49 protein-coding genes and 2 pseudogenes (1 of these 51 running past the window's edge) are annotated in these 57,671 nt (G+C 71.2%); 33 read left to right on the top strand and 18 right to left on the bottom strand.

Features of this window, described 5'->3' with window-relative positions:
* Positions 1–253: the 5' portion of an alpha-1,2-mannosidase gene (locus TU30_RS29125; protein ID WP_176726352.1), read on the bottom strand. 1,292 nt of this gene lie to the left of the window's left edge; only the first 253 of its 1,545 coding nucleotides appear in the window; the start codon lies at positions 251–253; its stop codon lies beyond the left edge, outside the window.
* Between the two features lie 304 nt (positions 254–557).
* Between TU30_RS29125 and TU30_RS29120 the strand changes: the two genes are divergently transcribed.
* The 12 genes from TU30_RS29120 (at position 558) to TU30_RS29070 (ending at position 13,365) form a co-directional block, all read left to right on the top strand.
* Positions 558–1,235: a hypothetical protein gene (locus tag TU30_RS29120; protein ID WP_042175678.1), complete on the top strand. Its 678-nt coding sequence runs from the start codon at positions 558–560 to the stop codon at positions 1,233–1,235.
* On the top strand, positions 1,223–2,257 hold the full coding sequence (locus TU30_RS29115) for a hypothetical protein (protein WP_042175675.1): 1,035 nt from the start codon (positions 1,223–1,225) through the stop codon (positions 2,255–2,257). Before TU30_RS29120 ends, TU30_RS29115 begins: the two co-directional genes overlap by 13 nt.
* 111 nt (positions 2,258–2,368) lie before the next feature.
* Positions 2,369–2,686: a hypothetical protein gene (locus TU30_RS29110; RefSeq protein WP_042175671.1), complete on the top strand. Its 318-nt coding sequence runs from the start codon at positions 2,369–2,371 to the stop codon at positions 2,684–2,686.
* Entirely contained in the window at positions 2,683–4,041 is a 1,359-nt protein-coding gene (locus TU30_RS29105) for a hypothetical protein (RefSeq protein WP_052479956.1), read from the top strand. Before TU30_RS29110 ends, TU30_RS29105 begins: the two co-directional genes overlap by 4 nt.
* 23 nt (positions 4,042–4,064) lie before the next feature.
* Entirely contained in the window at positions 4,065–4,778 is a 714-nt protein-coding gene (locus tag TU30_RS36255; RefSeq protein WP_158719388.1) for a hypothetical protein, read from the top strand.
* Positions 4,779–4,786: 8 nt separating this feature from the next.
* Entirely contained in the window at positions 4,787–5,440 is a 654-nt protein-coding gene (locus TU30_RS29100) for a hypothetical protein (protein ID WP_234308016.1), read from the top strand.
* A gap of 10 nt (positions 5,441–5,450) precedes the next feature.
* Positions 5,451–6,338 (top strand): LLM class flavin-dependent oxidoreductase, encoded by an 888-nt coding sequence (locus TU30_RS29095; RefSeq protein WP_042175667.1) that lies wholly within the window; start codon positions 5,451–5,453, stop codon positions 6,336–6,338.
* A 74-nt stretch (positions 6,339–6,412) separates the two neighbouring features.
* Entirely contained in the window at positions 6,413–7,288 is an 876-nt protein-coding gene (locus TU30_RS29090) for a methyltransferase domain-containing protein (RefSeq protein ID WP_078878599.1), read from the top strand.
* Positions 7,289–8,121: 833 nt separating this feature from the next.
* Positions 8,122–8,895, top strand: coding sequence for an isoprenyl transferase (locus TU30_RS29085; protein WP_042175646.1), 774 nt, complete (start codon positions 8,122–8,124; stop codon positions 8,893–8,895).
* 344 nt (positions 8,896–9,239) lie between these two features.
* Positions 9,240–10,565, top strand: a complete 1,326-nt coding sequence (locus TU30_RS29080; RefSeq protein WP_042175644.1) for a PhoH family protein — start codon at positions 9,240–9,242, stop codon at positions 10,563–10,565.
* Positions 10,566–11,002: 437 nt separating this feature from the next.
* Positions 11,003–11,746, top strand: a complete 744-nt coding sequence (locus tag TU30_RS29075; RefSeq protein WP_078878596.1) for a transglycosylase SLT domain-containing protein — start codon at positions 11,003–11,005, stop codon at positions 11,744–11,746.
* Between the two features lie 143 nt (positions 11,747–11,889).
* Positions 11,890–13,365, top strand: coding sequence for an AI-2E family transporter (locus TU30_RS29070; RefSeq protein ID WP_042175641.1), 1,476 nt, complete (start codon positions 11,890–11,892; stop codon positions 13,363–13,365).
* Between the two features lie 136 nt (positions 13,366–13,501).
* Here the strand turns inward: TU30_RS29070 and TU30_RS29065 are convergent.
* The 6 genes and pseudogenes from TU30_RS29065 to TU30_RS29040 form a co-directional block, all read right to left on the bottom strand.
* A pseudogene (locus tag TU30_RS29065) lies at positions 13,502–14,041 on the bottom strand (carboxymuconolactone decarboxylase family protein); the annotation flags it as partial.
* A gap of 107 nt (positions 14,042–14,148) precedes the next feature.
* On the bottom strand, positions 14,149–16,467 hold the full coding sequence (locus tag TU30_RS29060; protein WP_042175785.1) for an ABC transporter permease: 2,319 nt from the start codon (positions 16,465–16,467) through the stop codon (positions 14,149–14,151).
* A gap of 104 nt (positions 16,468–16,571) precedes the next feature.
* Positions 16,572–17,261, bottom strand: a complete 690-nt coding sequence (locus TU30_RS29055; protein WP_042175639.1) for an ABC transporter ATP-binding protein — start codon at positions 17,259–17,261, stop codon at positions 16,572–16,574.
* The gene (locus TU30_RS29050; protein ID WP_042175635.1) at positions 17,258–17,782 is read right to left on the bottom strand and encodes a PadR family transcriptional regulator; all 525 of its coding nucleotides are present in this window, start codon (positions 17,780–17,782) and stop codon (positions 17,258–17,260) included. Before TU30_RS29050 ends, TU30_RS29055 begins: the two co-directional genes overlap by 4 nt.
* A gap of 474 nt (positions 17,783–18,256) precedes the next feature.
* Entirely contained in the window at positions 18,257–18,592 is a 336-nt protein-coding gene (locus TU30_RS29045) for a hypothetical protein (protein WP_042175633.1), read from the bottom strand.
* Positions 18,589–19,545, bottom strand: a complete 957-nt coding sequence (locus TU30_RS29040; protein ID WP_042175630.1) for an SPFH domain-containing protein — start codon at positions 19,543–19,545, stop codon at positions 18,589–18,591. The genes TU30_RS29045 and TU30_RS29040 overlap by 4 nt, the downstream gene beginning before the upstream one ends.
* A 291-nt stretch (positions 19,546–19,836) precedes the next feature.
* On the opposite strand from TU30_RS29040, the gene TU30_RS29035 reads away from it, so the two are divergent.
* Positions 19,837–22,131, top strand: coding sequence for a transglycosylase domain-containing protein (locus tag TU30_RS29035; RefSeq protein ID WP_042175627.1), 2,295 nt, complete (start codon positions 19,837–19,839; stop codon positions 22,129–22,131).
* Positions 22,132–22,229: 98 nt separating this feature from the next.
* Here the strand turns inward: TU30_RS29035 and TU30_RS29030 are convergent, their stop codons facing one another.
* From TU30_RS29030 to TU30_RS29010, 5 genes are all read right to left on the bottom strand, one after another.
* Positions 22,230–24,377 (bottom strand): SpoIIE family protein phosphatase, encoded by a 2,148-nt coding sequence (locus tag TU30_RS29030; RefSeq protein ID WP_107068607.1) that lies wholly within the window; start codon positions 24,375–24,377, stop codon positions 22,230–22,232.
* A 345-nt stretch (positions 24,378–24,722) separates the two neighbouring features.
* Positions 24,723–25,400 carry a DUF402 domain-containing protein gene (locus TU30_RS29025; protein ID WP_042175623.1) on the bottom strand — a complete coding sequence of 226 codons (678 nt, stop codon included), beginning with the start codon at positions 25,398–25,400 and terminating at the stop codon, positions 24,723–24,725.
* 150 nt (positions 25,401–25,550) lie between these two features.
* Complete coding sequence (locus TU30_RS29020) at positions 25,551–26,954, bottom strand: aspartate ammonia-lyase (protein WP_042175618.1); 1,404 nt, start codon at positions 26,952–26,954, stop codon at positions 25,551–25,553.
* A gap of 383 nt (positions 26,955–27,337) precedes the next feature.
* Positions 27,338–28,306, bottom strand: coding sequence for a M28 family metallopeptidase (locus TU30_RS29015; protein WP_234308015.1), 969 nt, complete (start codon positions 28,304–28,306; stop codon positions 27,338–27,340).
* A gap of 403 nt (positions 28,307–28,709) precedes the next feature.
* On the bottom strand, positions 28,710–30,386 hold the full coding sequence (locus TU30_RS29010; protein ID WP_107068603.1) for a fumarate hydratase: 1,677 nt from the start codon (positions 30,384–30,386) through the stop codon (positions 28,710–28,712).
* 217 nt (positions 30,387–30,603) lie between these two features.
* Here TU30_RS29010 and TU30_RS29005 point away from each other — a divergent pair, with 217 nt between their 5' ends.
* On the top strand, positions 30,604–31,299 hold the full coding sequence (locus TU30_RS29005) for a DUF1707 domain-containing protein (RefSeq protein ID WP_042175610.1): 696 nt from the start codon (positions 30,604–30,606) through the stop codon (positions 31,297–31,299).
* A gap of 198 nt (positions 31,300–31,497) precedes the next feature.
* Positions 31,498–31,875 carry a WhiB family transcriptional regulator gene (locus TU30_RS29000; RefSeq protein ID WP_042175607.1) on the top strand — a complete coding sequence of 126 codons (378 nt, stop codon included), beginning with the start codon at positions 31,498–31,500 and terminating at the stop codon, positions 31,873–31,875.
* Positions 31,876–32,209: 334 nt separating this feature from the next.
* Here the strand turns inward: TU30_RS29000 and glpX are convergent, their stop codons facing one another.
* The gene (gene glpX / locus TU30_RS28995; RefSeq protein ID WP_042175605.1) at positions 32,210–33,244 is read right to left on the bottom strand and encodes a class II fructose-bisphosphatase; all 1,035 of its coding nucleotides are present in this window, start codon (positions 33,242–33,244) and stop codon (positions 32,210–32,212) included.
* Between the two features lie 126 nt (positions 33,245–33,370).
* Between glpX and TU30_RS28990 the strand changes: the two genes are divergently transcribed.
* Complete coding sequence (locus TU30_RS28990) at positions 33,371–33,898, top strand: DUF4245 domain-containing protein (RefSeq protein ID WP_078878590.1); 528 nt, start codon at positions 33,371–33,373, stop codon at positions 33,896–33,898.
* A 107-nt stretch (positions 33,899–34,005) separates the two neighbouring features.
* On the opposite strand, the gene TU30_RS28985 is transcribed toward TU30_RS28990, so the two are convergent.
* Positions 34,006–34,596, bottom strand: coding sequence for a malonic semialdehyde reductase (locus tag TU30_RS28985; protein WP_042175599.1), 591 nt, complete (start codon positions 34,594–34,596; stop codon positions 34,006–34,008).
* Positions 34,597–34,851: 255 nt separating this feature from the next.
* On the opposite strand from TU30_RS28985, the gene TU30_RS28980 reads away from it, so the two are divergent.
* Positions 34,852–35,073, top strand: a complete 222-nt coding sequence (locus tag TU30_RS28980) for a DUF4287 domain-containing protein (protein WP_042175597.1) — start codon at positions 34,852–34,854, stop codon at positions 35,071–35,073.
* Between the two features lie 48 nt (positions 35,074–35,121).
* Here TU30_RS28980 and TU30_RS28975 read toward each other — a convergent pair whose 3' ends face one another.
* Both TU30_RS28975 and xseA read right to left on the bottom strand, forming a co-directional pair.
* Positions 35,122–35,424, bottom strand: coding sequence for an exodeoxyribonuclease VII small subunit (locus tag TU30_RS28975; RefSeq protein ID WP_234308014.1), 303 nt, complete (start codon positions 35,422–35,424; stop codon positions 35,122–35,124).
* Between the two features lie 9 nt (positions 35,425–35,433).
* A complete protein-coding gene (xseA, locus tag TU30_RS28970) occupies positions 35,434–36,642 on the bottom strand; it encodes an exodeoxyribonuclease VII large subunit (RefSeq protein WP_042175781.1) in 1,209 nt (402 codons plus the stop codon).
* A 213-nt stretch (positions 36,643–36,855) separates the two neighbouring features.
* On the opposite strand from xseA, the gene TU30_RS28965 reads away from it, so the two are divergent.
* Together TU30_RS28965 and ppgK are read left to right on the top strand one after the other, a co-directional pair.
* Positions 36,856–37,878: a 4-hydroxy-3-methylbut-2-enyl diphosphate reductase gene (locus tag TU30_RS28965; protein WP_107068606.1), complete on the top strand. Its 1,023-nt coding sequence runs from the start codon at positions 36,856–36,858 to the stop codon at positions 37,876–37,878.
* 146 nt (positions 37,879–38,024) lie between these two features.
* Complete coding sequence (gene ppgK / locus TU30_RS28960; RefSeq protein WP_042175591.1) at positions 38,025–38,771, top strand: polyphosphate--glucose phosphotransferase; 747 nt, start codon at positions 38,025–38,027, stop codon at positions 38,769–38,771.
* 60 nt (positions 38,772–38,831) lie between these two features.
* On the opposite strand, the gene TU30_RS28955 is transcribed toward ppgK, so the two are convergent.
* On the bottom strand, positions 38,832–39,431 hold the full coding sequence (locus TU30_RS28955) for a DUF6542 domain-containing protein (RefSeq protein WP_042175589.1): 600 nt from the start codon (positions 39,429–39,431) through the stop codon (positions 38,832–38,834).
* A 181-nt stretch (positions 39,432–39,612) separates the two neighbouring features.
* Between TU30_RS28955 and ychF the strand changes: the two genes are divergently transcribed.
* The 14 genes from ychF to TU30_RS28885 all read left to right on the top strand — a co-directional run bounded on the left by ychF (position 39,613) and on the right by TU30_RS28885 (position 56,916).
* Positions 39,613–40,701, top strand: a complete 1,089-nt coding sequence (gene ychF / locus TU30_RS28950; RefSeq protein ID WP_042175587.1) for a redox-regulated ATPase YchF — start codon at positions 39,613–39,615, stop codon at positions 40,699–40,701.
* A gap of 260 nt (positions 40,702–40,961) precedes the next feature.
* Complete coding sequence (locus TU30_RS28945) at positions 40,962–42,689, top strand: SpoIIE family protein phosphatase (RefSeq protein WP_052479955.1); 1,728 nt, start codon at positions 40,962–40,964, stop codon at positions 42,687–42,689.
* Between the two features lie 750 nt (positions 42,690–43,439).
* Positions 43,440–44,420 carry a TIGR03557 family F420-dependent LLM class oxidoreductase gene (locus TU30_RS28940; protein WP_042175774.1) on the top strand — a complete coding sequence of 327 codons (981 nt, stop codon included), beginning with the start codon at positions 43,440–43,442 and terminating at the stop codon, positions 44,418–44,420.
* Positions 44,421–44,688: 268 nt separating this feature from the next.
* Positions 44,689–45,120 (top strand): NfeD family protein, encoded by a 432-nt coding sequence (locus TU30_RS28935; protein WP_042175585.1) that lies wholly within the window; start codon positions 44,689–44,691, stop codon positions 45,118–45,120.
* A gap of 4 nt (positions 45,121–45,124) precedes the next feature.
* A complete protein-coding gene (locus TU30_RS28930; protein WP_042175582.1) occupies positions 45,125–46,171 on the top strand; it encodes an SPFH domain-containing protein in 1,047 nt (348 codons plus the stop codon).
* 454 nt (positions 46,172–46,625) lie between these two features.
* Positions 46,626–46,823, top strand: a complete 198-nt coding sequence (locus tag TU30_RS33110; protein ID WP_052479954.1) for a hypothetical protein — start codon at positions 46,626–46,628, stop codon at positions 46,821–46,823.
* 328 nt (positions 46,824–47,151) lie between these two features.
* The gene (locus TU30_RS28920) at positions 47,152–48,732 is read left to right on the top strand and encodes a S8 family peptidase (RefSeq protein WP_042175579.1); all 1,581 of its coding nucleotides are present in this window, start codon (positions 47,152–47,154) and stop codon (positions 48,730–48,732) included.
* A gap of 287 nt (positions 48,733–49,019) precedes the next feature.
* Entirely contained in the window at positions 49,020–50,228 is a 1,209-nt protein-coding gene (locus TU30_RS28915) for a DUF4190 domain-containing protein (RefSeq protein ID WP_042175577.1), read from the top strand.
* A gap of 147 nt (positions 50,229–50,375) precedes the next feature.
* Positions 50,376–51,128 (top strand): GntR family transcriptional regulator, encoded by a 753-nt coding sequence (locus TU30_RS28910; RefSeq protein ID WP_042175574.1) that lies wholly within the window; start codon positions 50,376–50,378, stop codon positions 51,126–51,128.
* Positions 51,129–51,506: 378 nt separating this feature from the next.
* Positions 51,507–51,695 carry an SPOR domain-containing protein gene (locus TU30_RS28905; RefSeq protein ID WP_042175572.1) on the top strand — a complete coding sequence of 63 codons (189 nt, stop codon included), beginning with the start codon at positions 51,507–51,509 and terminating at the stop codon, positions 51,693–51,695.
* Positions 51,696–51,799: 104 nt separating this feature from the next.
* Positions 51,800–52,216 carry a (deoxy)nucleoside triphosphate pyrophosphohydrolase gene (locus TU30_RS28900; RefSeq protein ID WP_042175570.1) on the top strand — a complete coding sequence of 139 codons (417 nt, stop codon included), beginning with the start codon at positions 51,800–51,802 and terminating at the stop codon, positions 52,214–52,216.
* Positions 52,217–52,405: 189 nt separating this feature from the next.
* On the top strand, positions 52,406–52,804 hold the full coding sequence (locus TU30_RS28895) for an ATP-binding protein (protein WP_234308013.1): 399 nt from the start codon (positions 52,406–52,408) through the stop codon (positions 52,802–52,804).
* Between the two features lie 289 nt (positions 52,805–53,093).
* A complete protein-coding gene (locus TU30_RS28890) occupies positions 53,094–55,808 on the top strand; it encodes a SpoIIE family protein phosphatase (RefSeq protein ID WP_042175568.1) in 2,715 nt (904 codons plus the stop codon).
* A gap of 193 nt (positions 55,809–56,001) precedes the next feature.
* The gene (locus tag TU30_RS28885; RefSeq protein ID WP_042175565.1) at positions 56,002–56,916 is read left to right on the top strand and encodes a class I SAM-dependent methyltransferase; all 915 of its coding nucleotides are present in this window, start codon (positions 56,002–56,004) and stop codon (positions 56,914–56,916) included.
* A gap of 221 nt (positions 56,917–57,137) precedes the next feature.
* Here the strand turns inward: TU30_RS28885 and TU30_RS28880 are convergent.
* A pseudogene (locus TU30_RS28880) lies at positions 57,138–57,671 on the bottom strand (transposase); the annotation flags it as partial.

Genomic DNA, 57,671 nt, shown 5'->3' with positions numbered 1-57,671 from the left:
CCTCGCCCTGGAGCAGGACGTCGACGGGCGCGTCCCCGGGCTCGGCGCCCAGCTTGGAGACGAGGGCGGTGACGGTGAGCGTCGCCTGGGGGATGTCCTCCGGGTCCTCCACCTCGAACTCCACGGTCACGGACCCGCCCGCGCCGAGCGCCAGATGCGACCCGGCGAACCGGCCGTCCTCGTACCGGACGTCGGCGTTGGCCAGCCGGGCCGGGCTGACGGAGAAGTCCGCGTAGGTGGCTTCCATACTCATGGCAACATCTCCTGATGGGTCGTCAACAAGGTGTGGTACAAGGAGGAAAGGCGACTTCAACCGCCACGACCGGCCCCACGAGCAGCGAACCTAGCGCCCCCCTGTGACAACGCCTCCGGCCGGCGCCGGGGACCGGGTCATCGGGGTGACTGCTTGCGTAACGGCTCCGTCCCAAGAGAGTGGAGTGGCGAAGAGGTTGGTCGGATACGCCCGGCAAGTCGTCACTGATCTCCCTGGTGTCGTTACGCATCGCTGGATAGCGTTGGGTCGCTCGAGACGCCTCGCCCCACCGGGAGCCGAAACCGTGAACCGCCGCCGCCCCACCCTGCTCGCAGCGCTCGCGCTGACCGCCGCCACGGCGCTGACGCTGTCCGCGTGCGGCAGCGGCGACGAGGAGGAGGGCTCCGCCAAGGACGAGGACAGCGACAAGATCGTGGGCGCGGACACGGGGAGCGACAAGTCGGCTCCACCGAGCGAATCGTCGGGGCCGGCCGCCGCGGAGCGCCCGAAGATCGAGCTGCCCTCTGATGTCACGCTGGTCTTCGAAGGCGAGAAGACGGGCGATCAGGTCAAGGACGCCGTCCTGGCGGACAACGCAGAGCGCATGAGGGCGGTGGACGCAGCCATCGCAGGCACAGACGCCAACGGCGAGGCTCTGGCCTTCTACAACAGGGGCAAGGCTCTGGAATCGGCTTTGTCCTGGGTCAACCAGTTCGAAAAGGCTGGAGCCACGATGACGGGCGAAGTCCGTTACTACGATCGCAAGGTGACTCTCAAGGACGAGGAGTCGGCGATACTCATTTTCTGCGCGGACGAGAGCAAGGGCTTCAGCAAGGACAAGAAAACCAACAAGGTCCATGAGACGCCCGTGACCAAGAACAGCTACGTGCTCTACAACACCAAGCTCGACAAGAGTGCCGAGGGCGTGTGGCAGACGTCCCAGATCATCTCGTCGAGGGGAGCCGCCCAGTGCCAGCCGTAGGACGTCTGTCCTTGGGAGGGCTTGTCCTGGCCGGCCTCGTCATGGCGGCCACCGTCGCGCCAGCCCGAGCGGATGTCGTTCCTGGTGGGGAAGGCGCGGGCTCCGAGTCCCAGGTCGAAGGCGACCGAAACGGTGAGAACATCTCCGCGACCGCGGGGGCGGTGGTCTTCGATCGCTCTCGCAACGGCACGGGCAAGGCGGCCGGCCCGGTGAAGTCTGCCACGAACTGGACACCACCGGCCTGTTACTACGCTCCCAAATACACCCCGGACCAGTTGCAGAAGCACCTGGAACCGATCTGGGAAGCGGAGTCGACGGGCTACGAGTGGGACGCACGGCAGCGCGATCGCTACGTCAAGGGTGAGCCCTACACGGACTTCAACAAGGACAAGGCCGGCGAGGGCCACTGGTGGGACTCGTATGTAACAGCCGGTCGTGAAGGCGATCCGGGTGCTACCGACTGCGACGAGCCCATTTTCTGGGTGGATGAGAACGACGACCCGCCGGCCGACATCCCGCAGGCGGTCACCCCGGAGGTCCTTGCCCAGCTCGCCTATGCCGAGGTCCGTGTTCCCTCGACGGAAGTGGCTCTGGCGCCGGAAGGCACGACCAAGGTGAACCTTCCCACCTGGGCATGGCTGGACGCAGCGCAGTTCAAGCCGGTCTCCGTCACGGCCTCGGTTCCGTTGCTGGGCATCGAGGCGACGACCACTGCCGCACCGGTGTCCGTGCAGATCGAGCCAGGCACGCCGGACGCCGAGATCCATCCGGCGTCCGGCGTCTGCGAGATCCGGAGCGGCCGGATCGGTGAGCCGTACGCCAGGGGCAAGGCAGATGAAACCCCGCCGTGCGGTGTGACGTATCTGCGCTCCTCGGGAGACGACTCGTACGAGCTCACGGCCACGGTCACCTGGAAGATCGAGTGGACCGGCACCGGCGGTGCGGGCGGAGACCTTCCCGACGGCAGCTTCGGCGCCACGCAGGACGTCGTCGTCCAGGAGATCCAGGCCATCAACCGCTGAACCACGCGCTCCTCCTAAAGAGGGCCCTCTGCTCCGGATGCGCCACGAAATACGGAACCTCTCGTTCCTTCCATGGGTGCAGGTGGATCGGAAGAGAAGAGGGGTGCGCGTATGGCCGAGCCGCGGTTGGCTGTCGACGGGGACGAGCTCGGGCGGTTCATGAAGTCGCTGCGCAAGTCGGCGAGCTCGCTCCGGGGCGTACGGCAGGCGCTTGCCGACGGGACTGTCACCGGACTCGGCACGGACGATCTCGACCGTGCCTGCGAGCACTTCCAGGACGACTGGAAGTACGGGGCCGAGGAGATCGGCAAGCAGACCGAGGACCTCGCCGAGATCATCGGCAAGAGCAAGGACAGCTACCTCGAAGTCGACAAGGCGCTGGAAGCCGCGCTGAAAAAGGCTGGCAGTGGCAGAGGCGGCCGTACGTGACCGTCACCCACATCGACGACACCGGTGCGGCGCTCGATCCGAAGTCGAGGGCGGACCTCGGAAAACCCCAAGGGCTCAAGTCGGCACCCCGTATCCCGTACCCCGACTATCCGCACCTGGGCTTCAACCCCGTTCCGGGTGACACGGAGACCATCCGCGGACTGCACAAGAAGCTGAGCGGGTGCGCGAAGGTGCTCGAGGACACCCACGAGCTGGTCACCAAGCTGCTGGACGGCAGTTGCTGGAAAGGTGATGCCGCCGTCGCCTTCCGCGAACAACTCGACGACGGCCCGCTGCCACTGAACCTGAAGAACGCCGCGCGGTCCATTCGCAAGGCCGCCAAGCAGCTGAGCTGCTGGGAAAACGAGCTGGACGACTTCCAGCGGCGCGCGAAGCGGCTGGAGAGCGATGCCGAAGCCGCGCAGGCTGCGGTGGACCGGGCGAAGGGGCGTGCTGCCAGGGCGGAGGGTCATCCCGACCTGGAGGAGGAGAAGGGAAACGGGGACAGCCCGGCGCAGCGGGCACTGACCCGTGCCAATGCCGATGTCGAAGAGGCGCAGGCGGAGCTCGACAAGGTCATCGGCAAGGCGAAGAGACTGGCCGAGGAGCATGAGCGCCAGGCCATGCATCGCGCGACGAAGATCCGCGACGCGACGAAGAAGCTGGCGCCGCATGAGCCGGGCATGTTCGACAAGGCCCTCGACTGGCTGACGGACAACCTGCCGGACATCCTCAGCTTCACAGCGGGGCTGATCGTCGTCGCAGCCCTCCTCCTTTCCGGTCCGCTGGGGTGGAGCCTGGCGACTGTGGCGGTGCTCATGCTTACGTCTTCGGCGGTGAGTCTGACTGCTTTTGCGTTGCGGATTTCCGATCCTGAAGTGAGAGTTTCTCTATGGGATGGGGTCCGAAGTGGTGAGCTGGATGCCGACTTCTGGAGTAATTCGGTGTCAGTTGGTGCCGATCTTTTGGGGTCGCTACCTGGGGTCGGGGCGGTTGGTAAAGGAGGATGTGCAGGTATCCGGGCTGCACTGGCCAGCACCACAGGTGCCACCCTCGGCGATAGGGTGGCGGTGGTGGGAGTGAAAACTATGGATGAAGCAAAGATTGTGGCTGAACTCGGAAATTCGCTGGTTGCTCGGGCTGTACGAGGAGCGAGTAACCCAGAAGTCTCAGGCAAGGCTGTGGAGGGGGCGGCAGGAGTGGTTGGCATTGGTACTGCAGGGTTCGGTCTCCGTGACAAGCTGGTTGATGCGGACGACGACGGTGTGAAGGAGGGTGCAGTGGCCGGTATCGATGGTTCGCGCCTGCTGCTGGATTCTGGAGCGATCTACAGTCTTGCTCGTCATCTCTTCTGACGAGACCTAAAGAAAGGGAGCGGATGGGATCTGCCAGCCAGCCTACTGCTTGGGATTCATGGTCCACTCGTCTGGAATGGTCAAAAGTTCTTGCCGCGAGTTTAGCCGGTTTGGTTGCATGGGGTGGCGGCTGGGTAATCATGCTAGGGATTTCTGCGAATGGTCCGAACTGGCTTGTGTGGGTATTTATTCCCTTTTGGGTCTACGGGTTTTATCGAATGGTGTTGCAACTCCGCGGAATTCCAGTCGTGTTTAGTTTGCTGTGGATTCTCCGTGAATATCCCTGGCAGATCTACTACGAAGCGGCGCGAGGCATTGATGATCACCCGGACGCCGAAGCTCCTGGTATCTGGATCGAGCTCCCCGACCCCGCAGGTCGTTCAGATGCAGGGATCCCTCTGGTGTTCGTGAAGCATCATCGGGCGTTCTGGTGGTTGCGGCGTATCGGGGGGCCGCGTACGAAGCCTGCGCTCAAGGCGCGGTTGGAGCCTCTGTGGTTTGCGGGCGATCCACGGTTCCTCGGTGTTGTGGCCGTGTCCTCCCGGGACGGCAAGGCGCCGAGGCGTCTGCATTTCCTCTACCAACCGTCAGCCTTCGACGGGCGTGCCCCGCGCAGAAGTTGGGAGGGTGTGGAGCCGGCCGACCTTGAGCGCGCCCGTCGGGCCGGAGCGCGGTTCGCTGATGTCCCGTCCACTGCCGTCTCCGGTGCCAAGGGCAGCGAAGGGGCGGAGTCTTGAGCGGGCCCGTGATCGTCCTCGATGCCTCTGTCGCGGATCCCCTCGCCGAGCTGTGGTTCGTCGAGCCGGCGGGATTTCTCCCACTTCCCATGGACGCACTGCTTTCCGGCCCGAACTCCTCGGCAGGGGAAGGCTTGCGGGCCGCGGCTGCACCGCTTCTCGATGCCGCGCCCGACGAGACGGCCCGCCAGCAGTTCATCGCAGTTTTTGCCGCCGGTCAGCAACTCCTCTCCGCTCTCCGTGAAGCAGGTACCGTGCACTGTTCCGTGGGGCTGCATCGGGATGATGTGGGTGGGGTGGAGGGGCATGAGGCCGGGGGGCCGTTGTTTTCGTTGTTCACCGTTTCCTGGCGGGAGTTCGCGCCTGCGCCCCGGGGTGTCACCGCTGCCCGTGCCGTGACGGCCGGTGGCGGGCATCGGTGTGTTGAGTTCGTCGAGTTGGCCGCTGGGCCCGCCACGCTCAGCGAGTCGACCTCCACCCCCGGCAGTGAGAGCGGGCTGCCGCAGCGGTCGCTTCTCCAGGTGCATGCCCACCTTCCCCATCCGGACTGCCGGCGGCTCGCTGTCCTCACGCTCACCACCACGGCTCCGGCGCGGCGCGAGGAGTACCGGGCGATTCTGCGGGCGATCGCCGAGAGCGTCAGCTTCGAGAGGCCCGGGTAGGTACTTCGCCATGACCACACTTGGTGCGGTGTTCCGGCCGCAGCTTGCTCCTGAGCGTCTTCGTGCCGTTGCCCGCAGTGCGGAGGACGCCGGGCTGGACGAGTTGTGGTTGTGGGAGGACTGTTTCCGGGAGGGCGGGATCTCCACGGCCGCCGCCGCGCTGGCCTGGACGGAGCGGGTACGGATCGGGGTCGGGCTGCTCCCCGTGCCGTTGCGGAACGTTGCCGTCACGGCCATGGAGGCCGCCACCCTGCACCGGATGTTCCCGGGCCGGGCCGTCCTCGGTGTCGGGCACGGGGTACAGGACTGGATGGGGCAGGTCGGGGCCCGGGTCGAGTCTCCGGTGACGCTGTTGCGGGAGCATCTCGTCGCGCTGCGCGCCCTGCTGCGCGGGGAACGGCTCACCGTCGACGGGCGGTACGTCGCACTCGACGACGTCGCCCTCGACTGGCCGCCCGAGGGCGAGGTCGAGGTGCTCGCCGGGGCCACCGGGCCGCGTACCCTGCGGCTCACCGGCGAGGTCGCCGACGGCACGGTTCTCACGGCGTCCACCTCTCCCGAGGGTGTCCGGCGTGCCCGGCGTCTCATTGACGAGGGGCGCGCGGCGGCCGGGCGTGAGGCCGCGGCGCACACGGTCGTCGTCTACCTCCTCACCGCCACCGGACCCGGCGCCGAGGAGCGGCTCCGCGCCGAGTTGATCGCCGAAGGCGTCGGCTCCGGGCCCGGTCTCGGAGTGGCCGGGGACGCCGGTGCCGTCGCCGAGGCGGTCCAGCGGCTGGCCGGCGCCGGGGCCGACTCCGTGATCCTCCAGCCGACGGGGGACGAGCCGGACCCGGAGGGGTTCGTGCGGTTCGTCGCGGAGGAAGTGGCCAGGCGAATGAGGGCGACCGTGTCGTGAGCCGTCGGCGGTCCGGCCGGACCGCCCCGGGAAAACCGTGAGCGGATTTCGTGGCGTTCTGTGAGGATCGCGGGATGTCGCATGGGCGTCGCTCGGGCCGGTTCTCCGTCTCCTCGTTCCCCTCCTCGCGATCTTCTTCCTTGTCCTTTGACGAGCTGGTTGCCGAAGGTGCGGCCGTTCCCACCGAGGGGTGGGACTTCTCCTGGTTCGACGGGAGGGCCACCGAGGCGCGGCCCTCCTGGGGGTACGCGCGTGCACTGGCTGCTCGGCTGGGAGCGGAGCCGGGTGCGGCGGCCCGGACCGTGCTCGATGTGCAGACCGGGGGAGGGGAGGTACTGAGCCTCGCCCTCGACGCGGCCCGACGCGTCGCCCCCGACGGCCGTCGGCCCGCGCTCGTCGTCGCCACCGAAGGCTGGGTGCCCAACGCCGTGAAAGCCGCCGGGCTGCTCCGGGCGCGGGGTGGTTGCGTCGTCGCCGTCTCCGAGGACGCGTCCGCCCGTACGGCGTTCCCCTTCGCCGACGGGGCCTTCGATCTCGTCGTCAGCCGGCATCCCGTCGAAGCCCACTGGCGCGAGATCGCGCGCGTGCTGCGGCCCGGTGGGGGCTACTTCGCCCAGCACGTCGGGCCCGGCAGCGCCTACGAACTCGTCGAGCACTTCCTCGGGCCACAGTCGGACGAGCAGCGCAACGCCCGCCATCCCGAACGCGAACGCCGGGAGGCCGAGGCCGCCGGGCTGGAGATCGTCGACCTGCGGGCCGAACGCCTGCGCATGGAGTTCTACGACATCGCCGCCGTCGTGCACTTCCTGCGCAAGGTGATCTGGATGGTTCCGGGGTTCACCGTCGAGGCGTATCTGCCCCAGCTGCGTGCCCTGCACGAACGAATCCTGGCCGAGGGTGCGTTCGTCGCCCACAGCAGCCGTCACCTCTTCGACCTACGCAAGCCCTGAGACCCACGGAAACCCACCGAGGCCCACGGAAACCCGCTGAGGTGAGCCGAGACCTGCTAGGTCGGCCGAGACCCACCGGGCCGGCTCACGTGTGCGGTCTTCCCGCAGGGCGTCCCGTGCGTCCCGTGCGTCCGTCGGTGTCGCGCCCGACCCGCGCGGTGGAGGGAGCGCGCGATGCCCAGGGATGTCGTGCCGTCGCCCCGCCGCCGGCTCGTCGGTGGGTCAAGCGGGCGTTCCTCGCGGGTCACCCGTCGGAGGGGCAGCCGGAAGAGTGGTCGTGGCGGGGTTCCGCTGAGGGTGTGCCGCGTCACGCCGAACGGGATGACCCGCTATCACCGGTTTCCTCCGGGAGGAAAAGAAGTATTTCGGCCATCGGGGTGCCCGGAATGTGCACCTCCATGGCCATCGAGGCGTCGCCAGGTGATTTCGGAGAGTAGTTGTGGCACGCCGATGCGCGCAGCATCACTCACGAAGGGTTATGGTGGAAACCCCCCCTCGGGCCGGTCCGTATCCCCCCCACGGACCGGCCCGTTTTCTTTGCCCGCGTCCGGGGTCCGGCTGCGGGCCACCCCGCCCCGCCCCTGGGCGGTCATCGGGCAGGCGCCGGGCACGGGCACGGGCCCGCCCCACCCCCGACGCCGAGACCCCCATCGCTGACACCCCACCGCTGAGGCCCCCGGCGTTGAGGCTCCCCGCCTCCGCAGGGGTAGGCTTCGCCTCCGGGGGCTGCCATTGGGAGACGGAGTCCGCCCGCGGCCGAGTACCGGGCCGCATGCCGCGGACCGCGGCGGGTGCCGCCCCTGTCCGATCCGTACGGAGGGGCTGACGATCACGTGAACCTGCGTGACAAGCTGCGCGGCCTGCTGGTCAGGCTGTACGCACGCCGGGTGGAAGGCCACCTGGACCACGATCAGGTGCCGAAGCACATCGGCGTCATCATGGATGGCAACCGCCGTTGGGCGAAGGCCTCGGGTTCCAGCACCGTCCACGGCCACCGGGCCGGCGCGGACAAGATCGGTGAGTTCCTCGGCTGGTGCACCGAGACGGACGTCGAGGTCGTCACCCTCTGGCTGCTGTCGACGGACAACTTCGACCGGCCGGAGGAGGAGCTCGTCCCGCTGCTCGGCATCATCGAGGACGTCGTCCGCAGCCTCGCGGCCGACGGCCGCTGGCGGGTGCACCACGTCGGCAACCCCGACCTGCTGCCGGCCGGGATGCAGGCCAGCCTCAAGGAGGCCGAGTCGGCCACCGCGCAGGTCGACGGAATAGTGGTCAACGTCGCCATCGGCTACGGCGGTCGCCAGGAGATCGCCGACGCGGTGCGCTCCATGATTCTCGACGCCCATGAGAAGGGCACCTCGATGGAGGCGCTCGCCGAGGACGTCGACGTCGACATGATCGGACGTCACCTCTACACCCGGGCCCAGCCCGACCCGGACCTCGTCATCCGTACGAGCGGCGAGCAGCGGTTGTCCGGATTCATGCTGTGGCAGACCGCCCATTCGGAGTACTACTTCTGCGAGGTCTTCTGGCCGGCCTTCCGCAAGGTCGACTTCCTGCGCGCGATGCGCGACTACGCGGCCCGCCACCGGCGTTTCGGCGGCTGAGGCACCCGCCCCGCCGCCCCGTCACCACCCCGCTCCCGGACGGGGAACGCTGTGGAGGATCGGACGTAACGGGGAGTTCATCGGGGCGCCGCCCGGAGATCGGGCATGGCGGCGATGGTTCGAGGGCATAACTCAGACAGGTCGACACCCGAACCACGGGTGTCGGATCTCAGCGGGCGGCCCGGGGCCGCCCGCCCGGGAGGCCCTTTGCACCAGCCCGACCGTGCGGTCACGGCACGGACGAAGCAGCGGGGGGCCGGTTCTCGGCCCGTGCATCGGCGCCGTCAACCGGTCCAGCTCCGCTCCGTCGCTCCCCGACCTCTTCCGAGGGGGTACGTCCTTCCGTGGTGACCAGCACAAAGCGCCACAAGCCCGACCGGCGCACCTATGTCATCGACACCAGCGTCCTGCTGGCCGATCCCAATGCCCTGAGCCGCTTCGACGAGCACGAGGTCGTGCTCCCCGTCGTCGTGGTGACGGAACTGGAGGCCAAGCGGCACCATCCCGAACTCGGCTACTTCGCCCGGCAGGCCCTGCGCCTGCTCGACGACTTCCGGGTGCGGTACGGCCGCCTCGATGCTCCCCTCCCCATCGGGGATCTCGGCGGAACCCTGCGTGTCGAGCTCAACCACTCGGACCCCGGTCTGCTGCCCAGCGGCTACCGACTGGGGGACAACGACACCCGCATCCTCGCGGTCGCCCGCAATCTGCAGGCCGAGGGGTTCGACGTCACCGTCGTGTCGAAGGACCTCCCGCTCAGGATCAAGGCGTCCTCCGTGGGCCTCCTCGCCGAGGAGTACCGCGCCGAGCTCGCCGTCACGGACGCCTCCGGCTGGACCGGAATGTCCGAACTGACCCTGCCCGGCGAGCAGGTGGACGTCCTCTTCGAGGAGGGCCATGTCTACGTGCCCGAGGCGGCCGACCTGCCCGTGCACACGGGGCTGACCATCCAGTCGGAGCGCGGCAAGGCCCTCGGCCGGGTCACCCCCGAGGGCAACGTCCGGCTGGTGCGCGGTGACCGGGAGGCGTTCGGCATCAAGGGCCGCAGCGCCGAGCAGCGGATCGCGCTCGACCTGCTGCTCGACCCCGACGTGGGAATCCTGTCCCTCGGCGGCCGGGCCGGCACCGGAAAGTCGGCGCTGGCGCTGTGCGCGGGTCTGGAGGCGGTGCTCGAGCGCCGTCAGCACCAGAAGGTGATGGTCTTCCGCCCGCTGTACGCGGTGGGCGGGCAGGAGCTCGGCTATCTTCCCGGCAGCGAGGCCGAGAAGATGAGCCCCTGGGCGCAGGCCGTCTTCGACACGCTGTCGGCGGTCACCAGCCGTGAGGTCATCGAGGAGGTCACCGCGCGCGGCATGCTGGAGGTCCTGCCGCTCACGCACATCCGGGGCCGCTCGCTGCACGACGCGTTCGTGATCGTGGACGAGGCCCAGTCGCTGGAACGGAACGTCCTGCTGACCGTCCTGTCCCGGATCGGCGCCAATTCGCGGGTCGTCCTGACCCACGACGTCGCCCAGCGGGACAACCTCAGGGTGGGCCGGTACGACGGTGTGGTCGCCGTCGTCGAGAAACTGAAGGGCCATCCGCTCTTCGCCCACGTGACCCTGAACCGGTCCGAGAGGTCCCAGATCGCCGCGCTCGTGACCGAAATGCTGGAGGACGGGCACATCTGAGCGGTCTGAGTGGTCCGAGTGGTATGGGGTCCGGGCGGTCCGGGTGATCTGAACCGTCTGCCCCGTCTGATGAGTTGACGCCGTCCGGAAAGGCGAAGAGCCTAGCCGGGCGGCGTCGGCGCGCGTGTGGCTTTCCGCTGATCGACCGGGTCAAACGGGATGTGAGCTTTCACACTCGCGATGGAATTGCCTCCCGGCTCCGTATTACGGCAGAGTCTCATTCCTGTCAGGCCCCGCATGCGACACAGCCCCGCCCCCAGCGGTGGGGCGCCACATGAGCACCAGCATCAACTCCATAGCGTCGTCGTATGCCGCCCGAGCACCACGCGGCGCTCCCGTTCGGGAGTTGCCCACCGGGCCCGTGCCTCCCGTGACCCGAGTTGGGGAGGACAGTGCCAGGGGCACGATTGCGTCCGCGAGGGTCACCGAAGCGGTCGATGCTGGAAGGAAACCGTGTGAGCCGGATTTCGGTCCGGGGATTCGCAGTGGCTTCGGCCACCGCGGTCACCGCTGTCGGAAGTGTCGTCGGTGTTGCGTCGGGCAGTGTGGCGCAGGCCAATAATGACGCCGAGGCGACGGCGGCCGGCACCACGCTGCTCGCGGACATCCCCGCGGGCCAGCAGGTCGAGGTGCAGACCGCGTCCCTGACGCAGCAGGCCGAAACCATGGCCATCGCCGCGGACACGAGCGCCAAGAAGGACGCGGAGGAAGCGGCCCGCAAGGCAGCCGCCGAGACCGCGATCGCCAAGAAGCAGGAAGCCGCCGAGAAAGCGGCCAAGGCGGCCAAGGCGGAGCAGGAAGCCAAGGAGCGCGAGGAGGCCGAGAAGGCCGCCAGCCGTTCCAAGACGGCCTCCGCGTCCGCCGCCGACTTCGCGGTCCAGAGCTCGTACAGCGTCGCCGAGGTCCAGGCGATGGCCCGGCAGATGATTCCGGCCGACCAGTTCCAGTGCTTCAGCAACATCGTGGACCACGAGTCCACCTGGAACTACAAGGCTGTCAACCCCTCCTCCGGCGCCTACGGTCTCGTCCAGGCGCTGCCGGGAACCAAGATGGCCTCCGCCGGCGCCGACTGGCAGACCAACCCGGCGACCCAGATCAAGTGGGGCCTCAACTACATGAACGACCGCTACGGAAGCCCCTGCGGCGCCTGGTCGTTCTGGCAGGCCAACAACTGGTACTAGAGCCCGGCCCGGTACCAGCCCCGCTCGACCACGGCAGAGCCCCGCACCGTCCTACGGTGCGGGGCTCTCGCCATGTACGGTCTGATCGGTGGCCCCAGGGGCAGTGGGGAGTGATGGGGAGAACCGGGGGAAGAGGACGCATCATGTCGCACGTGCCAGGATGGCTCGGCCGGATCGGAGCCGGACTGACCGAGGTGAGCAGGCGGTTGGAGGAACGCCGCGCCGAGATGGAACGGGAGAACCGGGCACGCCCCGAACCCGACGCCACGCCCGGATCGGCCGCCCCCTCCCAGGCCCTCGCCCCCTCCGAGGCCTCCACCACCCCCGCCGAACCCGCCGAACCCGCCGACCGGGCACCCGGGCCACCGGGCGACCACGGCCCCGCGGCGGCTCCCACCCTTGTCCTCCCCTCCCGTCCCGACCCCGCGCACGCCGTGCCCTGGGGCGTGCGGGTCGCCGCCGAGGCCGGCTGGCGCCTGCTGGTGCTCGCGGGGACGGTCTGGGTGCTCATGCGGGTCATCGGCGCCGTCCAGCTCGTGGTGCTGGCCTTCGCCGCCGCGCTGCTGATCACGGCACTGCTCCAGCCGACGGTGGCCCGGCTGCGGAAGATCGGGCTGCCGCGCGGACCGGCCACGGCGCTGACCGCGCTGTTCGGGTTCGTCGTCATCGGCCTCATAGGGTGGTTCGTGACCTGGCAGGTCATGGAGAACATCGACACCCTCTCCGACCAGATCCAGGACGGCATCGACGAGCTGCGCAACTGGCTGCTCAACAGCCCTTTCCACGTCACCGACCGCCAGATCAACGACATCGCCAAGAACCTGCGCGAGGCGGTCGGCGACAACACCGAGCAGATCACCTCGGCGGGCCTGGAAGGCGTGACGGTCGTCGTCGAGGCGCTCACCGGCATCCTGCTCGCGGTCTTCTCGACGCTGTTCCTGCTCTACGACGGCAAGCGCATCTGGGAGTGGACGCTGAAGCTGGTGCCCGCCGCCGCCCGTCCGGGCGTCGCCGGCGCCGGACCGGCCGCGTGGCGGACGCTGACGGCGTATGTGCGCGGCACGGTGATAGTGGCACTGATCGACGCGATCTTCATCGGCCTCGGCATCTACTTCCTGGACGTGCCGATGGCGGTGCCGCTCGCCGTCTTCATCTTCCTGTTCGCCTTCATCCCGCTCGTCGGCGCGGTGGTCTCGGGCGCGCTGGCGGTCGTCGTCGGCCTGGTCACCCAGGGCGTGTTCACGGCCGTCATGACGCTGGTGGTGGTCCTGGCGGTGCAGCAGATCGAGGGCCACATCCTCCAGCCGTTCATCCTCGGCCGCGCGGTCCGCGTCCACCCGCTCGCGGTGGTCCTGGCGGTCGCCACCGGAGGCATGGTGGCGGGGATCGGCGGTGCGGTGGTCGCCGTACCGCTGGTCGCGGTGACCAACACCGTCGTGGTCTACCTCCGCGCGTACGCCCAGGAGCCGGCCGCGCGACTCGCCCCGAAGCCCCGGGGTGCCACGGCGGCGTCGGCGGCCATGAACCACCCCGTGCCACCGGCCCCGCCGGCGTCACCCGCCGGGCCCAAGCCGCCGGAGGACGGCAGGGACACGCGAGCGGAGGACGGGCGGGAGTAGGCGGCCGCTCCGTCCCCGACTGCCGCCGCCGGTGGGGTCGATGCACGCGGAGTCACTTTCCGAGGTTCCCAGGATCTCCGGGGCCCCCGACGCTTCCGGTGCTCCCGCTGCCTCCGGGTTCCCCGGGGCCCTCGAGGTCCGCGAGGGTCGACTCCGCCTCCAGGGTGGTGGCGACGGCCTGGATCACCGCGGCGATCCTGACGGCCTCCTGGACGACCTCGCGTTCGACGCCCGCCCCGCGCAGGGCCGATTCGTGCGCGTCGAGGCACAGCCCGCAGCCGTTGACCGCGGAGACCGCGAACGCCCAGAACTCGAAGTCGGTCCGGTCGACGCCCGGGTCGGCGAGGACGTTCATCCGCAGGCCCGCGCGCAGGGTGCCGTACTCCTCGTCCGACAGCAGGTGGCGGGTCCGGAAGAAGACGTTGTTCAGGGCCATCACCGAAGCGGTGGTCTTCGCCGCCCGGTAGGCCTCGGGCGACAGCACCGCCCTCGCCTCCGGTGCCAGCTCGCGCAGCACGACGGCCGAGCGTGAGGCGATCGCCGCCGACAGCACCGTCCCCCACAGCCGTTGGAGCGGCAGGTCCGAGGCGCCGATGACCGAGTCCAGGTTGCGCCTCAGGTCCCGGGCGTAGCCGGGGAGGCGGGACTTGAGGGACTCGACGGACGCGAACGACATGGGAACGCTCCTGGTGGAAGGGTGGGCCGAACGCGGTCCATGCTGCCAGGACCGGGCTGCCGGGACCGGGCATCCCGTGCCGCCCGGGACCGGCCGTCCCGCCCCGGTCACTCCGTGCGCAGGCCGTCCGGCCGCATCATGCGCAGGAGGGGCGGCAGGCTCAGCAACGTCACCACCACGACGACACCCGCACCGACACCCGTCATCTGCAACAGGCTCGCCCAGTCCATCCGTACCGGTGCAGACGTCATCCGCAGCAGGACGGCGCCCAGCGTGACCCCCACCGCCGAGGCCAGCAGCAGCCCCAGACCGATCGGCACGGCCGTCTGCCACAGCACGGACAGGCTCAGCGTGCGCCTGCGGGTACCGAAGGCGACCAGCGCCGACAGCAGCTTGCGGCGTTCGCGCAACTGCTCCAGCTGCGAGACCAGCAGACTCGCCCCGATCAACGCCAGGACGCAGGTCGCGCCGACGAACAGGCCGGTGCGGATCGAGTCGTAGCTCCCGGAACGCTCGGTGGCGTTCCACCTGATCGCGTCCGTCAGCGGATGGATCGCGGCGGCCGTGTTCCGCACGTGCTCCATGGCGTACGGTACCGAGTCGTCGATCCCGAGGTAGAACTGACCGGAGAGCGTGCCGGTCATCCCCGCCGTCATCGCGCCCGGCGTCAGCAGGAAGCCGCTGCTCTCATTGCCCACCGGGTCCGGAATCGACCGGGCCTGCTTGACCCCCGCGGGAACCGTCCAGGTGACGCTCTCGCCGTAGCCGGAGGGGGCCGAGGGATCGGGCACCTCGAGGTAGAGGTCCCGGCCCGGTTCGTTCAGCGTCGGGGTGCCGGTGTCGTACTCGGCGCCGGACACCGCGAACACGTCGCCGTCCCGGCACGAGGGGAGCTCCGCCACCGTGCGCAGGGTCGCGCAGTCGGCGACGGCCAGTGCGGCGCTGCTCTCCGGCTCCTGCTGCCAGGGCTTGTCGGCGAGGTAGCCGTGGGACAGCGCGTAGACCTTGTTCACCCCCTTGGTGTCCGCCAGCTTCGCGGCGGCGGGGGCGAGCTCCTGGCCGTCCGGCAACTCCACCTGCACCTGGGCCAGCGACACGTCGAACCCGGTGTCCTCGGTGTAGTCGCCCTCGACGCCGGCGAACAGCATCTGGAGCGCGATCGCGCCGGCCACCGCCACCGCGATCCCGTTGACCATCCGGGCCGCCGCGCCGCTGCTGAGCTGAAGCCGGCGCACCGCCAGCTGCCACGACAGGCTGCCCTTGCCGAGCCGGGAGACGACCGTCTCCACGATCCACGGCAGCAGCGCGGTGATCCCGATGAGCAGCAGCAGGACACCGCCGGCGACCAGGTACTCGTTGAATTCCCCGTTCTCGCGGCCCTGCCCGACCATCGGGTAGAGCATCGCGATGCCGGCCAGCGGCAGCAGCAGCCGCCACCACAGCCGGCGCCGGGGCGGACGCACCGTACGGACCACGCCCAGCGGTTCGACGACGACCCCGCGCAGGGCGAGCAGCGTCACCAGCACCGCGGCCGCCGGGACCGCTGTCGCGACCAGCAGGGCCAGCAGCGGCGAAGGGTTCAGGTAACCCGGGAAGACGCTGATTCCGAAGATCTCGACCGAGGCGGCCAGCTGACGGCCGATCAGGAAGAACCCCGTGCCGAGGACCAGGCCGAGCAGCGCTCCGGCGAGCGCCTCGCCCCCCGCGATCCGCCGGGTGCTCGCCGCGTCGGAGCCGACCAGCCGCAGTGCCGCCAGCCGGCGGTCGCGCCGCTCGCCGCCGAACCGCACGGCCGTGGCGATGAACACGGCGACCGGCGTCAGCAGCACCACGAGGACGACCAGGATCAGCAGCGTGAGCACCGGGTCGTTCTCTTCTTCGGAGATCTGCCCGGGAGGCGAGCCGAAGCCGTCCAGGCGCACCGCCGACGTGCTGCCGATCCGGTCCGCGAGCCCCGTGGCGCCTGTGTAATAGGCGAGCTCCTGCGAGCCGATGAGCCCCTGCTCCCCGATCGTCCCCACGATGTCGTACGGCAGCCGCTCGCGCAGCAGCCCGGTGCCGTCCGACGCGAGGAGCTCCTTCAGGGCGGGGGAGACCACCATCTCACCGGCCGCCGGGAACCCGCTCAGGCCCGGCGGCAGCGGGGTCTTCGGGCCTTCCGGTTCCATGATCCGGCCACGGATGTGCCGGTCCCGGAACTCGGTGTCGGTCCGCGCGACGACCAGCGTGTCGTCGGCCTTCGGCATGACCTCGCTGGCGAAGGGCCAGTCCAGGCGCGCCTCCTCCCGCCGGTCCCGCTCCGTCAGTACACCGGGCAGCGCGGAGCAGAGCAGCAGCAGTGCCACGCCGAGACCGACGCCGACGCCGGTGAGCAGCGCCCTGATCCATCCCTCGCGCCCGCCGGCCAGGGCGAAGCGGACACCCATGCCCAGGTCCCGGACCACTGTCCGGGCCTTCGACTCCCCCCGGGCTGCGGAGACGGGTGCGGAGGGGGCCTGGGGGGCGGTGCGGGCGCGCTCCTTGGTCCCGCTCATACGGCGTGCTCCATGTCCCGGGACTTCCCGTCGCGTACGACGACCTCGCGGTCGGAGTACGCGGCCACCCGCGCCTCGTGCGTGACCAGGACGACGGCGGCGTTGGTGGACCGGGCGGCGTCGGTGAGCAGTTCCATCACGCGTTCGCCGTTGAGCGAGTCCAGGGCGCCGGTCGGCTCGTCGGCGAACAGCACCCGCGGGCCGGTGACCAGCGACCGGGCCACGGCGACCCGCTGCCCCTGGCCGCCGGAGACCTCGCCGGGCCGCTTCGCGCGGACGTCGTCGACCTCCAGCCGCTCGAGCCAGACCAGGGCGGCCCGCTCGGCCTCCTTGCGGGGTGTGCCGTTCAGCCGCATCGGCAGCGCGACGTTCTCCACGCAGGTCAGTTCCGGCACGAGCTGCCCGAACTGGAACACGAAGCCGAACTCCGAGCGCCTGAGCCTGGAGCGCTCGGAGTCGTTCATCGCGGTCAGTTCGCGCCCGCCGTACGTGATCGAGCCGGAGTCGGGCGTCACGATCCCGGCGAGGCAGTGCAGCAGGGTCGACTTGCCCGACCCGGAGGGGCCCATCACGGCCACGACCTCGCCGGGGTGGATGGAGAACGCGGCCCCGTCGAGCGCGGGGGTCGGCCCGTACGCCTTGCGCAGGTCCTGGGCGGTGAGCAGGGATCCGGCGGGGATCGTCATCGGGAGACCGCCTCACGGAGTTTGTCGAGGCGCGCGGCGGTGAGTTCCAGCCAGCGCAGGTCGGCCTCGAGGTGGAACAGGGCGTGGTCGCAGATGAGCTGGTCGGCCAGGTCGCCCCGGCGCTTGCGCTCGGTGAGGGCGCGCATGCCGCGCAGGTGCTCGGAGCGCTGGATGTCGAGGATGTCGGCGGCGTCGCGGCTGGTGAGCAGCGCGAGGACGACCTTGGTGTAGAGCGTCGACTGGAGGTACGGCTCCGGCTTCTCCGGCGTGGCGAGCCAGCGGGCGACGTCGGTGACGCCTGCCTCGGTGATCGCGTACCGCTTGCGCTCGGGGCCGTCGCCGGCCTCGATGCTGTCGACTTCGACGAGTCCGTTCTTCAGCAGGCGGGACATCGTCGAGTAGACCTGGCCGTAGTGCAGGGGCCGGTCCTGACCGAACTTCGCGTCGAAGGCCCGTTTCAGGTCGTAACCGTGGCGCGGGCCGGACTCCAGGAGTCCGAGGAGTGTGTGACCGATGGACATGGCGAGCACTCTACACAGTGTGTATACGTGCCGCGTATACGCCGAGTGTGTACATCGGGGGCAGCGGTGTCGAAGCCCAGGTGGGGGACGGATGTCACGGTTCTGTCACCGGCGTGGGGAGAGGGCTCGGGCTGAGGGTGTCGAGGGCCCGGGGCGGATGGCGGCCGGGGCCTGGGGTGAGGAGCCTGAGGGGGTCCGGGAGCTGGAGCTGGAGCTGGAGGGAGGCCGGAGGTGGCGAGGACCGGGGTCCGGTGAGGGTGGGCCGGAAAGGCCGGTCGTCGGAGCCTGGGGTGAGTGGCCGGGTCCGGATCCGGGGTGCTCGGGACGGCGGGGCTTGTCCGGGTTCTCGGGTGGTGGGTGTGCGGGCTGGGGCTGCCTGGGTGGCGGGGGTGGGGGGCCTGGGGCCCGGAGGAGGTGGGGCGGAGGAGCGATCGTCGGAGCCCGGGGTGGATCACCGGGCCCGGGAGGTTCGGGTCAGCGGGGTTCGGAGGGGTTCTCGGGCTGCTGCGGGGGCGGCGGCTGTGCGGACGGCTGCTCGGGCGACGGCTGTGCGGGCGCGGCCGGCGGCTGGACGGGTGGGCGCCCCCGGCGGGGCAGGGGGCCTGCCCCGCCGGGCAGCCGGCCCGCCTCCGCGAGCGCCCGCCGCAGCAGGAACTCGATCTGCGCGTTCGCCGAGCGCAGCTCGTCGTTCGCCCACCGCGCCAGCGCCTCGTACACCAGCGGGTCCAGCCGCAGCAGCACCTGCTTGCGCTGCTGCTGCGGCCTGCGCCGAGGGGTCTGGCCCCCGGGGGAGTCGGAGGGGGCGGTCACTGGTAGAGGGATCCGGTGTTGAGGACCGGCTGGGCCGCGCGGTCACCGCACAGGACCACCATCAGGTTGGACACCATCGCGGCCTTGCGCTCGGAGTCCAGCTCGACGATGTCCTGCTCGGCGATCCGGGCCAGCGCCGTCTCGACCATGCCCACGGCGCCCTCCACGATCAGCTGCCGGGCCGCGACGACCGCGCCCGCCTGCTGCCGCTGGAGCATCGCCGAGGCGATCTCGGGGGCGTAGGCGAGGTGGGTGAAGCGGGACTCGATGATCTCGACGCCGGCCGCGTCCACGCGTGCGCGCAGCTCGACCGCGAGCTTCTCGGTGATCTCCTCGGCGTTGCCGCGCAGCGAGAGGCCGTCCTCCTCGTGGGCGTCGTACGGGTACTCGATGGCGATGTGCCGGACGGCTGCCTCGGTCTGGGTGGAGACGAACTCGATGTAGTCGTCCACCTCGAAGGTGGCCTGCGCGGTGTCCGCCACCCGCCACACCACGACGGAGGCCAGCTCGATCGGGTTGCCGTAGGCGTCGTTCACCTTGAGGACCGCGGTCTCGTGGTTGCGGACCCGGGTCGAGATCTTGACGCGCGAGGTGAGGGGGTTCACCCAGCGCAGGCCGTCCTGGCGGATCGTGCCCCGGTAGCGCCCGAAGAGCTGGACCACCCGGGCCTCGCCCGGCGCCACCATGTTCAGTCCGCACATGGCGAGGAACGCGGCGAGGGCGATCAGGACGCCGAAGACGATCAGCAGGGCCTTTCCGGCGGTCGTGGTGACCGCCGTGGCGCCGACGACCATCCCGATGCCGAGCAGCAGTCCGACCAGGCCGAGTGTCAGGGCGAGCCCGCCGCCGATGCTGTGCGCCACCGTCTCCCGCACGCGCGGGGCCGGCATCTCGGGGACGTCGGCCGCGGCCGGTGCGGCCTGTGCCGCTGTCTGGGTGTCGTGTGTGGACATGGGTGATCCCCCGTATCTCGGGGCGCCGCGGCGCGACCTGGATGCCGCTGGCGCCTGTCTATCCAAGTGATATCACTTTAACGTTTCGCGGCAGCCGTGAACAGGTTTCGCACGTCGGTTCTGGTGAGGCGGGAGGAGGTTCCGGTGGGGAGGGTGCTGATTGTCACGCCCGTAAAGGCCGGATCAGTCGATGTTTGTCATAGCTTCCGGTGTTAGCTTGCGGAGTTGACCTGAGCGGCGAACCCGTGTGCATCGCCAGCACACACGAACGAAGCGGAGCAGAGCGGACCCATGGGACGAGCGGAAGAACGACGCGCACGGCAGCGCGGTGGGCACCGTGCGGCATCCGAGGGCCGTTCGTCGGGCGGGAACGGCCCGGGCCGGATACGCCGCCTCTTCACCTGGAAGAAGATCCTCGGCACGGCCTTCGGCCTCTGCCTGCTCGGCATGGGCGCCTTCATCGTGCTGTACATGGTGATCGACATCCCCGAGGGGAACGCCGACGCCCAGCAGCAGAGCAACGTCTACAAGTACAGCGACGGCTCGGTCATGGCCCGCGACGGCGAGGTCAACCGTGAGGTCGTCGACCTGGCGCAGGTCCCCAAGCCGGTCCAGCGGGCGTTCGTCGCCGCCGAGAACAAGACGTTCTACCAGGACGCCGGCGTCGACCTCAAGGGCACCGCGCGCGGTCTGCTCAACACCGTGGCAGGCAAGGGCGCGCAGGGTGGTTCGACGATCACCCAGCAGTACGTGAAGAACTACTACCTGACCCAGGAGCAGACGGTCTCGCGCAAGCTCCAGGAGCTCGTCATCTCCCTGAAGCTGGACCGGGAGAAGTCCAAGGACCACATCCTCGCCGGCTACATGAACACCAGCTACTACGGCCGCGGCGCCTACGGTGTCCAGGCCGCCGCCCAGGCCTACTACCGGGTCGACGCCGAGGACCTGACCGCCGAGCAGGGCGCCTACCTCGCCGCACTCCTCCAGGCACCGAGCCAGTACGACTGGGCGGTGGCCTCGGACACCGGCAAGAAGCTCGTCAAGAACCGCTGGAACTACGTCCTGGACAACATGGTCGAGGAGAAGTGGCTGGACGCCGCCGAGCGGTCCGGCATGGAGTTCCCGGTGCCCAAGGACCCCAAGGGCAATCCGGGCCAGGCCGGCCAGGTCGGCTACCTGGTGAACGAGGCCAACGCCGCGCTGAAGCGCCGGCTGGTCGACCAGGGCACCGCCGCGGACGCCAAGGAGGCCGACGCCCTGGTCGACCTCGGCGGCTGGACCGTCACCCTCAACATCGACAAGAGGAATCAGAAGGCGCTGGAGGAGGCGGTCCAGACCCAGCTCACCGGCAAGCTGGACGCCGGGGAGCGCGAGGTCGACGCCGACGTCCAGGCCGGCGCCGTCTCCGTGGACCCGAAGACCGGCGCGGTCGTGGCGATGTACGGCGGCGTGGACTACCTCAAGCACTTCACGAACAACGCGACCCGCTCCGACTACCAGCCCGCCTCCACCTTCAAGCCGGTGATCCTGGCCGCCGCCGTCGAGGAGGAGGCCGAGACGCAGGACGGCCGGCCGATCGCGGCCGGCACCGTCTACGACGGCACCAGCAAGCGCCCCGTCGAGGACGACGGCACGAAGGTCGGCTTCGCCCCGGAGAACGAGGACGACAAGGACTACGGCGACATCACCGTCCAGACGGCCATGAACAGGTCCGTCAACTCCGTCTTCGCGCAGATGGGCGTCGACGTCGGCATGGAGAAGGTGATGGAGACCGCGGGCAGGCTCGGCATGGACGCCGAGGACCTGGAGGCGGTGCCCGCCCAGACCCTGGGCTCCATGGGCGCGAGCCCGCTGGACATGGCCGCCGTGTACGCCACCCTCGACAACCACGGCGAGCGCACCACCCCGACGCTCATCAAGTCGGCGGAGCACCTCAACCGCACCGTCACCATCCCGGACGCCGTCGGCGAGCAGGCCATCAGCCGTGAGGCCGCCGACACGGTGACCTCGGTCCTGACCGGCGTGGTCGACGACGGCACCGCGCAGGCCTCGGTCCGGGACAACCCGCTGCGCGACGGTCAGCCGGTCGCCGGCAAGACGGGCACCTCCGACAACAACAAGTCGGCCTGGTTCGCCGGCTACACCCCCGACCTGGTCACCACGGTCGGCCTGTTCGGCGAGGACGACAAGGCCCCGCACCCGCAGGTCGAGATGTACGGTGCGGGCGGCCAGGACCGGGTCAACGGAGGCGGCTTCCCGGCGCAGATCTGGGCCGCGTACACCTTCGGCGTGATGGAGGAGACCAGCAGGTTCGACCTGGAGACCGACCAGGGAGCGGCCGTCGCCCCGTCCCCGTCCTCGTCGGCGCCCGCGTCGCCGTCCCAGTCGCCCACCGAGGAACCGACGACCGGGGAACCGACCACGCAGGCCCCGACGACCGAGGAACCGACGACCGAGGAACCGACGACCGAGCCCCCGGCCGAGGAGCCGACGACCACACCGCCGTCGTCGCCGGCCTCCACCCCGCCCACCGACGAGATCCCGCCCGACCCGGACGAGACACCGGACGGCGGGGAGCAGCAGTAGGCGGGAAGACGCATGAGTGGGGGCGCCCGATGACGACGTCGGGCGCCCCCACTCATGCGTGCGGCTCGGCGTGTGTGCCGTGCCTCAGCAGCCGTGGTTCAGCCGCCGTGGTTCAGCTCGAACCACACCACCTTGCCGGTGCTCAGCCGGGTCGCGCCCCAGCGGCGGGCCAGGCGGTTGACCAGGTAGAGGCCGCGGCCGCCCTCGTCCGTGGCGCGTGCCTGGCGCAGCCGCGGGAGCTGGGGCACGTCGTCACCGACCTCGCAGCGCAGGACGTCCGTACGCAGCAGCCGCAGGGTGACCGGGCGGGAGGCGTACCGGACCGCGTTGGTGACCACCTCGCTGACCAGCAGCTCCACCGAGTCGCTCAGGTCCTCCATGCCCCACCGGGACAGTGCCCGGCGGGCCAGCCGGCGGGCCCGGCCGGGAGCTGCGTCCTCCGGCTCGAGGAACCAGTACGCCACGTCGTTCGGCGCGATCCCGTCGAAGCGGGCGGCGAGCAGCGCGATGTCGTCGTCCCGGTCGCCCGGACCGAGCATGTCGAGCACCTCGTCGCACAGCGCCTCCAGTGGCGGCGGATGGTCCGGGCCGGTCAGCTGCGCGGTCGCGGCGAGCTTGTCGCGCAGCTGGTCGATGCCGGTCCACACGTCCCGCAGCCGGGACTCGACCAGGCCGTCCGTGTAGAGCAGCAGCGTCGCCCCGGCGGGCGCGTCCAGTTCGACCGCCTCGAAGTCCACGCCGCCGACCCCGATCGGGGCGCCCGCGGGCACCCGCAGCACCTCGGCCCGCCCGCCGATGGGCAGCAGAATGGGCGGCGGATGACCGGCGTTGGCGATGGTGATGCGGTGCGCGACCGGGTCGTACACCGCGTACAGACAGGTCGCCATGCGGTCCGCGCCGAGCCGCTGCGCCTGCTCGTCGAGGTGGTGCAGCACCTCCTGCGGCGGCAGGTCGAGACCGGCCAGGGTCTGCGCGGTGGTGCGCAGTTGGCCCATGATCGCGGCGGAGGTCATGGAGTGCCCCATGACGTCGCCGACGACCAGTGCGACCCTGCTGCCGGGCAGCGGGATGGCGTCGTACCAGTCACCGCCCACGCGCGCGGTCTCGGCGGCCGGCAGATAGCGGGAGGCCAGCCGCACGCCGGTGCAGCGCGGCAGGTTCTCCGGCAGCATGGTCCGCTGCAACTCGTCCGCGATGTACGCCTCCCGCCCGTACAGCACCGCCTTGTCGATGCCGAGGGCGCTGTGCGTGGCGAGCTGGGCGGCGACCAGCAGGTCGTCGGCCTCGAAGGCGATGCGCTCGGGGCCGCGCAGGAACAGGGCCGCGCCGATCACCCGGCGCCGGCCGCGCAGCGGCGCGAGGATCGCCCGCTGACCGCCGGGTACGGCCGATTCCGCACCTTCGCCCAGGAGTTCGGGCAGCGCGGCACGTGCGGCGGGCGCGTCGGTGAACACCGGCCGTACGCCGCGCAGCACTTCGGCGAGCGCGCTGCCGGGCCGCACCGTGCACCGCTCCGAGCCGATGGAGTCCAGTTCCGAGGGTGCGGGCGTGGCGGCCGGCACGAATCCGCCTTCGGTGTCGCGCTCGGCCGGGATCCGGTCGCTGCGCCGCAGCCGCAGCACCAGCGGGCCGGTGGGCCGCTCGTCACCGACCGGCAGCGGCTCGCGCAGATAGACCAGGATGGTGTCGGCGAAAGTGGGCACGGTGGCCCGGCACAGACCCATCACGATCTCTTCGAGATCGATGCCGCGGGCGATCCGCCGGGGCGCGGCGCCGACGAACCTCAGCCGGTCCCCGTCCCGCCGCATCGGCGTGGGCTTCCCGGGCGGGGGCGCCTGACCGGTGCGCCGCTCGGGGCCGTCGGGGACGGGTACGGAGCGGTCCGGGGACGCCTGCTCCGGGGACGCACCGTCGGGTGCCGAAGGGACCGCTGCCGGGTGGTCCGCTGTCAGATGGTCCGATGCCGGGTGGTCGTGCACGTCGGGTTTCTGTCCTCCGGCCGGCTGGAGCGGGATGGCCTCGGACGCGGGCCGAGGCCGGTGGGTGTCGGGTTCGGATTCCTGCCCGGCCTGCGGCTGGGAGTGCTCGGCGCCGGGCCCGGCCGTATCCGCCGCCGGGGGCGGCGATGACGACGATGTCGAGCCGGGGCCGTGTGCCGGGGCCGAGGCAGGCGGGAACGCCCCGCGGGCGTCCGCGGGGGTGACGCCCGGTTCCGGGCGCTCGTAGGAGGTCGGCTGCTCCGTCACGCGTGTCGAGTCCATCCGTCCGGGGCCACGGCCCGTTTCTCACGTTCCCGCCTGCCCCGTGAACGTGAGGCCGGGGACGCACGCCGTGCACACCGTACGCCCTGGCGAAACTCCGATACCCAGAACGCCTGCCCCGGGAACGGGATCTCCGCGTGGTGAGCGCCTGCCTGTGTGCCGCCCGCCGGCCGTTCCCGGCCCGCACCGGTGGTGCCGTACCCCTCGCTCACGTCCTGCCGCCCCTCGGTGACGTTCGGTCAAACCCAGCGCTTACTGCGGAAGTTGCTGCCGCCCAGTGCCTTGCGGAGGACGATCCTACGTTTCCTGACCCGGGATGCATCAAGAGTCTCACGGCGACAGATGCGCGGGCGTGCGGTCCCAGTCCGATGGCAGTGAAGGTACCGCCCACGACGGATCCGGGCGCCAGTTCTGCCAGCCGTCCGAGAACGGGGATCCCCACCGGGAGATCACGGCCGTCGCCTCCCGGCCCGCCTCCCGCACCCGGCCGGCCAGTGCGGCGTCCACCAGTCCGTCCCGCTGGGCCTGCGCGAACTCGTCCTCGTCCCGCCAGTGCCAACTGCGGTCCGGATGAACGGAGATGTCCAGAAAGTGGTCCTCGGAGTCCACCCCGCCGGCCCAACGGGCCAGTGGTTCCTCCAGGTTCACGTACCAGTTCTTGAACCGCCAGCCCTGGTCCCAGAACAGCCACACCGACCAGGGCTCACCGGGCCGGGCCAGTTTCAGCACACCGGTCCCGGTCCAGCGGCCGCGCTGGACCGTACGGGGCTTGGTGTACCGGGTGCGGAGGGGTTCCTGGTGCACGGGGGTGCCGTCGGCGAGCACCGGCTTCACGCACTCGGTGCCGGGCGCCATCCACGCGGCGAGCAGTTCGGGATCGTCGCGCACGACCGTGACGGGGCGCGCGATGTGCAAGCGCGCGCCGCCGTTCTCCCGGTAGCGCCACAGGACCTGCGTCCCCGGTGCCCAGCGGCCGTTGCCGCGTCCTGCTGCTCCGCCCTCTGCCATGGGCAGATATTAGGTGCCGCAGGCACAGATCGCTGCGGTCCCCGTCACGCTTCACCCGTGCGGAACACCGGGGACACGGTGTGGACATGGAGGGGTCGCGACGGGGGGCGGCCGGGACGCGGCGGAGCGGTACGCCTCGGCCGCGCCGCCTCACGGGTGCGTCATCCGCAGGACGTCCAGCGCCTCGTCGAGCTGCTCCACGGTGAGGTCGCCGCGCTCGACGTACCCGCTCTCCAGGACCACCTGGCGGATGGTCTTCCGCTGCGCCAGTGCCTTCTTGGCGACCTTCGCGGCCTCCTCGTAGCCGATGTACCTGTTGAGCGGGGTGACCACGGACGGCGAGGACTCGGCGTACTCCCGGGCCCGCTCGCGGTCGGCGACGATCCCGTCGACCGTGCGGTCGGCGAGCAGCCGGGAGGCGTTCGCGAGCAGCCTGATCGACTCCAGGACGTTCTTCGCGATGACCGGCAGCATCACGTTGAGCTCGAAGTTGCCGGCGGCACCGGCGGTGGCAACGGTCACGTCGTTGCCGACGACCTGCGCGCTCACCATGAGCACGGCCTCCGGGACGACCGGGTTGACCTTGCCGGGCATGATCGAGGAGCCGGGCTGGAGGTCGGGCAGGGTGATCTCGGCGAGGCCGGTGCGGGGGCCCGAGGCCATCCAGCGCAGGTCATTGGCGATCTTCGTCAGGCCGACCGCGATCGTCCGCAGCTGGCCGCTGGTCTCCACGATGCCGTCCCGCGCGCCCTGCGCCTCGAAGTGGTCGCGGGCCTCGGTCAGCGGCAGTCCGGTGACCCGGGCGACCTCCTCGATGACGGCGGCCGGGAATCCGGGCGGGGTGTTGATGCCGGTGCCGACGGCGGTTCCGCCGAGGGGCAGCTCGGCCAGCCGGGGGAGGGAGGCGTGCAGTCGCTCGACCCCGTACCGCACCTGGGCCGCGTACCCGCCGAACTCCTGCCCGAGGGTGACGGGCGTGGCGTCCATCAGGTGCGTGCGCCCCGACTTCACCACGTCGGCGAACTCCTCGGCCTTGCGCTCCAGCGAGGCCGCGAGGTGCTCGAGGGCCGGTACGAGGTCCCGGGTGACGGCGGCGGTGGCGGCGATGTGGATCGAGGACGGGAAGACGTCGTTGGACGACTGGGAGGCGTTGACGTGGTCGTTGGGATGCACGGGGCGCCCGAGCCGCTCGGTCGCCAGGGTGGCGATGACCTCGTTGGTGTTCATGTGGGACGAGGTGCCCGAGCCCGTCTGGAACACGTCGACGGGGAAGTGCTCGTCCCACTTTCCCCCGGCGACCTCCCCGGCCGCCTCGCCGATCGCCTCGGCGATGTCCTCGTCCAGCACGCCGAGACGCGCGTTCACCTTCGCCGCGGCGCCCTTGATCCGGGCGAGGGCCTCGATGTGGGCGCGTTCGATGCGCTGTCCCGAGACCGGGAAGTTCTCCACGGCCCGCTGCGTCTGGGCCCGCCACTTGGCGTCGGCGGGTACCTTCACCTCCCCCATGGAGTCGTGCTCGATGCGGTAGTGCCGGCTGTCGTCCGTGGTCGTCATCGTCGTACCTCCGAAGGTCCACAGCAGTGGTGCGGGCCGTGTGTATTCCTGCCGGCCCCTTGCCGGCGTTCCGCGCGGGTACCCGCAACGGGCTCCGCCCCGCCACGAGGGAGTGACGGGGCGGAGCGCCGCGTGGAGGCCGGGGCCGGCCGGATGCCCCGCAGGCACGCGTCGTCGGCCGGGAGGACCGTTCGCGGGGACGTGCTCTCACCGACCCGCGGGGGGACGGCCGCCCGGCTGCCCGCGTACGGCGTCGGGCCGGCCGGGCGCCGTACGCACCCGCTCCGGGCGTCGGCGTCGGAGGGCGCGGTGAGCGTGCCGCCGTCGGCCCCGGGCGTGGACCCCCGTACCCCGGCGGGCCGGGAACCGGCGGCTTCCCGGTTTCAGGAGACGGCCTGCTGCCAGAGGGTGTGGGCGATGCCGTCGGCCGCGCGGTTCAGGCCGGTGGTGTTGATGTTGGTGAGGGTGTCGCAGGACCGGTGGTAGCAGGGGTCGTAGGAGGAACCGGCCGTGCCGCCCCATTTGGCGGCCTGTGCGGACGTCTTGCGGGCACCGGCGCCCATCGCGTAGCCGGAGGTGGGGATGCCGGCCTGCTGGAAGGGGTAGTCGTCGCTGCGCCCGGCGCCCTCGGTGTTCTCCTCGGGGCGCAGACCCAGCGAGTCCCAGTACGCCTTCATCGGCGCGGCGGCCGACGAGGTGATGCGGTTGATGAAGTAGCCACCGTTGGTCGAGGCGATCATGTCGAAGTTGTAGTACGCCCGGATCCTGGAGCGCTGGGTGGAGGACAGCGAACGGACGTAGAACTCGGAGCCGTTGAGGCCCTGCTCCTCGTCGGTCCACCAGGCGAAGCGGACCCGGTTGCGCATGGCCGGGTTCTGCTGGGCCAGGGTCAGGGCGTTCTCCAGGAGTGCGGCCGAGCCGGAGCCGTTGTCGTTCATGCCGGGACCCGTCGAGACGCCGTCGAGGTGGGCGCCGAACACGTACACGTGGTCCGCGTCGCCCTGCGGCCACTCGGCGATCAGGTTGGGACCCGCTCCCCGGGTGCAGCCGGAGGTGCAGGGCTGCTCGGTGACGGTGTACCCGGCCGCCTGCAGCTTGCCCTTCACGTAGGCGACCGAGTCGCGGTACCCCTGGGTGGTGGAGCGGCGGTTGCCGCCGTTGCGGCCGGCGACGGCGCTGAGCTCGCTCAGGTGGGCCCGCACCTTCGTCACGTCGACGTCGGGCGCGGCGAGCGCGTTCACGGCGGTGACGGACCGGCCCGTATCCGCGGGAGCGGCGGCCGCGGCGGGGAGTGTTCCGCAGCCGAGCACGACGGCGAGGGAGAAGCTCGCCACGGTGAATCGTCGTCTCACACTGTCTCCTTCGGGAGGTGGCCGTGGGGCGGGCCACGGGGAGCCCGACATGGTGTGTGCATGTCAAGGCGGCGAGAAGACTCACAGGGAAGGTCGGGAGAGTCAACGCGAACGGGTCCCGTGTGGACAGGTTGTCCAAAAAAAGAACACGACGTCCGCTATTCGGGCGCACGGGGCCCCGCGGCAGCCCCGCGGGCGTTTCCGAGGGCCTGTCGCGAGGGCGCGCCGGTGTCGGGTCGGCCCAGCCGGCCGAGGGCGGACTGCGGGGGTGGGCCACCCCCGCCCGTCCGGCGTTCGGGGGCGGGGCCCGGTCGGGGCCGAAGGGGGTTCGGGGCGCGGCCCCGGGGACGGGAGGGAAAGGGGCGGCGGGGGCTGAAACCCTCGACCGCCGCCCCGGAGGGTGCTACGCCGACCCCGGCCCCCGCACCGGAATCGACGTGAACGTGGGAGCCGGCGCCGGATCCTGGAAGAAGTCGTTGCCCTTGTCGTCGACGACGACGAACGCCGGGAAGTCCTCGACCTCGATCTTCCAGACCGCCTCCATGCCCAGCTCCTCGTACTCCAGGACCTCGACCTTCTTGATGCAGTCCTGGGCGAGCCGGGCGGCCGGCCCGCCGATCGAGCCGAGATAGAAGCCGCCGTGCGCGTCGCACGCGTCGGTGACCTGCTTGCTGCGGTTGCCCTTGGCGAGCATCACCTTGGAGCCGCCCGCCGCCTGGAACTGCTCGACGTAGGAGTCCATGCGGCCGGCCGTGGTCGGGCCGAAGGAGCCGGACGCGTAACCCTCGGGGGTCTTGGCCGGACCCGCGTAGTACACCGGGTGGTCCTTGAGGTACTGCGGCATCCCCTCGCCCGCGTCCAGCCGCTCCTTGATCTTGGCGTGCGCGATGTCGCGGGCGACGACCAGCGGACCGGTGAGCGAAAGCCGGGTCTTGACGGGGTACCTGGTGAGCTCCGCCAGGATGGCGTCCATCGGCTGGTTCAGGTCGATCCGGACGACGTCACCCTCGGTCTCGAGGTGCTCGTCCGTCGTCTCCGGGAGGAACCGCGCGGGGTCCCGCTCCAGCTGCTCGAGGAAGACGCCCTCGGCGGTGATCTTCGCGACGGCCTGGCGGTCGGCGGAGCAGGAGACGGCGATCGCGACCGGGCAGGACGCGCCGTGCCGCGGCAGCCGGACCACGCGGACGTCGTGGCAGAAGTACTTGCCGCCGAACTGCGCGCCGATACCGATCTTCTGGGTCAGCTCGAAGACCTTGTCCTCCAGCTCCCTGTCGCGGAAGCCGTGGCCCAGCGGGGAGCCCTCGGAGGGGATCTCGTCGAGGTAGTGCGCGGACGCGTACTTCGCGGTCTTCAGCGCGTACTCGGCGGACGTGCCGCCGACGACGATCGCCAGGTGGTACGGCGGGCAGGCGGCCGTGCCGAGCGAACGGATCTTCTCCTCCAGGAACTTCATCATGGAGGACTCGTTCAGGACGGCCTTGGTCTCCTGGTAGAGGAAGCTCTTGTTGGCGGAGCCGCCGCCCTTGGCCATGAACAGGAACTTGTAGGCGCCGCCGTCGGTGGCGTACAGCTCGATCTGGGCGGGGAGGTTGGAGCCGGTGTTCTTCTCCTCCCACATGGTCAGGGGCGCCATCTGGGAGTAGCGCAGGTTGAGGTTGTGGTACGCGTCGTAGATCCCCCGGGACAGGGCCTCCTCGTCACCACCCTCGGTGAGCACGTTCTGGCCGCGCTTGCCCATGACGATCGCGGTGCCGGTGTCCTGGCACATGGGGAGCACGCCGGCCGCCGCGATGTTGGCGTTCTTCAGCAGGTCCAGGGCGACGAACTTGTCGTTGGACGAGGCCTCGGGGTCGTCGATGATGCGGCGCAGCTGGCTGAGGTGGGCGGGGCGGAGGTAGTGCTGGATGTCGCGGATGGCCTCTTCGGCGAGCTTGCGCAGCGCCTGGGGCTCCACCTTGAGGAAGGTCCGTCCGTCGGCCTCGAAGGTGGAGACACCTTCGGAGGTCACCAGCCGGTAGGGGGTGGTGTCCTCTCCCATGGGGAGCAGATCGGCGTACTCGAACTCAGGCATCTCGCCCATTCCTCACTCGACAGGTGGCCGCCCGCCGGCGTCGGCGGGCGCCCACCAGCGTAGGACCTGCCGCGGCGGGGGAGCTTGTGAGGTTGTCCTCAGTTGCCGTGGGCCACGGGCTCGGCCGGGAGCCCTCGCGCTTCCCGTCCCGCGCTTCCCGTGGTGTTCGCGAGTATTTCGCGACAGGGGGTAGTCGCGATCTATCGCGTTTGGGTACGCTGCTGCCGTGGACCTTCAGAAGCACGCCCAGCCGCAGGACAGCACACCGCGGGCCGCCGAGCTGCGCGTCTCGGACGCCGACCGCGACCGTGTCGCCGACCTTCTGCGCGATGCCCTCGCCGAAGGCAGGCTGACGCCCGAGGAGCACTCCGAGCGTGTCGAGGGTGTACTGGCCGCCAAGACCGCCGGGGAGCTCGAGGTGTTCGTGCGGGACCTGCCGGGCGCCCACCAGCGGCGCCCGGCTCCTGCCGCGGCGCCCGGCCGGCCCACCGCGGGCGCCATCCCGATGGACCCCGACGACAACGTGGTCGCGGTCTTCAGCGCCGCCACCCGCAAGGGCCGCTGGCGGGCGGGCCGCCGCATCCACGCGTACGCGGTCTTCGGCAACGTCGAGATAGACCTCAGTGAGGCGATCTTCGACCACCAGCAGGTCATGATCAAGGCCTTCTCGGTCTTCGGCAACGTCGAGGTCCGCGTACCGGAGAACGTGTCGCTGCGCGGCATGGGCGGGGGTGTCCTCGGCAACTTCGAGGTGGCCTCGCTGGACGCGGAGGACCCCGAGGCACCGGTGGTCTACGTGGACGGCTGGGCGGTACTGGGCAACGTCGAGGCGCGGGCCAAGCGGGGCAAGCTGGTGGCGGACATCCTCGAACGGGTGCAGCGCTCGGTGGACAAGGGTCTGCGGTGGCGCCAGGACCGTTGACATGCGTGCAGCGGGGTGGACGCAGACGCGGAAGCAGAGGCGTCCCGTCGCTGCGGTGGGTCAGTGGTGCGGTGGCGGAACGTGCCGAATTCCGGTTGCGGAAGCGGCGGTTCGGAACTCAGTGCATAGGCGTGCGCACAGCGGGTAGGCCTTGCTGCATCGTCTCTCGCTCGCGAAGCCGTCGTCAGGAGTAGACCCGTGCCGCAACCGCCGCATTCGTCCCTGCAGGTAGCTGCCGTTCCGGCCCAGCGGGTGCCGACGCGAGACAGGGACCAGGACGCGCCCTGGCACACCGAGGCGGTGTGCCGGCGCGACGAGGCAGGACTGTTCTTCGCCCCGTCGAAGGAGCCCACGGCCGCCAGGCTCTCCCGCGAGGAGGCCGCGAAGCGGGTCTGCGCCCGCTGTCCGGTGATGGTGGAGTGCAGGGAGCACGCCCTGCTCCAGCCCGAGCCCTACGGCGTCTGGGGCGGCCTGACCGCCGCCGAGCGCCGCGTGGTCCTGGCCCGACGCCGCCGCCGAGACCTGGAACTCCAGAAGGCGGCCCGCACCGGCGGCCCCATAGCGGCAGCAGGCTGACCGGCCCCCGCCCCCGCCCCCACCCCCGACGACGCACACCCGGCCCGCCCAGGAGTACGGGGAACCGCGCGGCCTGTGCTCGCACGGGGTGTGTTCCCGGCGTCGGGTGACCCGCCGGGGGCGCGGGTGACCGCGTGACGCCCACCGCACGGGGGACGCCTTTCCCACGCCGGTGGCACAGGACCGGTGGCACAGGAAGGGGGCGCGGGGGACCGCGCCCCCGGCCACAGCGGATCCGCGCCGTCCGCGGGGACCGCCGGACGGCGCGAGGCGGGGGACCCACGGACCGCACACCCGTGGGCCACCCGCACGACCTCCGGCGAACCCCGCGGAGCTACTTCGCCCGGTCGAAGTCCACCGCACTGTACGCACGCAGCTTGCTCAGCCGGTGCTCGGAGTCGATCCGCCGGACCGTCCCCGACTTGGACCGCATCACGATGGAGTCGGTCGTGGCGGTCTCGGACCGGTACCGCACCCCGCGCAGCAGTTCGCCGTCGGTGATGCCGGTGGCCACGAAGAACACGTTGTCGCCCGTGACGAGGTCCGCGTCGGTCAGCACCCGGTCCAGGTCGTGCCCCGCGTCGACCGCGCGCTGCCGCTCCGCGTCGTCCTGCGGCCACAGCTTGCCCTGGAGGGTGCCGCCGAGGCACTTCACGGCGCAGGCCGAGATGATGCCCTCGGGGGTGCCGCCGATGCCGAGCAGGAGGTCGATGCCGGTGCCCTCGCGCAGGGCGAGGATCGAGCCGGCCACGTCACCGTCGGAGATCAGCTTGATGCGCGCCCCGGTCTCCCGGATCTCCTTGATGATGCCCTCGTGCCGAGGCCGGTCGAGGATCACCACCGTGACGTCCTCGGGGGTGGCCCGCTTGGCCCTGGCGACCCGGCGGATGTTCACGGACACGGGCGCGTCGATGTCGACGAAGTCGGCGGCCTCGGGCCCGGTGACCAGCTTGTCCATGTAGAACACGGCGGACGGGTCGAACATCGAGCCCCGCTCGGCGGCGGCCAGTACGGCGATCGCGTTGGTCATGCCCTTGGCGGTCAGCGTGGTGCCGTCGATCGGGTCGACGGCGATGTCGCACTCGGGCCCGGTCCCGTCGCCCACGCGCTCCCCGTTGAAGAGCATCGGGGCCTCGTCCTTCTCCCCCTCGCCGATGACGACGACGCCGTTCATCGAGACGGTGGAGACGAGGGTGCGCATGGCCCGTACCGCGGCACCGTCGGCGCCGTTCTTGTCGCCGCGCCCGACCCAGCGCCCGGCGGCCATCGCGGCGGCCTCGGTGACCCGGACGAGTTCCATGGCGAGGTTGCGGTCGGGAGCTTCGGAGGGCACATCGAGTTCGGACGGCAACTGATGATTCTCGGTCATCGGAGCGCACCTTTCTGTACGACGACGGCCGGATGAGGGTGTTGAGCCCGACTCTAGCGCCGGGCAGAGAGAATGAGCAGGGGGCCCCACGGATGAGCGGGCCGGGCGCCTGCGACGATAGAGGGCGTGGCAGGAACGAACAGCACCCAGAAGTCGGCCCGGGACATGATCCTTTCCCTGGGTCTCATCTTGCTCGCCGCGGGAGTGATCTGGCTGTTCATCCCGCACGACGACAGCGAGCCCGACCTCAAGCGGGTCGACTACCGCGTCGACCTGCTCACCGCGCGCCGTGCCGCCGCCTACGCGGTGGCCGCGCCCGAGGGTCTGCCCGAGGCGTGGAAGCCCACCTCCGTCCGTTTCCAGGGCGAGGAGTTCGACGCCTGGCACCTCGGCTACCGGGCCCCCGACGGGGAGTACGTGGCGGTCGAGCAGTCGACTCGGAAGCCGGTGGTCTTCATCGAGGACGAGACCCAGGGCGCGGAGAGGACCGGGAGGACGCAGCAGATCGCCGGCAGGACCTGGACCCGGTACGAGGGCGACCAGTACGACGCGCTGGTGCTCGAGGACGAGGACTCGACCACGGTGGTGACGGGCACGGCGTCCTTCGCCCGGCTGACGGAGATGGCCGAGGCCCTGCGCACCGAATCCGACTGACCGGCATGCGACCGGACCCCCCGACACGTGGTCGGGGGGTCCCGGTCGCATGCGCGTGCTGTGCGCGCCGCGGCGCGGGCGGTGATCGGACGGTGCTGACGACCTGGTCAGACGGTGGTGACGACCTGCTCGTACTCCGGGCGCGGGCTGCGCGGGAACCAGGCGTCCTGGCCGGGGCGGCCGATGTTGACGACCATCAGCGGGGTGTGGTCTTCGTCGAGGAACTCCTTGCGGATGCCCTCGAAGTCGCAGCCGGTCATCGGTCCGGCGGCCAGACCCGCGGCGCGCACGCCGACGATGAAGTACGCGGCCTGGAGGGTGGCGTTCAGCGCGGCGTTGTTCTCCCGCATCGAGCGGTCGGCGGCGAACATGTCCTTGGCCTGCGGGAAGTGCGGGAAGAGGCGCGGCAGCTCCTCGTGGAACTCGTTGTCCGCGGAGAGGATCGCGACCAGCGGGGCGGTGGCCGTCTTGGACTTGTTGCCCTCGGACATGTGCTGGACGAGGCGCTCGCGGGCCTCGGGGGAGCGGACCAGGGTGACGCGCAGCGGCGACTGGTTCATGGAGGTCGGGCCGTACTTGACCAGGTCGTGGATGGCCTGCACCTGCCCGTCGGTCACCGGCTCGTCGGTGAACGTGTTGGCGGTGCGCGCCTCACGGAAGAGCAGGTCCTGGGCGGCGGCGTCAAGAACGAGGGACATGCGTGATCTTCCTGGGGGAGGGGCGTCGGCTCCGCGCGGTCGGCGGGAAGCCCGTGACGGAAAAAACGTTACGCCAGAGAAGTTCAATGTTCAATCAAAGTGGGGGCCGATCGAGGCGGGAAGCAGTGGCACGTGTCACCTTTCCGCCGGCCGAGTGACGCGGATCACGTCGATCTCCCGATCGCTTCCTCGCGCGCCCGCAGTCCTCACCAGAGCAGCACGCCACCACTCCGATGCAGAGGGGACCCACCCGACATGACCGCCACCGCCAAGGGCCCGGCCAGCTACTTTCCGTCGATCGAGAAGAAGTACGGCCGTCCGGTCGCAGAGTGGAAGGAGCTGATCCGCTCCTCGCCGCTCGTCAAGCACATGGAGCTGGTCGCCTGGCTCAAGGCCGAGCACGGCCTGGGCCACGGTTACGCGAACGCCCTCGTCGCCCACACCCTGGCCGAGGGCGCCGAGGGCAACGCCCGGTAGCCCCCGCCCGCCCGTCCACCGGTGCGGGCCGGGCGGGCCGCGCGCGGCCTACAGGTCCCCGGACCCCTCCTCCGCGCGCCCCGCGCCGGCGCTCTCCTCCGCGAGTGCCGCGTCCAGCCGGGCCCGTGCCCCGTCCAGCCGGCTCCGGCACACCTTGGCCAACTCCTCGCCCCGCTCCCAGAGCGCGAGCGACTCCTCCAGCGTCGTACCGCCCGTCTCCAGGCGGCGTACGACCTCGATCAGCTCGTCCCGCGCCTGCTCGTACCCGAGCGCCTCGGCCGCGGCCTCCGCCTGCCCGGCGGTCCCCGCCACCTGCCCCGCCTGCCCGGTCTGCTCCGTCTTGCTGGTCATCCGCCCACCCTACGCATCGACTCGGACACCGAACTCGCCCTCGGACACCCGCGCCCGCAACGCCTCACCGGCCGCCACCTCGCCCGGATCACGCACCGCCTGCCCGTCGGCCCGCTGCAGCACGGCGTACCCGCGCTTCAGCGTCGCGGCGGGGGACAGGGCCACCACGCGTGCGTGCGTGTGCGCCAGCTCGGAGTCGGTCCGGTCCAGCTGGTGCCGCAGACAGCGCCGGGCCCGGTCGAGCAGCGCGGTGACCTCCTGGGCCCGCCCGTCGATCATCCGGTGCGGTTCCTCCATCGAGGGCCGGGCCAGCGCATGGGCCAGCCCCCGCTCCTCCCGGTCGACGAACGCCTGGACGCAGCGCCGCGCACGGTCGCGCAGCAGCCGCACCCGCTCGTACTCCTCGCCCACGTCCGGGACCACCTTCTTGGCGGCGTCCGTCGGAGTGGAGGCCCGTACGTCGGCGACATGGTCCAGGAGCGGATGGTCCGGCTCGTGCCCGATCGCGGAGACGACCGGCGTACGGCAGGCCGCCACCGCCCGCACCAGCTGCTCGTCGGAGAACGGCAGCAGGTCCTCCACGCTGCCCCCGCCCCGCGCCACGACGATCACGTCCACCTCGTCGACCGCGTCCAGCTCCTCCACGGCCTGGACGACCTGCGGCACCGCGTGCACGCCCTGCACGGCGACATTGCGCACCTCGAAGCGGACGGCGGGCCAGCGGCGGCGGGCGTTCTCCAGCACGTCCCGCTCGGCGGCCGAGGCGCGTCCGCAGACCAGCCCGACCAGCCGCGGCAGGAACGGCGGCGTCCTCTTCCGCTCCGGCGCGAACAGTCCCTCCCGCGCGAGGGACTTCTTCAGCTGCTCGAGCCGCGCGAGCAGCTCCCCGACCCCGACCGGCCTGATCTCGGCGGCCCGCAGCGACAGCTGCCCACGCGGGGCGTACCACTCGGGCTTGCAGTGGACCACGACCCGCGCGCCCTCGCCGACGACGTCGGCGACGGCGTCGAACACCTGCCGGTAGCAGGTCACGCCGACGGAGATGTCGTACGAGGCGTCCCGCAGCGTCATGAACACCACGCCGGCACCCGGCCGCCGCGACAGCTGGGTGATCTGCCCCTCGACCCACACCGCGCCGAGCCGGTCGATCCACCCCCCGATGAGCCGCGACACCTCACCGACCGGGATGGGCGCTTCCGCAGACGTGTTGACAGCCATGCGGTGAGAGTAGTGCGAGCCGCCGACATCCCGGGCCACCACGAGGGCGGCGCCCCTTCCGCCGGGCGTCACCCGCCCGTGCCCGTGCACCGTCCGCCCATGCTCCCGGTGCGCCGGTACGCCCTGCTCGTCGCCCCCGTGCACCCGCGACCCGGGCCGGTCCGGTGCCTCCCGCCGGACGCGATCACCGGGCGGTCGGACGTGGCCCTTACGATGGGACGCATGACCGCTTCGCCTGGCCGCCGTGTCCTGCTCGCCGCCCCCCGGGGCTACTGCGCGGGCGTGGACCGCGCCGTGATCGCCGTCGAGAAGGCCCTGGAGCAGTACGGGGCTCCCGTCTACGTCCGGCACGAGATCGTGCACAACAAGTACGTCGTGCAGACCCTGGAGAAGAAGGGGGCCGTCTTCGTCGAACGGACGGAGGAGGTGCCGCCGGGCAACATCGTCATGTTCTCCGCGCACGGCGTGGCCCCCGTCGTCCACGAGGAGGCCGGGCGCGGCCGGCTCGCCACCATCGACGCGACCTGCCCGCTGGTCACCAAGGTGCACAAGGAAGCGGTCCGGTTCGCGGGTGAGGACTACGACATCCTCCTGATCGGGCACGAGGGCCACGAGGAGGTCATCGGCACCTCCGGCGAGGCCCCCGACCACATCCAGCTCGTCGACGGCCCCGGGGACGTCGCCAAGGTCGAGGTCCGTGACCCGTCGAAGGTCGTCTGGCTCTCCCAGACCACCCTCTCGGTGGACGAGACCATGGAGACCGTCGACGCCCTCAAGGACAAGTTCCCCCAGCTGATCTCCCCGCCCAGCGACGACATCTGCTACGCCACGCAGAACCGCCAGCTCGCGGTCAAGCAGATGGGCGCCGAGGCGGACCTGGTGATCGTGGTCGGCTCGCGGAACTCCTCGAACTCCAAGCGTCTCGTCGAGGTCGCCAAGATCGCGGGCGCCCGCGACGCCCATCTGGTGGACTTCGCCGACGAGATCGACGAGTCCTGGCTGGAGGGTGTCTCCACCGTCGGCGTCACCTCGGGCGCCTCGGTGCCGGAGATCCTGGTCGAGCAGGTCCTGGAATGGCTCGCGCAGCGCGGCTTCGAGGACGTCGAGATCGTCAAGGCCGCGGAGGAGTCCATCATCTTCTCGCTGCCCAAGGAGCTGCGCCGCGACCTGCGCGAGGAGGCGGCGACACTGGTGGCGGAGCGCGGCGGCACGGGGACGGGCCAGGCCTCGGCGTAGTGCGGTCGGCGCGGTGTGCGCCGACCGGTGAGAGCACCCGGGGACGTGACGGCGCGACGTCGTCACGTCCCCATTCCTCACCCCGTGCCCGATCGGTGACGGCGTTCGATTCGGTGACCGTTCACCGTCCGGCTTAACGTGGTTCCATGCAGATCTTCGGTGTGGACATCGGCGGGTCCGGGATCAAGGGTGCCCCGGTAGACCTGGACAAGGGGGACCTGGCGCAGGAGCGCTGCAAGGTCCTCACCCCGCACCCGGCCACGCCGGACGCGGTGGCCGACGGGGTCAAGCAGGTCATCGACCACTTCGGCTGGACCGGCCCGGTCGGGGCCACCTTCCCGGGCGTGGTCACCGACGGCACCACGATCCGCTCGGCGGCCAACGTCGACAAGAGCTGGATCCACACCGACGCGCGCGTCCTGCTCGGCGACCGCCTCGGCGGCCTGCCCGTGACCGTCGTCAACGACGCGGACGCGGCGGGCATCGCCGAGATGCAGTTCGGCGCGGGCAAGGGCCGCCGGGGCACGGTCATCATGCTGACGTTCGGCACGGGCATCGGCAGCGCCGTGTTCGTGGACGGCGTCCTGGTCCCCAACACGGAGCTCGGCCACCTGGAGCTGCACGGCCACGACGCGGAGAAGCGGGCGTCCAGCAAGGCCAGGGAGGACAACGAGCTGACGTGGGAGCAGTGGGCGCACCGGGTGCAGAAGTACCTGGCGCACGTGGAGATGCTGTTCTCGCCCGAGCTGTTCGTGATCGGTGGCGGTGTCAGCCGCAAGTCCGAGAAGTTCCTGCCCCACATCGAGGGCATCAAGGCCGAGATCGTCCCCGCGCAGCTGCAGAACAACGCGGGCATCGTGGGAGCGGCGATGCGGGCGGCCACGGGCATGTAGGGCCACGGGGACATAGGGCATCGGGTGTCCGGACACCCGGTGCCCGGATGCGCCCGGACGTCAGGCCCGGTCCCGGTCCCGGGCGGCGGCGGTCCGCCGGTTGATCGTACGGATCATGCGCATCCGCCGGCCGAGCACGATCACACCGGCGACCAGGGTCCCCCCGTACAGCCAGCCGGCCTGGGTGGCCAGGCCGGTCACCATGCCCATGAGCCGGCCGCCGATTCCCCCGTCGCCCTCGTCGGCGACCGGGACCAGGCCCAGGGCGAAGGCGATCGGGACGACGACGGGCGCGGTGAGCAGGTCCCCCTCACGCACCCACAGAGCGGTCAGCACGCACGCCGGCAGGAACAGCACGCCGTACACGACCTGGGACGCCCCGAACAGCAGCGCGACGAGGGACCCGAGCGTCAGCATCACGAGACCGCAGAAGAGGCCGCCGCCGAGGCCGGTGAGCCGGGGGTTCGGCAGCCGCCGGGCTGCGGCGGAGGGAGCGGGCCGGCGGACCGGCGCGGGCCCGCGCCGGTCCGGGCGGGCGGACCGCGCGACACCACCCCCGGGGGCCCGCCCCGCCTGCGGAGGCAGCGGCGGCTTGGGCGGCCGGGCCGGTCGGTCGCGTCGCGGTCCGTACTGGGCAGGTCGCGTGCTGTGTTGCTCCACTGGACCAACCTAGGTCTGTTTATGTGCCGAATGGGCTGTCAGACACGCCGAGGAGCGAAGGCTGTCCAAGCGTTCGATTCGTAGGCGGGGTGGAGGCGGGGACGCCGTAGACTGGTGGATCGGCCCGCGCGCCCAGTCGGCCGGCCCTCGTCCCCCATCCTCACGTACGGGAAGTCGCAACGTGTCGCTCACGATCGGAATCGTCGGTCTGCCGAATGTCGGCAAGTCGACCCTGTTCAACGCCCTGACCAAGAACGACGTGCTGGCGGCCAACTACCCGTTCGCCACCATCGAGCCGAACGTCGGCGTCGTCGGCGTCCCCGACGCCCGGCTGGCGAAGCTCGCGGAGATCTTCGGCTCCCAGCGGATCCTCCCGGCCACGGTCGACTTCGTCGACATCGCGGGCATCGTGCGCGGCGCCAGCGAGGGCGAGGGCCTCGGCAACAAGTTCCTGGCGAACATCCGGGAGTCCGACGCGATCTGCCAGGTCATCCGCGCCTTCCAGGACGAGAACGTCGTCCACGTCGACGGCAAGGTCTCGCCGAAGGACGACATCGAGACGATCAACACCGAGCTGATCCTCGCCGACCTGCAGACCATCGAGAAGGTCCTGCCGCGCCTGCAGAAGGAGTCGCGGATCAAGAAGGACATCGCGCCCAAGGTCAAGGCGGTCGAGGAGGCCAAGGAGATCCTGGAGAAGGGCGACACGCTCTTCACGCACGGCATCGTCCAGGGCGGCGAGCGCAACGAGCTCCTGCACGACCTGCACCTGCTCACCACCAAGCCCTTCCTCTACGTCTTCAACGTCGACGAGGACGAGCTGACCGACGAGGACTTCAAGAACGAGCAGCGCGCCCTGGTCGCCCCCGCCGAGGCGATCTTCCTCAACGCCAAGCTGGAGGCGGACCTCGCCGAGCTCGACGAGGAGGACGCCATGGAGCTGCTGGAGTCGGTCGGCGCCGAGGAGCCCGGCCTCGCCACCCTCGCCCGCGTCGGCTTCAACACCCTCGGCCTGCAGACCTACCTGACCGCGGGCCCGAAGGAGTCCCGCGCCTGGACCATCAAGCGCGGAGCCACCGCCCCCGAGGCCGCCGGAGTCATCCACACCGACTTCCAGAAGGGCTTCATCAAGGCAGAGGTCATCTCCTTCGACGACCTCGTCGAGACCGGCTCGGTCGCCGAGGCCCGGGCCAAGGGCAAGGCCCGCATGGAAGGCAAGGACTACGTCATGCGCGACGGCGACGTGGTGGAGTTCCGCTTCAACGTGTGAGGGGCAGCGAAACGGCCCTGACCTGCGAGGAAACAGGTCAGGGCCGGGCGCTGGCGTTCCGCGGTGGACCAGGGCCTGATCGCAGGGGAGTCCGGTGAGTGGTTCCCGGGCGCGTATCCGGGCCGGGCCGGGCACGGTATCGCTCGTGCCGGCGTGAGTGCAGGGAGGTGCCCGGTGGTTGATCTTTTCCCGCAGTGGCCGACGCCTGCGGGTACCTTTCCTGGGGAACTCGGGCAGGTCTGCGTTCGCCGAGGAGGGTCATGGACGTAACCGGCACCGGCACGGGAGATTCCCCCGTGTCCGGTCCCCAGGCATGGTCCCGTGCCCTGCTCGGTGCGACGCTGGAGGGCGTGCGCACGGCTGTCGTCGTCGTCGACGACGACGGACTCATCGTCTCGGCCAACGACGCGGCCCAGGAGGTGCTGGGCCGCAGCCTCGGGGAACTCGTCGGGCAGGATTCCCACGACCTGCTGCACCGCGACAGCCACGGGCACGCCCCGCCGCGTACGCGCTGCCGGCTGAGGGACGCGCTGCTCGCCGGGAGGACCGGGCACGGTGACTCGGAGTGGTTCGCCCGCGGGGACGGCACGCTTGTCCGGCTGTCCTGGCTCGTCGCACCCTGTTCCTCCGGATCGGGGGAACAGGGCGCGCTGGTGCTGTTGTACGGATCGGAACGGGACGTGTCCGACGAAGGTGCCGACGAGGTCCCGGCGCCGCTGGCGGAGCTGGACCGCCTGGCCCTGCTGGCGGAGACGACCACCCAGCTGACGTCCACCCTCGATGTGGACGAGGCGCTGCGCCGGCTGGCGGCCCTGACGGTGCCCCGGCTCGCGGACTGGGCGGTGATCGATCTGCTCACCGAACGGGACGAGGTCCGGCGCGCCCTGGTGACGGAGCACAAGGACGGGATCCTGGTCGAGCGGGAGGACCTGCAGGGGCCCATGCCCCCTGTGCCGGGGGAGTCCCCGATGCCTCTTTCGCGGGCTCTGCGCGGCGCCGCGTCCTCCCTGGCCGACCCTGCCACCTACCAGGGGTCGCCCGATTCCGGAATCGCGGTCGAGCAGGGGCGCCTGTTCGCCGAGACGGGCATGCACTCCGCTGTCATCGCACCCATCCGGGGTCTGCGCGACGTGCTCGGAGCCCTGACCCTGGGACGCTCGAAACGTCCTGGCGCCTTCACCGCCGCCGATCTGCCGCTGCTGGAGGAGATCACCCGCCGGGCGGGCCTGGCGCTGGACAACGCGCGTCTGTACCAGCGCCAGCGCAAGGTCGCCGAAACCATGCAGCGCCACCTGCTGCCCCAGCTCCCCACCGTGCCCGGGGTGGAGATGACGGCGCGGTACGTGCCCGCTCCGCACGCCTCCTACGTCGGCGGTGACTGGTACGACGTCTTCGCCCTGACCGACAGCTCCCACGCCCTGGCGGTCGGCGACGTCGTCGGGCACGATCTCGACGCCGCAGCCGGCATGGCGCAGGTCCGCAACATGCTGCGGGCCTTCGCATGGTCCCGGCCCCAGGCCACGCCCAGCGCCGTCGTCACCCAGCTCGACGACGCCGTGAAGCACATAGCCGAGGTCCCCATGGCGACCATGATCCTGGCCACGCTCGCGCTCGGCGACGACGGGCTGTGGCGACTGTGCTGGACGAACGCGGGCCACCCTCCTCCGCTGCTGGTCGGCCACGACGGCCGGGCCCGCTACCTCACCGACGCCCACGGCATTCTGCTCGGGACCGGACTGCTCCGGCCCCGTCCCGACACCGTCACCGTCCTGCCGCCCCGCGCCACCGTCCTGCTCTACACCGACGGCCTGGTCGAGTCCCCGCACCACTCCATCGACCACGGACTGGACCGGTTGCGCCGGCACGCGGCCGCTCTTGCCCACCGCCCTCTCGAGTCCTTCTGCGACCTGCTGCTGGAGCAGGTCCGCCCCGGCGACAACGACGACGACGTCGCCATGCTGGCGTTGCGCACGCCCCCTCATGCGTAGATGCGCACGCCCTCTCGTGCGCAGACCGGAGGCCACGGCCGGCTTGTGGCGGCGTCCTGCCGCAGGTGCGCTGTCAGCGGTGCGTGGCACAGTGCGGCCGTGAGCTACGACCTGGCAGTGGGGGAAGGGGCCGAGCCCGCTGACGACGCGAGGGCGGGGGAGGCCTTCACCCGGTTGTACGACCGTCACATCGACACGGACGAAGAGCTTCCGGCGTCACCGCGTATCGCCGCATACGTCGCTCGGCTTCTGGCGCGATGGGCCGACCTCGCGGAAGACGAGGAGGAGGACACCTCTCCCTGGTCCACCGGGCCGCTGATCGACGAGGCGGCCGGCCCGGTCGTCCACTTCTCGATGCGCTACGCATGGCCGAAGAGGTCTCGGCATACGCCGCGGACCGTGCGGCGTCGGGGGGACTCGTCTGCTTCGATCCGCAGGCAGGGGCGCTGCGGCCGTAACCCCCTCAAGAAGATCGGGTGGGCGCAGGGGGGAGAGATCCACCGCGGGAGGAAACGCCGTCGCCGGTCCGGGGAGGTGGGCGCACCCTCCACCATGCCGACGGTCCACGAGGACGTTCCGGCCGCCCCGGTCGAGACGGTCACCGGCCGGTCGGCCGGGATCACCGCGCACCACCCCGGCGTCGGATCCGTCGTTCTCGACGTCCAGCGGGCGGACAGGTATGACGCCCGGCGTCGAGGGGTACTTCGGTGCGGACAAAACGCCCACGACGCACCGGGAAGCGAGGAACACATGAAGGTGGGTTACAAGCTGGCAGCCGAGGCGTTCGGCCCGGCGGAACTGGTACGGCAAGCGGTTCTCGCGGAGAAGGCGGGCTTCGACTTCGTCGAGATCAGCGACCACTACCACCCCTGGCTGGACAACCAGGGCCATTCACCGTTCGCCTGGACCGTCCTCGGGAGCATCGCGGCCAGGACCTCGCGGATCGGGCTGGCGACCGGAGTGACGTGCCCCACCGTGCGCTACCACCCCGCGATCATCGCTCAGGCCGCGGCGACCCTCTCCCTCCTCTCGGAGGGGCGCTTCGTCCTCGGCGTCGGCTCGGGCGAGCGGCTCAACGAGCACGTCGTCGGCCACGGCTTCCCCGACGCGGTCCGCACCCGGCACGAGATGCTCAGGGAGGCCCTGGAGATCATCCGGCTGCTGTGGAGCGGGGGCTACCGGTCCTACGAAGGGAAGCACCTGCGGCTGGAGGACGCCCGGGTCTTCGACCTCCCCGAGGAACTCCCCCTGATCGCGGTGGCCGCCAGCGGCCAGGTGTCGACGCGTATCGCCGCCGAACTGGGCGACGGGCTGTTCGCCACCGAGGACAAGCCGGAGATCGTCCGGCACTACCGTGACGCCGGCGGCACCGGCCCGCGCTACGCGGAGGTTCCCATGGCCTGGGCACCCGACGCGCACACCGCGGCGAAGGCCGCCCTGGAGACCTCGCGATGGGCCCTGACCGGGTGGAAGGTCATGAGCGAGCTGCCCAATCCGGTCAACTTCGAGGCGGCGACCACCACCGTGCGCGAGGAGGACGTCCTGGAGAAGTTCGCCTGCGGCGCGGACCCCGCCCGGTACCTCGAGGTGGCGCAGCCGTTCGTCGACGCGGGCTTCGACAGGCTGGTCATGCAGAACGCCGGCCCCGACCCCGACGGCTTCATCGACTTCTACCGGAGCGAACTCGACGGGCGCATCCGGCAGCTGAAGCCGAACGGCACACAGGCCTGAACCGCGTCGTGAACCGAACGGCACGTGGCGGGCGGTACGCCGCGCACAGGCCGCCCCGGTCCGCCGGTCACCCGGTCGGCACGCAGCCGCTTCTTCGCCCCGCGAACGGGTAAAGTGGAAGTAAACCCCGGGGATTCTTGCTCATGGCGGTCATGGCGTGTTCCTTCGCCGCGGTCGGGGAGTCCAGGGGGTATCGGGGCCGTCCCTCATTGGGGTCCAATGGTGAGGTCCGGTCCTTTGTCTCCGCGCCGTTCGGAAGAGGTGCGCAATGGATCCATGGCTGATCTGGCTCATCGTCGCCGCTGTGCTGGCAGTGGCGGAGATCTTCACGCTCACCGCCGCGCTCGGAATGCTGAGTGCCGCCGCGCTGGTCACGGCGGGGACCGCCGCGATCGGGCTGCCTGTTCCTTTCCAGTTCCTGGTGTTCTCCGCCGTCGCCGTCGCCACCGTGGTCTTCGTGCGCCCCGTCGCGCTGCGCCGGATGCGCCGGCCGCAAACGGCGCGCTTCGGTGTGGACGCGCTGGTGGGCAAGGCCGCCTCGGTCGTCACGGAGGTGACGGGCCTGGGCGGCAGGGTGCGCATCGAGGGTGAGGAGTGGACGGCCCGCGCCTACGACGAGACTCTGGTGATTCCTCCCGGGGCGACCGTCGACGTCATTGAGATCAGTGGTGCCACCGCGTACGTCTACCCCCGGGACTGAAACCATGGAAACCTCGGCGTTTCTCATCGCAGGCCTGATCGTCGCGCTTTTCGCGATCTTCACCGTGGTGCGGACGGTGCGGATCGTTCCCCAGGCGCGCGCTCGTAATGTCGAGCGGCTCGGCCGTTACCACCGCACGCTGAATCCCGGCCTCAATTTCGTCATTCCCTACATCGACCGCGTCCATCCGGTGATCGATCTGCGGGAGCAGGTCGTCTCCTTCAAACCGCAGCCGGTCATCACCGAGGACAACCTGGTCGTCGAGATCGACACCGTCCTGTACTTCCAGGTCACCGATCCGCGGGCGGCCTTCTACGAGATCGCGAGTTTCCTCCAGGCCGTCGAGCAGCTGACCGTCACCACCCTGCGCAACGTCGTGGGCTCCATGGACCTGGAGAAGACGCTCACCTCACGGGACACCATCAACAGCCAGCTCCGTGGCGTGCTGGACGAGGCCACCGGCAAGTGGGGGCTGCGGGTCAACCGGGTGGAGATCAAGGCCATCGACCCGCCGCAGACCATCAAGGACGCGATGCAGAAGCAGATGCGGGCCGAGCGGGACAAGAGGGCCGCGATCCTCGGGGCCGAGGGGCAGCGCCAGTCGCAGATCCTCACCGCCGAAGGCGACAAGCAGGCCGCCGTCCTGCGGGCCGAGGGCAACCGTACCGCCGCGATCCTCCAGGCGGAGGGCCAGTCCCGGGCCATCGACGAGGTGTTCCAGGCCGTGCACCGCAACGATCCCGACCCCAAGCTGCTCGCCTACCAGTACCTCCAGACGCTGCCGCAGCTGGCCCAGGGCTCGGGCAACAACTTCTGGGTCATCCCCAGCGAGATCACCTCCGCGCTCCAAGGCGTGTCGCGGGCCTTCAGTGAGGAGCTGCCCAAGTCGCCGGCCACCCGGGAGAGGCTGGACGACGACATGGCCGCCCAGGCCGCCAGCGACACGGCGCAGGCGGCGGAAGCGGCCGCCGAGGCCGTCGCCGACGCCGCCAAGGCGGACGGCGCCGCCGCCCCCGCCGCCCTTCCGTCCGACCCGTCTTCCCGGCGGTGAGCGGCCGGTGGCGACAGCCGCCCGGCCGCCGTCCCGGAGGTGGCCGACGGGGTCCGTCCGCCTGGGGTGAGAGGGCCCGGTGTGCGCGGCCCTGCGTCCGGGCCGGGCCTGTCCGCCGGACGGGCCCGGCCCGGGGAGCCGGCCGTGTCCGTGTCCTCGAGGTCGTCGGAGGGCGATGAGCGCACCCGCCGCGTTCGGCCCCCTGCGCGGGGCCGGGCCCGGCCCCGGTGATCTCCGAAGGGTGTGCGCGGGAGGGTCCGTGCGGCGGATCCCGCTGACCCGCGGTCGCACCGACCACGTCGGCGGGGCGCACGCCCCGGGGGAGCTCGCCGGCCGCGCGCACCGGTGGTGATCGACGAGGCCGACGCACCGATGCTCCGCTCGCGGCGGCCCCCGTGGCCGGACACCTCGCCCGCCGGGGCCGGTACCCGGGGACCCGACGGGCGGGGGGAGGGTGGCGGCGGCCGCGCACGCCGTCCTCTCCGGCGAGAGGGGGCCCACCCTGCTCGTCAGGGGCGGGGAGCGCATCTCGCTGGGCGGCGGCGTCCACCCGCCCCGGCTCGTGCCGCCGTTCACGACGGTGACGGAGGCGGACGCCGCCGGGCTGGGCCCCGCCCGCGGCCACGAAGCAGGCCGGCGCAGCAGCCCCTGACGCGCCGTCACCGCGCGGCCGGGGGCCTCGTGCCTCCCGGCGGACGGGCCGTCGTGCCCCTCCCGGCGGCGTGATCCGGAACCGTCCGGCCGTCCGGGCGGCGGGCCGCCGAACATGTCGGCTGCATGGCGTTGGTGTTTCGTTCGTGCGGGCCCTCTTGTGCAATTCCTGTGGAACCCTCAATCTTTCGGCTGACGCCCGCAGTCGGTTCGACAGTGATCATTGACATGCTCACGTCACTCGTGACCGGCTACGCCACACCAGCGGCACGTGCGTCACCAGCACCGCCCCCCACAGCAACGCACCCCGACTGAGGAGGAACCCTCACATGGCGTTGATGCGTCACCCCCACCGAAGACTGGCCACCCTCGGCGTCGCGACCAGCGCGGCGCTCGTGGCAGGCCTCGTCTCCGCGCTCCCCGCCGGCGCTGCCCCGGCCGCCGCCGAAGGTCACATCCAGTACGAGGACGCTGCGAACGCCGTCAGCGACAGCTTCATCGTGACCCTGAAGGCGGACGAGGCGAAGTCCGGCTCCGCCGAGGGCCGCGCGGTGGCCAAGAAGTACGGCGCCGAGATCGAGCGGACCTACACCAAGGCGCTCAACGGCTACGAGGTCGAGGCCTCCGAGGCCGAGGCGAAACGTCTCGCCGCCGACCCGGCCGTCGCCTCGGTGGTCCAGAACCGCACGTTCCGCACCACCGGCACCCAGAACAACCCGCCCTCCTGGGGGCTGGACCGCATCGACCAGGCGAACCTGCCGCTGAACAACTCGTACACCTACCCGGACTCGGCCGGCGAGGGGGTGACGGCGTACATCATCGACACCGGTGTCCGCATCTCGCACAGCGACTTCGGCGGCCGCGCCCGCAACGGCTACGACGCCGTCGACAACGACAACGTCGCCCAGGACGGCAACGGCCACGGCACCCACGTCGCGGGCACCGTCGCGGGCAACGCCTACGGTGTGGCCAAGAAGGCCGACATCGTCGGCGTCCGCGTGCTGAACAACGCGGGCTCCGGCACCACCGCCGGGGTCGTGGCCGGCATCGACTGGGTGGCGCGGAACGCGGTCAAGCCGGCCGTCGCCAACATGTCCCTCGGCGGCGGCGCCGACAGCGCCCTCGACACGGCCGTGCGCAATGCGATCAACGCCGGCATCACCTTCGTCGTCGCGGCGGGCAACGAGTCCACCAACGCCTCCACCAAGTCCCCGGCCCGGGTGACCGAGGCGATCACCGTCGGCGCCACCACCTCCAGCGACGCCCGCGCCAGCTACTCCAACTACGGCTCGGTCCTGGACATCTTCGCCCCGGGCTCCTCCATCACCTCCGGCTGGCACACCGGCGACTCGGCCACCAACACCATCTCCGGCACGTCCATGGCGAGCCCGCACGTCGCCGGAGCGGCCGCACTCCACCTGGCCGACAACCCCTCGGCCACCCCCGCCCAGGTCTCCTCCGCGCTGACCTCCGCCGCCACCAGCGGTGTCGTCGGCAACCCGGGCAGCGGTTCACCCAACCGCCTGCTGAGGGTCGGGGACGGCGGCACCACCCCGCCGCCCACCGGTGACCGCTTCGAGAGCACCCAGGGTGTCGCCATTGCCGACAACTCCACCGTCGAGACCTCGGTGACCGTCTCCGGTGTCCCGGGCAACGCGCCCTCCGGCCTGGCCGTCGAGGTGGACATCACCCACACCTACATCGGCGACCTCCGGGTCCAGCTGATCGCCCCCGACGGCACGGCGTACACGCTGAAGGCGTACGGCACCGGCGGCAGCGCGGACGACATCGACACCACGTACACGGTCGACGCCTCCTCGGAGACCGCGAACGGCACCTGGAAGCTGCGCGTCAGCGACAACTACACGTACGACACGGGCCGGCTGAACGGCTGGGCCCTGCAGTTCTGATCCGACGGGACCGGATCCGCGGGCAGGTGCCCGGGACGCCGTCCCCCGTCCTCGCCCCCGTGAGCGGGCTCCGGATCACCGATCCGGCCCTCCGTCACGGGGGCGAGGCGTGTGGGCGGGGGCGGGGCGTCCCGCCCGGCGCGGGCCGCTCGAACGGGGGTGCCCTCAACGGCCCTGTCCGACGGCACGCTTACGATGCGCGGAGCCATGTGCCCCGGGCGGCGGTCCGCGCCGGCGCACGCACCACGTCCCCGCAGCAGCACGGCAGAACCAGGAGCACGGCACTCGTGTCCATATCCCCGCCCTACGGGCCCCGGCGGCCCGAGGACGCCCCGGGGCAGCACCCGCAGGGGCAGCAGTACCCCGCTCCCCGGCCCCAAGCGCCGTACGCGCCAACGCCGTTCCCCCAGAACCCGTACGGGCTCCGGCCTCCGCCCCGCTTCAACGGGCTCGCCATCGCCTCGCTCGTCCTCGGCCTGCTGTGGTTCGTGCCGGTCGTCGGGCTCGTGCTGGGGATCGTCGCGCTGGGGCAGATCCGGCGTCGGGGGGAGCAGGGTCGGGGCATGGCGATCGGCGGGATCGTGATGTCCTCCGTGTCGCTGGTGGCGTGGGTCGTGCTCGCCGCGCTCCTCGCCGTCTTCTGGGACGAGCTCGACGAGGTCTCCGTGACGGGCGGCACCGGGGTCCACGACCTCGCCGACGGCGACTGCTTCGACTCGCCCGGAGGACTGGTGGGCTGGGCGACCGAGGCCGACCGGGTGCCGTGCGAGGGGGAGCACGCCGGGGAGGTCTTCGGTACCGTCCGTCTGCCCGACGGCCCCTACCCGGGCGACGACAGCCTCTTCGACACCGCCGACGAACGGTGCTACGGCCTCGAGGACGCCTACGCCATGGACGGCTGGGCCCTGCCGGCCGACGTGGACGTGTACCACCTGACCCCGTCCAGGGACAGCTGGGACTACGGCGACCGCGTCATCACCTGCGTGTTCGGCAACCAGGACGAGAACGGTACCCTCACCGGTTCGCTGCGCCGGGACGGGACCACGCTCGACGCGGACCAGGTGGTCTACCTGAAGAGCACACACGTCATCAACGCGGCGCTGGACCGGGCCCCCGAGTCGGAGTTCGTCGAGGACGACCTGCCCGGCCACCGGGAATGGGCCCGGGAGATCTCCGAGGCGCTCGCCGGGCAGAGCGGGATGCTGCGGGACCACGAGTGGCCGGCCGCCGCCGAGGAGCCCGTGGCGGATCTCGTCGGTGTCCTCGAGAGGGCAGAGGCCGCATGGGCGAAGGCCGCCGGGGCGGACGACGTGGACACCTTCTACGCGCACTACGACAGGGGCTGGGAACTCATCGACCCCGAGCGGTCGGTCCCCGCACGCGAAGCCCTGGACCTGGCCACCACCCCGCCCGTGTTCGACGAGGACGAGGACGAGGGCGGGGGCGACGGCGGGACCGGGGGCGGGAGGGCCGACGAGGACCGCATCGAGGTGTGAGGTCCGCTATAGCGGGGAGAAAGTGCCTGCGTAAAGACCCCCGCGGGGGTATGTCATCACATCGAGTGATTCTCTGGCCTTCGCTTGCCTGGTGCAACGTACGGTTGCCACGCTGTCGCCGTCCGTACGACCTGATGGGAGCGGCCAGTGACATTCGGTGAGCAGCCGGCATATCTGCGCGTCGCGGGTGATCTCCGCAAGAAGATCGTCGACGGTCGGCTGCCCCCGCACACCCGCCTTCCGTCCCAGGCGCGGATCCGCGAGGAGTACGGCGTCTCCGACACGGTCGCGCTGGAGGCGCGCAAGGTGCTCATGGCGGAGGGCCTCGTCGAGGGCCGCTCCGGTTCGGGGACGTACGTCCGTGAGCGGCCGGTGCCCCGGCGCGTGGCCCGTTCCGGGTTCCGCCCGGAGCGTGGCGCCACCCCGTTCCGGCAGGAGCAGGCGGACGGGGACGTGCGCGGCACCTGGGAGTCGAGCAGCGAGCAGGCCGATGCCTGCGGGGACGTCGCCGAGCGGCTCGGGGTCGAACCGGGGGACAGGGTGATGCGCACCCGGTACCTCTTCCGGGAGGCCGGTGAGCCGATGATGCTCTCCACCTCCTGGGAGCCGCTCGCCCTGACCGGCCGGACGCCCGTGATGCTGCCCGAGGAGGGCCCCCTCGGCGGCATGGGCGTGGTCGAGCGCATGCGCGCCATCGACGTGATCGTGGACAACGTGACCGAGGAGGTCGGCGCCCGCCCCGGCCTCGCCGAGGAGCTGGTGCTGCTCGGCGGTGTTCCCGGCCACGTCGTCCTGGTCGTCCGGCGCACGTACTACGCCTCGGGCCGCCCGGTCGAGACGGCCGACGTGGTGATCCCCGCCGACCGGTACCGGGTCGCCTACCACCTCCCGGTGAAGTAGCCGCCCCGGCGGCCGTCACGGACCGCGACCCCGAGCCGCCGACGACCCCGGAACACTCCCTCTGCGCCCCGTCCGGGCGCGCGCTCGCCCCGACGGGCAGCGGCGTGCCCGTTCGGGCGCCGCACGAATCTGGCCGTTCTCGCAGGTGACCCCCCGGCGGCAGGCGCGGGGGCGGTGTGCCCCTGACCGGATGCGTCGAACTCGCCCACGGCGCATTCGTCGCGATGCGCCCCCTGCGTACTGGCCGGTTGCGTACCTCTTCGTGCAAACCCATGTTCGCTGAGTGAAGGCAAGGCGTAGGCTCGGGCATATGCGGACTGGGGATTCCTTACCGGGCGGGGCGCGGCGCAGGTCGCGGACGGGAAGCGGAGGGGCGCGATGAACGACGGCACGGCCACGCTTCCCTGGCTCGTGGTGCGACAGGACGACAACGGCAACCGCTATCGCGTGGGCCGGTACGCGACCCGCGCCGAGGCGCAGAAGATCGCGGACAGTCTCGACGGCCGCGGGCACAAGCAGCTGTACTGGGTCGAGCACATGGGGCGCACCGCGACGCCCTCCGACTGATCTCCCGCCGATCCCTCACGGACCCCACCGCGACGCGGTCCGCCCCCCGTCCCGTCCTGTCGCGTTCGGGGCAGGCCCCCCGGGTCTGCCGTAGGCTCCGGCGCATGAGTGAGCGGATCGTGGTGGTCGGCGCGGCCCTGTGGCACGGGGGAAGGCTGCTCGCCGCCCGCCGCAGCGCCCCCGTCGACCTGGCCGGGCGCTGGGAGCTGCCGGGTGGCAAGGTCGAGCCGGGTGAGGCCGAAGAAGCGGCTGTCGTGCGGGAGTTGCGTGAGGAACTCGGTGTGGACGCCGAGGCCGAAGAGCGCGTGCCGGGGGAGTGGGTGCTGAGGGCGCCGTACGTGATGCGGGTGTGGACCGCCCGCCTGCGCCCGGGATCCGCCGCCCCCGAGCCTCTCGAGGACCACGACCGGCTGCGCTGGCTGACTCCCGCGCAGATCTGGGACGTCGACTGGCTGGACCACGACGTGCCGGCCGTCCGCGACCTGCTCGCCCATCTGGACCTCACCGCGCGGGGCGGGTGACGCACGCGCCGCGGCGGACGGGTGCGCGCGCCGCGCTCCGCATCACCGTCCCGCGTGTCATGACGTGGAGTCGAAGACGGTATTCGACCACCCATGCCGGGTATGAGCCCATTGGTCCCACGGGGTCGGGGTCCGTGGAACGGAGCGCGGGCGGTGGACCGGCCGCCGGTGAGGGACGGAGGTGATCCGGTGGCCGACACCGAGGGCGACCACGTCACCTGGACCTTCCCCGCGGACCCGGGCGCCGCGGGTGCGGCGCGCTCCACGGTCCGGGCCCAGTTGCACGGCTGGGGCCTCGACTGCGTCGACGACCAGGCGGCCCTGCTGGTCAGTGAACTGGTCACCAACGCCCTCCGGCACGCCACCGGCCCCATCGGCGTCCGCCTGTTGCGTCCCTCCGGCCTCGACGGGGTCCTGCGGGTGGAGGTCTCGGACCCGCTGCCGGGCCTTCCGTACGAGCGGTTCGCCCGGCCCGAGGACGAGGGCGGGCGCGGACTGCAGCTCCTCGCCCGTACCGCCCGCCGCTGGGGCACCCGGTCCGGCGACGTCGGCAAGACCGTGTGGTTCGAACTCGCCGTGCCGAAATGAGCGTTCGCCCCCGGCTGAAAACAGCCGCTGCACCGCTCCTCGCCGGTGTCCGCACGGGCCCTTCCGCCGGGCGGCCGGTTCAGGCCCCCGACGGTTGTCGAAGAAGGGGGTTCGATGACGTGTCCGCTGGTTAGAAGACGGGGAGTGTTCTCACAGACCGGACCGAAAAGCATCGGGACCGTGCTGTGATCGTGAACACCGTGTTGTGCGGCGCCGTAGTGCTGGATACTGCGGGCAGCCGCCCCCGGTGACCGGTGCCGGACGCGGTGAGCTGGAGGGGACGGTTCGCGTGAGCGAGATACCAGCGAAGGCCACGGAGTCCGAGGACCCGTCGGGCGGCGCAAGGGCCGGGGCCGAGGACGGCCCCTCCTCCGGCGATGTCTCCTCCCGCGTTCCTCTCGGAGACCTCCTGCCCGCCGGTGACGTCTCGTCCGAGGGCGGGACATGGCAGGTCAGTCCCCCCGGCTCCCTGTACGACTACATCAAGGTCGCGTCCTTCTCCATCGGCCCCGACGGACTGGTCGACCAGTGGAGCCTGCGCGCCGAGCAGATCTTCGGCATCCCCGCACGGCGGGCGGTCGGGATGGACCCCATCGCGGTCTTCGCCGACCCGGACCGGCGCGAGCAGGGCCAGCGCAAGATGGCCGAGATCCTCGACGGCCGGGAGTGGACCGGGGTCGTGCCCTTCCGGCTCCCCGACGCGGGGGAGGGCGGCGAGCCCGGCGGTGAGGCCCTCGCCGAGGTCTACGTCATGCCGACGCGCACCGAGGAGGGGGAGAAGGCGGCCGTCTGCATCGTCGTCGACGTGCGCACCCTGCGCAGCATCGAGACCGACCTCGCCGCTTCGCAGGCCATTTTCGGCCAATCTCCTTTCGGTTTCCTGCTGATCGACCCCGACCTGCGGGTTCGCCGCGCCAACGAGCGGTTCGCGTCCATCTTCGGCGGTACGCCCGACGACCACCGGGGCAGGGACGTCCAGAGCTATCTGCCGCGCGGTGAGGCCGAGCGGGTCGACGCGACCATGCGCAGGGTGCTGGACACCGGCCAGTCCATCACGGACATGCACGTCACGGGCTTCGTACCGGGCTCCGCCGGGCGCCGTCACTGGTCCATCAACCTGTACCGCGTGCACAGCGGCAGCGGTCGCCCGATCGGCATCGCATGGCTGGGGACGGACATCACCGCCCGCCGCGCCGCCGCCCGGGAGGCCGCCGCCGCGCGGCGCAACCTCGCGCTGCTCAACGAGGCGGGCGCCCGGATCGGCAACTCCCTGGACCTGGAGACCACGGCCCGCGAACTCCTCGACGTCGCCGTCCCCGGATTCTGCGACCTGGCCACCGTCGACCTCTACCAGGGGCTGCTGGCCGGCGACGAGACCCCGCCGGGCCTCGCCGACGGCAGCGCCGAGGTGCGCCGCGTCGCCTTCGCCAGCGCCGTCTCCGAGGCGCCGTTCAGCGTCACCGGCGAGCCCGTCGAACTCGGCGCCGTCCACCACTACGCGTTCAACTCGCCGTGCGCGGACGCCCTGCGCACCGCCCGCCCGCGGACCCTGCCGGGCGAGGACGGCGGGCTGGTGCGGTCCACGCTCGCCGTGCCGATGGTCGCCCACGACACGGTGGTCGGTCTCGCCCAGTTCGCCCGGACCAAGGGCAGCGAGCCGTTCGGGGACCGCGACCGGGAACTCGCCGTGGAACTGGCCGCGCGCGCCGCCGTCTGCATCGACAACGCCCGCCTCTACCGGCGCGAGCACGAACGCGCACTGATACTGCAGCGGTCCCTGCTCCCGCCCGGCGACCCGGAGGCCTCCGGCCTCGACATCGCCTGCCGGTACCTGCCCGGCAGCCCGGCCACCAGCCGCCCCAGCGAGGTCGGCGGCGACTGGTTCGACGTCATCGAACTGCCCGGCCACCGCACCGCGCTGGTCGTCGGGGACGTGATGGGGAGGGGCCTGCGCGCCGCGGTGGCGATGGGCGAACTACGCACCGCCGTCCGCACCCTGGCCCAGCTCGACCTCGAACCCGCCGAGGTCCTCTCCCAGTTGGACGAGATCGCCCGGGGCCTCGGCGCCCCGGGAGGCGTCCAGCAGGCGACCCGGGCCGCCCGCCGCCCCCAGGAGGCCGACCTCTCCGAGGTCTACCTGGCGACGTGCGTCTACGCCGTGTACGACTCGGTGACCCGCAGGTGCACCTTCGCCAACGCGGGCCACCTGCCGCCCGTCCTGGTCGAACCCGGCGAGCCCGCTCTGATGCTGGACGTGCCGCCGGGCCTGCCGCTCGGCGTCGGAGGGGAGCCCTTCGAGGAGGTCGAGGTCGAGCTGCCCGAGGGCGCCCTGCTCGCGCTCTACACGGACGGACTGGTCGAGAGCCGCGACCATCCCCTCGACGAGGGCCTCCAGGCCTTCGTGGGCGCGCTCACCGACCCCGTCCGGCCGTCGGGCGACGACCCCCACGACGGCTCCGCGCCGCCGCGCGCCGACACCCGGAACCTGGAGGACGTCTGCGACCACGTCCTCAACACCCTCGACACCCACCACGGCGAGGACGACATCGCGCTGCTGATGGCACGTGTCCAGGGACTGCCCGCCGACTCCGTGGGCGACTGGGCGCTGCCCCGCGAACCCCGCAGCGTGGGCCGCGCCCGCGAGTACGCCCGTACACAACTGCTCGCCTGGGACCTGGAACCCCTCGTCGACACCACGGAACTCCTGGTCAGCGAACTGGTCACCAACGCCCTGCGGTACGGCGAGGGCGAGATCAGGCTCCGTCTCCTGCTCGACCGCACCCTGGTCTGCGAGGTCTGGGACGCCGGTCTGGTCCAGCCGCGCCGCCGCCGCGCCCGCGACACCGACGAGGGTGGCCGCGGCCTCCAGCTCGTCGGCCTGCTCAGCGCCGCCTGGGGCTCCCGCCGCACCCCCCGCGGCAAGACCGTCTGGTTCGAACTCCCCCTCCCCGGCGCCGACACCACCCTCACCGACCCGGCAGAGGCCCTCCTGAGCCTCTTCTGAGCCTCTTCCGGCACCTCGGCCGGCGGCCGGCGGCCGGCCGGGCCGCTCACCGGGAAGACCGGGTGAACACTCCATGACGGCGGGGCGTCGTCATCGAGAGATTTCCGCGGCGCGGTGGCAGGGTCCTATGTGAGCGACCGGTCGGCCCTCTACGGTCGGTGGCACCTCCCACCCCAGCGAGGATCACCGACCCATGCGAGCTCTCCTCACCAGCAAGGCCGCCCGGCGCGGCCTGCGTCCGGTCGTCGAACTGATCGACCAGCGCATCCAGCGGCAGATCAGACGGGCCCTCGCGGACACCGCGGGCGAACCGTTGAGACAGGAGCTCAGAACGCTGCGCAACCGCCAGCGTCCCCTCGAGCTCCTCTTCGACGGGACAGGACGCGGCGCGTCCCGGCTTCCCTCCGCCTCCCACCTGGAGCGGAGCATCGAGGAGCTGACCCGGGTCACCGGGGACCGCGAGGGCGCGGAACGCAACATGGCCCAGGCCTTCCGGCTGCTCGTCGCCCTGGAGGCGCTCGGCGTCGGCCGGATCGCCGGCGGCACCATGAACATCTGCGGCAAGCTGTCCGCCGTGCCCCTGCTCGATCCGCCGAACGACGAGATCCTTGAGATCGGCACGCTGTACGGCATGTTCGGCGCGGGTCTGATCCGGATGATGGAGCGCGCCGGACGCGACCCGAGGCTGACCGTCGTCGACCCGCTCGCGGGGACACAGCTCCAGCCCGGCGCCTCCATGACGGACGACGCCTCCGGCACCCCGGTGCGCGAAGCGGCCGTGCGCGCCAACCTGGCCATGATGGGCGCCGCCGGTGCGGCGACCCGGATCCAGCAGGGCTTCTCCGAGGACCCCGGGGTACGGGCCCTGGTCTCCGACCGCTCCTACGGTGTGATCGTCGTGGACGGTGACCACTCGGCCGCCGGCGTCGCCGCGGACCTGGAGTGGGCCGAGCGGATCGTGGCGCCCGGCGGCATCGTCGTCCTGGACGACTTCGGGCACCCGAAGTGGCCGGGGATCAAGGAGGCCCATGCGAAGCACATGGCCACCGACACCCGGCTGACCTTCCTCGGCCAAGTGGCGCACTCGGGCTATCTGAGGGCGGCGTGACCCCGGACCCCGAGCCCTCTGAGTCCCTGGGCTCTCGGGCCTTGAGATCCCGGGCCCGCTCGGTTCCCGGGCTCTGAGCTCCCTGAGTTCCCGGGCCCCGAGCTCGGGCCTCAGGGCCTGCTGAGTCCCCGGGCTCTCTGGGGTTCTCGGGTCCGGAGTTTCCGGGCCGTGAGTTCCCGGGTTCTCGGGCTTCGAGTTCCCGGGCCTTCTGAGCTTGAAATTTAACCTTTGCGAGCTTTGCGGCGATTGCGTTCAGTAACGCTCTCCGGGCGTCTGGTGGTCTTGCCGACGTCGTAGCGGGTGGCGGGCCGCTGGTTCTTCGATCCAAGCGGCCTGCCTGGTCCGGGTGTTGTGGGTTTCGGAGCACGGGCCGGATTGTGCAGGTGCGGGCGGATGTTCCTGAACCCGCGGCGGACGCGGGCCGGAGTGAGTCGGGAGGGTTCGGCCGGCTTCTCCCAGGGGCGGCGGAGGTCGGCGGCCGCCGCGCGGGTGAGGCGGAGCTGAGTGTGGGCGGCGATCACGATCCAGGTCCACCGGTCCGCCGCCTCGGGGGTACGGAGCTTGGGGCGGGTCCAGCCGAGGGTCTGTTTCGCGAAGCGGAAGGTGTGCTCCAGGTCGAATCTGCGCAGGAACGCCTGCCAGCGCAGATCGACGTCCTGGCTGGTCATCCCGGTGCGGGAGGACCACAGCCATAGCGGCAGCGGGTCGGCGCCGCCGGGCAGGTGGTCGACTTGGAGGCGGATCACCGTGCCCTC

This window comes from Streptomyces sp. NBRC 110035, assembly GCF_000829695.1.
In the GTDB taxonomy this organism is placed as follows: Bacteria; Actinomycetota; Actinomycetes; order Streptomycetales; family Streptomycetaceae; genus Streptomyces.
This window is presented reverse-complemented; position numbering and strand designations above follow the sequence as displayed.

Bases quoted from the DNA above. Each gene is read 5' to 3' on its own strand.
- TU30_RS29110 (WP_042175671.1), top strand. From the start codon at position 2,369: ATGGCCGAGCCGCGGTTGGCTGTCGACGGGGACGAGCTCGGGCGGTTC.
- TU30_RS36255 (WP_158719388.1), top strand. From the start codon at position 4,065: ATGGGATCTGCCAGCCAGCCTACTGCTTGGGATTCATGGTCCACTCGT.
- TU30_RS29095 (WP_042175667.1), top strand. From the start codon at position 5,451: ATGACCACACTTGGTGCGGTGTTCCGGCCGCAGCTTGCTCCTGAGCGT.
- TU30_RS29090 (WP_078878599.1), top strand. From the start codon at position 6,413: ATGTCGCATGGGCGTCGCTCGGGCCGGTTCTCCGTCTCCTCGTTCCCC.
- TU30_RS29075 (WP_078878596.1), top strand. From the start codon at position 11,003: ATGCTGGAAGGAAACCGTGTGAGCCGGATTTCGGTCCGGGGATTCGCA.
- TU30_RS29070 (WP_042175641.1), top strand. From the start codon at position 11,890: ATGTCGCACGTGCCAGGATGGCTCGGCCGGATCGGAGCCGGACTGACC.
- TU30_RS29060 (WP_042175785.1), bottom strand. From the start codon at position 16,467: ATGGGTGTCCGCTTCGCCCTGGCCGGCGGGCGCGAGGGATGGATCAGG.
- TU30_RS29055 (WP_042175639.1), bottom strand. From the start codon at position 17,261: ATGACGATCCCCGCCGGATCCCTGCTCACCGCCCAGGACCTGCGCAAG.
- TU30_RS29050 (WP_042175635.1), bottom strand. From the start codon at position 17,782: ATGTCCATCGGTCACACACTCCTCGGACTCCTGGAGTCCGGCCCGCGC.
- TU30_RS29040 (WP_042175630.1), bottom strand. From the start codon at position 19,545: ATGTCCACACACGACACCCAGACAGCGGCACAGGCCGCACCGGCCGCG.
- TU30_RS29035 (WP_042175627.1), top strand. From the start codon at position 19,837: ATGGGACGAGCGGAAGAACGACGCGCACGGCAGCGCGGTGGGCACCGT.
- TU30_RS29025 (WP_042175623.1), bottom strand. From the start codon at position 25,400: ATGGCAGAGGGCGGAGCAGCAGGACGCGGCAACGGCCGCTGGGCACCG.
- TU30_RS29020 (WP_042175618.1), bottom strand. From the start codon at position 26,954: ATGACGACCACGGACGACAGCCGGCACTACCGCATCGAGCACGACTCC.
- TU30_RS29010 (WP_107068603.1), bottom strand. From the start codon at position 30,386: ATGGGCGAGATGCCTGAGTTCGAGTACGCCGATCTGCTCCCCATGGGA.
- glpX (WP_042175605.1), bottom strand. From the start codon at position 33,244: ATGACCGAGAATCATCAGTTGCCGTCCGAACTCGATGTGCCCTCCGAA.
- TU30_RS28985 (WP_042175599.1), bottom strand. From the start codon at position 34,596: ATGTCCCTCGTTCTTGACGCCGCCGCCCAGGACCTGCTCTTCCGTGAG.
- TU30_RS28980 (WP_042175597.1), top strand. From the start codon at position 34,852: ATGACCGCCACCGCCAAGGGCCCGGCCAGCTACTTTCCGTCGATCGAG.
- TU30_RS28975 (WP_234308014.1), bottom strand. From the start codon at position 35,424: ATGACCAGCAAGACGGAGCAGACCGGGCAGGCGGGGCAGGTGGCGGGG.
- xseA (WP_042175781.1), bottom strand. From the start codon at position 36,642: ATGGCTGTCAACACGTCTGCGGAAGCGCCCATCCCGGTCGGTGAGGTG.
- TU30_RS28965 (WP_107068606.1), top strand. From the start codon at position 36,856: ATGGGACGCATGACCGCTTCGCCTGGCCGCCGTGTCCTGCTCGCCGCC.
- ppgK (WP_042175591.1), top strand. From the start codon at position 38,025: ATGCAGATCTTCGGTGTGGACATCGGCGGGTCCGGGATCAAGGGTGCC.
- TU30_RS28945 (WP_052479955.1), top strand. From the start codon at position 40,962: ATGGACGTAACCGGCACCGGCACGGGAGATTCCCCCGTGTCCGGTCCC.
- TU30_RS28940 (WP_042175774.1), top strand. From the start codon at position 43,440: ATGAAGGTGGGTTACAAGCTGGCAGCCGAGGCGTTCGGCCCGGCGGAA.
- TU30_RS28935 (WP_042175585.1), top strand. From the start codon at position 44,689: ATGGATCCATGGCTGATCTGGCTCATCGTCGCCGCTGTGCTGGCAGTG.
- TU30_RS28930 (WP_042175582.1), top strand. From the start codon at position 45,125: ATGGAAACCTCGGCGTTTCTCATCGCAGGCCTGATCGTCGCGCTTTTC.
- TU30_RS28920 (WP_042175579.1), top strand. From the start codon at position 47,152: ATGGCGTTGATGCGTCACCCCCACCGAAGACTGGCCACCCTCGGCGTC.
- TU30_RS28905 (WP_042175572.1), top strand. From the start codon at position 51,507: ATGAACGACGGCACGGCCACGCTTCCCTGGCTCGTGGTGCGACAGGAC.
- TU30_RS28900 (WP_042175570.1), top strand. From the start codon at position 51,800: ATGAGTGAGCGGATCGTGGTGGTCGGCGCGGCCCTGTGGCACGGGGGA.
- TU30_RS28885 (WP_042175565.1), top strand. From the start codon at position 56,002: ATGCGAGCTCTCCTCACCAGCAAGGCCGCCCGGCGCGGCCTGCGTCCG.